Source organism: Bordetella tumbae, assembly GCF_054780995.1.
The window spans coordinates 56,608-114,278 of sequence record NZ_BAAGVG010000020.1 but is presented as its reverse complement, the minus strand read 5'-3'; the positions used below and the strand labels follow the sequence as shown (position 1 = coordinate 114,278).

The 57,671-nt window shown below is 59.8% G+C and carries 42 protein-coding genes (2 of these 42 only partly in view); 20 read left to right on the top strand and 22 right to left on the bottom strand.

Going from position 1 to position 57,671, the window contains the following annotated elements:
• Positions 1-860, bottom strand: the 5' portion of a protein-coding gene (locus ACYVI2_RS21100) for an FAD-dependent monooxygenase (protein ID WP_415820134.1). It extends 301 nt beyond the left edge of the window; only the first 860 of its 1,161 coding nucleotides appear in the window; its start codon is at positions 858-860; its stop codon lies beyond the left edge, outside the window.
• Positions 861-1,186: 326 nt separating this feature from the next.
• Between ACYVI2_RS21100 and ACYVI2_RS21095 the strand changes: the two genes are divergently transcribed.
• The 5 genes from ACYVI2_RS21095 (at position 1,187) to ACYVI2_RS21075 (ending at position 6,659) form a co-directional block, all read left to right on the top strand.
• Positions 1,187-2,026, top strand: coding sequence for an alpha/beta fold hydrolase (locus ACYVI2_RS21095; protein ID WP_415820135.1), 840 nt, complete (start codon positions 1,187-1,189; stop codon positions 2,024-2,026).
• 67 nt (positions 2,027-2,093) lie between these two features.
• Positions 2,094-3,179 (top strand): 2,5-dihydroxypyridine 5,6-dioxygenase, encoded by a 1,086-nt coding sequence (locus tag ACYVI2_RS21090; protein WP_415820136.1) that lies wholly within the window; start codon positions 2,094-2,096, stop codon positions 3,177-3,179.
• Positions 3,176-3,835: an isochorismatase family protein gene (locus ACYVI2_RS21085; RefSeq protein ID WP_415820137.1), complete on the top strand. Its 660-nt coding sequence runs from the start codon at positions 3,176-3,178 to the stop codon at positions 3,833-3,835. The genes ACYVI2_RS21090 and ACYVI2_RS21085 overlap by 4 nt, the downstream gene beginning before the upstream one ends.
• Positions 3,836-3,844: 9 nt before the next feature.
• Positions 3,845-6,157, top strand: a complete 2,313-nt coding sequence (locus ACYVI2_RS21080; RefSeq protein ID WP_415820138.1) for a xanthine dehydrogenase family protein molybdopterin-binding subunit — start codon at positions 3,845-3,847, stop codon at positions 6,155-6,157.
• A complete protein-coding gene (locus tag ACYVI2_RS21075; RefSeq protein WP_415820139.1) occupies positions 6,138-6,659 on the top strand; it encodes a MarR family winged helix-turn-helix transcriptional regulator in 522 nt (173 codons plus the stop codon). Before ACYVI2_RS21080 ends, ACYVI2_RS21075 begins: the two co-directional genes overlap by 20 nt.
• On the opposite strand, the gene ACYVI2_RS21070 is transcribed toward ACYVI2_RS21075, so the two are convergent.
• From ACYVI2_RS21070 to ACYVI2_RS21040, 7 genes are all read right to left on the bottom strand, one after another.
• A complete protein-coding gene (locus ACYVI2_RS21070) occupies positions 6,624-7,616 on the bottom strand; it encodes an SMP-30/gluconolactonase/LRE family protein (protein ID WP_415820140.1) in 993 nt (330 codons plus the stop codon). The two genes, ACYVI2_RS21075 and ACYVI2_RS21070, sit on opposite strands and share 36 nt — an antisense overlap.
• Positions 7,617-7,623: 7 nt before the next feature.
• Entirely contained in the window at positions 7,624-8,355 is a 732-nt protein-coding gene (locus ACYVI2_RS21065; protein WP_415820141.1) for an ABC transporter ATP-binding protein, read from the bottom strand.
• The gene (locus tag ACYVI2_RS21060; protein WP_415820142.1) at positions 8,336-10,153 is read right to left on the bottom strand and encodes a branched-chain amino acid ABC transporter ATP-binding protein/permease; all 1,818 of its coding nucleotides are present in this window, start codon (positions 10,151-10,153) and stop codon (positions 8,336-8,338) included. Before ACYVI2_RS21060 ends, ACYVI2_RS21065 begins: the two co-directional genes overlap by 20 nt.
• Positions 10,153-11,010: a branched-chain amino acid ABC transporter permease gene (locus tag ACYVI2_RS21055; RefSeq protein ID WP_415820143.1), complete on the bottom strand. Its 858-nt coding sequence runs from the start codon at positions 11,008-11,010 to the stop codon at positions 10,153-10,155. The genes ACYVI2_RS21060 and ACYVI2_RS21055 overlap by 1 nt, the downstream gene beginning before the upstream one ends.
• Positions 11,011-11,028: 18 nt before the next feature.
• A complete protein-coding gene (locus ACYVI2_RS21050) occupies positions 11,029-12,222 on the bottom strand; it encodes an ABC transporter substrate-binding protein (protein ID WP_415820144.1) in 1,194 nt (397 codons plus the stop codon).
• Positions 12,223-12,304: 82 nt separating this feature from the next.
• Positions 12,305-13,396, bottom strand: a complete 1,092-nt coding sequence (locus tag ACYVI2_RS21045; protein WP_415820145.1) for a mandelate racemase/muconate lactonizing enzyme family protein — start codon at positions 13,394-13,396, stop codon at positions 12,305-12,307.
• The gene (locus ACYVI2_RS21040) at positions 13,393-14,520 is read right to left on the bottom strand and encodes a mandelate racemase/muconate lactonizing enzyme family protein (RefSeq protein WP_415820146.1); all 1,128 of its coding nucleotides are present in this window, start codon (positions 14,518-14,520) and stop codon (positions 13,393-13,395) included. Before ACYVI2_RS21040 ends, ACYVI2_RS21045 begins: the two co-directional genes overlap by 4 nt.
• Before the next feature lie 256 nt (positions 14,521-14,776).
• Here ACYVI2_RS21040 and ACYVI2_RS21035 point away from each other — a divergent pair, with 256 nt between their 5' ends.
• The gene (locus tag ACYVI2_RS21035) at positions 14,777-15,709 is read left to right on the top strand and encodes a LysR substrate-binding domain-containing protein (RefSeq protein ID WP_415820147.1); all 933 of its coding nucleotides are present in this window, start codon (positions 14,777-14,779) and stop codon (positions 15,707-15,709) included.
• 22 nt (positions 15,710-15,731) lie between these two features.
• Here the strand turns inward: ACYVI2_RS21035 and ACYVI2_RS21030 are convergent, their stop codons facing one another.
• Positions 15,732-17,948 (bottom strand): acyl-CoA dehydrogenase, encoded by a 2,217-nt coding sequence (locus ACYVI2_RS21030; protein ID WP_415820148.1) that lies wholly within the window; start codon positions 17,946-17,948, stop codon positions 15,732-15,734.
• A gap of 138 nt (positions 17,949-18,086) precedes the next feature.
• Here ACYVI2_RS21030 and ACYVI2_RS21025 point away from each other — a divergent pair, with 138 nt between their 5' ends.
• On the top strand, positions 18,087-19,316 hold the full coding sequence (locus ACYVI2_RS21025; RefSeq protein WP_415820149.1) for a nucleoside recognition domain-containing protein: 1,230 nt from the start codon (positions 18,087-18,089) through the stop codon (positions 19,314-19,316).
• 584 nt (positions 19,317-19,900) lie between these two features.
• Here the strand turns inward: ACYVI2_RS21025 and pyk are convergent.
• Entirely contained in the window at positions 19,901-21,343 is a 1,443-nt protein-coding gene (gene pyk, locus ACYVI2_RS21020) for a pyruvate kinase (protein WP_415820395.1), read from the bottom strand.
• A 167-nt stretch (positions 21,344-21,510) separates the two neighbouring features.
• Between pyk and ACYVI2_RS21015 the strand changes: the two genes are divergently transcribed.
• Complete coding sequence (locus ACYVI2_RS21015; protein WP_415820396.1) at positions 21,511-22,653, top strand: glycerate kinase; 1,143 nt, start codon at positions 21,511-21,513, stop codon at positions 22,651-22,653.
• A 20-nt stretch (positions 22,654-22,673) separates the two neighbouring features.
• Here the strand turns inward: ACYVI2_RS21015 and rsmA are convergent, their stop codons facing one another.
• From rsmA to ACYVI2_RS21000, 3 genes are read right to left on the bottom strand one after another with little or no spacing between them, the layout of a single operon-like run.
• Positions 22,674-23,462 carry a 16S rRNA (adenine(1518)-N(6)/adenine(1519)-N(6))-dimethyltransferase RsmA gene (gene rsmA / locus ACYVI2_RS21010; protein ID WP_415820397.1) on the bottom strand — a complete coding sequence of 263 codons (789 nt, stop codon included), beginning with the start codon at positions 23,460-23,462 and terminating at the stop codon, positions 22,674-22,676.
• Positions 23,463-23,479: 17 nt separating this feature from the next.
• Positions 23,480-25,033, bottom strand: coding sequence for a peptidylprolyl isomerase (locus ACYVI2_RS21005; RefSeq protein ID WP_415820398.1), 1,554 nt, complete (start codon positions 25,031-25,033; stop codon positions 23,480-23,482).
• The gene (locus ACYVI2_RS21000; protein ID WP_415820399.1) at positions 25,030-27,432 is read right to left on the bottom strand and encodes an LPS-assembly protein LptD; all 2,403 of its coding nucleotides are present in this window, start codon (positions 27,430-27,432) and stop codon (positions 25,030-25,032) included. Before ACYVI2_RS21000 ends, ACYVI2_RS21005 begins: the two co-directional genes overlap by 4 nt.
• A gap of 199 nt (positions 27,433-27,631) precedes the next feature.
• Here ACYVI2_RS21000 and ACYVI2_RS20995 point away from each other — a divergent pair, with 199 nt between their 5' ends.
• The 3 genes from ACYVI2_RS20995 (at position 27,632) to ACYVI2_RS20985 (ending at position 30,247) form a co-directional block, all read left to right on the top strand.
• Entirely contained in the window at positions 27,632-28,672 is a 1,041-nt protein-coding gene (locus tag ACYVI2_RS20995; RefSeq protein WP_415820400.1) for an aminoglycoside phosphotransferase family protein, read from the top strand.
• A complete protein-coding gene (gene murU, locus ACYVI2_RS20990) occupies positions 28,672-29,415 on the top strand; it encodes an N-acetylmuramate alpha-1-phosphate uridylyltransferase MurU (protein ID WP_415820401.1) in 744 nt (247 codons plus the stop codon). Before ACYVI2_RS20995 ends, murU begins: the two co-directional genes overlap by 1 nt.
• A 136-nt stretch (positions 29,416-29,551) precedes the next feature.
• The gene (locus ACYVI2_RS20985) at positions 29,552-30,247 is read left to right on the top strand and encodes a DUF6776 family protein (RefSeq protein ID WP_415820473.1); all 696 of its coding nucleotides are present in this window, start codon (positions 29,552-29,554) and stop codon (positions 30,245-30,247) included.
• A gap of 98 nt (positions 30,248-30,345) precedes the next feature.
• Here the strand turns inward: ACYVI2_RS20985 and ACYVI2_RS20980 are convergent, their stop codons facing one another.
• Positions 30,346-30,993 carry an OmpA family protein gene (locus ACYVI2_RS20980; RefSeq protein ID WP_415820402.1) on the bottom strand — a complete coding sequence of 216 codons (648 nt, stop codon included), beginning with the start codon at positions 30,991-30,993 and terminating at the stop codon, positions 30,346-30,348.
• Positions 30,994-31,457: 464 nt separating this feature from the next.
• On the opposite strand from ACYVI2_RS20980, the gene ACYVI2_RS20975 reads away from it, so the two are divergent.
• From ACYVI2_RS20975 to ACYVI2_RS20940, 8 genes are all read left to right on the top strand, one after another.
• Entirely contained in the window at positions 31,458-32,216 is a 759-nt protein-coding gene (locus ACYVI2_RS20975; protein ID WP_415820474.1) for an ABC transporter permease, read from the top strand.
• Positions 32,217-32,221: 5 nt separating this feature from the next.
• Positions 32,222-33,274 (top strand): ABC transporter ATP-binding protein, encoded by a 1,053-nt coding sequence (locus tag ACYVI2_RS20970; RefSeq protein ID WP_415820403.1) that lies wholly within the window; start codon positions 32,222-32,224, stop codon positions 33,272-33,274.
• 14 nt (positions 33,275-33,288) lie between these two features.
• Positions 33,289-34,167 carry an ABC transporter permease gene (locus ACYVI2_RS20965; protein ID WP_415820404.1) on the top strand — a complete coding sequence of 293 codons (879 nt, stop codon included), beginning with the start codon at positions 33,289-33,291 and terminating at the stop codon, positions 34,165-34,167.
• Positions 34,168-34,200: 33 nt separating this feature from the next.
• Positions 34,201-35,448, top strand: a complete 1,248-nt coding sequence (locus ACYVI2_RS20960; RefSeq protein ID WP_415820405.1) for a metal-dependent hydrolase family protein — start codon at positions 34,201-34,203, stop codon at positions 35,446-35,448.
• A 19-nt stretch (positions 35,449-35,467) separates the two neighbouring features.
• The gene (locus ACYVI2_RS20955; RefSeq protein WP_415820406.1) at positions 35,468-37,084 is read left to right on the top strand and encodes an amidohydrolase family protein; all 1,617 of its coding nucleotides are present in this window, start codon (positions 35,468-35,470) and stop codon (positions 37,082-37,084) included.
• Positions 37,074-38,258, top strand: coding sequence for a CobW family GTP-binding protein (locus ACYVI2_RS20950; protein WP_415820407.1), 1,185 nt, complete (start codon positions 37,074-37,076; stop codon positions 38,256-38,258). Before ACYVI2_RS20955 ends, ACYVI2_RS20950 begins: the two co-directional genes overlap by 11 nt.
• A complete protein-coding gene (locus tag ACYVI2_RS20945) occupies positions 38,251-39,306 on the top strand; it encodes an ABC transporter substrate-binding protein (protein WP_415806785.1) in 1,056 nt (351 codons plus the stop codon). The genes ACYVI2_RS20950 and ACYVI2_RS20945 overlap by 8 nt, the downstream gene beginning before the upstream one ends.
• Positions 39,307-39,444: 138 nt before the next feature.
• Positions 39,445-41,085 (top strand): gamma-glutamyltransferase family protein, encoded by a 1,641-nt coding sequence (locus tag ACYVI2_RS20940; RefSeq protein ID WP_415820408.1) that lies wholly within the window; start codon positions 39,445-39,447, stop codon positions 41,083-41,085.
• A 20-nt stretch (positions 41,086-41,105) separates the two neighbouring features.
• Here the strand turns inward: ACYVI2_RS20940 and ACYVI2_RS20935 are convergent, their stop codons facing one another.
• Together ACYVI2_RS20935 and ACYVI2_RS20930 are read right to left on the bottom strand one after the other, a co-directional pair.
• Entirely contained in the window at positions 41,106-42,161 is a 1,056-nt protein-coding gene (locus tag ACYVI2_RS20935) for a hypothetical protein (protein WP_415820409.1), read from the bottom strand.
• A gap of 762 nt (positions 42,162-42,923) precedes the next feature.
• Positions 42,924-43,478: an MbcA/ParS/Xre antitoxin family protein gene (locus ACYVI2_RS20930; protein WP_415820410.1), complete on the bottom strand. Its 555-nt coding sequence runs from the start codon at positions 43,476-43,478 to the stop codon at positions 42,924-42,926.
• Positions 43,479-44,029: 551 nt separating this feature from the next.
• On the opposite strand from ACYVI2_RS20930, the gene ACYVI2_RS20925 reads away from it, so the two are divergent.
• On the top strand, positions 44,030-44,938 hold the full coding sequence (locus ACYVI2_RS20925; protein ID WP_415820411.1) for a hypothetical protein: 909 nt from the start codon (positions 44,030-44,032) through the stop codon (positions 44,936-44,938).
• 314 nt (positions 44,939-45,252) lie between these two features.
• On the opposite strand, the gene ACYVI2_RS20920 is transcribed toward ACYVI2_RS20925, so the two are convergent.
• From ACYVI2_RS20920 to putA, 6 genes are all read right to left on the bottom strand, one after another.
• Complete coding sequence (locus ACYVI2_RS20920) at positions 45,253-45,630, bottom strand: SCO4402 family protein (RefSeq protein WP_415820412.1); 378 nt, start codon at positions 45,628-45,630, stop codon at positions 45,253-45,255.
• On the bottom strand, positions 45,603-51,764 hold the full coding sequence (locus tag ACYVI2_RS20915; protein ID WP_415820413.1) for a hemagglutinin repeat-containing protein: 6,162 nt from the start codon (positions 51,762-51,764) through the stop codon (positions 45,603-45,605). The genes ACYVI2_RS20920 and ACYVI2_RS20915 overlap by 28 nt, the downstream gene beginning before the upstream one ends.
• A 392-nt stretch (positions 51,765-52,156) precedes the next feature.
• Positions 52,157-53,644 carry a tripartite tricarboxylate transporter permease gene (locus tag ACYVI2_RS20910; protein WP_415820414.1) on the bottom strand — a complete coding sequence of 496 codons (1,488 nt, stop codon included), beginning with the start codon at positions 53,642-53,644 and terminating at the stop codon, positions 52,157-52,159.
• Position 53,645: 1 nt separating this feature from the next.
• Positions 53,646-54,131, bottom strand: a complete 486-nt coding sequence (locus tag ACYVI2_RS20905; protein WP_415820415.1) for a tripartite tricarboxylate transporter TctB family protein — start codon at positions 54,129-54,131, stop codon at positions 53,646-53,648.
• Between the two features lie 24 nt (positions 54,132-54,155).
• The gene (locus ACYVI2_RS20900; protein WP_415820416.1) at positions 54,156-55,109 is read right to left on the bottom strand and encodes a tripartite tricarboxylate transporter substrate binding protein; all 954 of its coding nucleotides are present in this window, start codon (positions 55,107-55,109) and stop codon (positions 54,156-54,158) included.
• 214 nt (positions 55,110-55,323) lie between these two features.
• Positions 55,324-57,671, bottom strand: the 3' portion of a protein-coding gene (gene putA, locus ACYVI2_RS20895) for a trifunctional transcriptional regulator/proline dehydrogenase/L-glutamate gamma-semialdehyde dehydrogenase (RefSeq protein WP_460490348.1). 1,393 nt of this gene lie beyond the right edge of the window; the window shows 2,348 of its 3,741 coding nt (coding positions 1,394-3,741); its start codon lies beyond the right edge, outside the window; its stop codon occupies positions 55,324-55,326.

Sequence of the window (57,671 nt, the reverse complement as noted above, 5' to 3'; positions counted from 1 at the left end):
CCCCGGCTCCAGAGCGGCAGCGGATCGCGTTCCAGCAACGACCATTTGGTGACTTCGACCGTCGCGTCGATCAACGCCTGCACGGTCGGATGCCATCCCTCGAACGCATCCCGCATTTCCTGTTTGCTGCTCGGCAGCCAACGGTCATTGAGATCCCACTGTTCGACCGGCACACCCGTCACGTAATAAAGCTCGTCCTGCTTGCCCGTGACGAAGTAGGTCATCATATGCCGATCATCGCTCCACCATTTCACGCAGGGATCAAAGGGCAACATACCGGCCGTGGCCACCGGCGTTGGAAACACCGCACGATGCGCCAGATAGCCTGCATATTTCGGAGGCTCGGGTCCGAGCAGCTCCTCGCGAATCCGCGAGTTCACGCCATCAGCGCCGATCACCAGATCCGCTTCCTCAATGGAACCATCGGCGAAATGCAGGCGCACGACATCGCCCGTATCGTCGACCTTGATCAGGTGCTTGCCAAAGCTCAGCATGTTATCGGGCAAGGCATCAATCAGCAATGCGTGAAAGTCCCCGCGATGCACCGTCAGATAACTCGCACCGTATTCCTTGACGGCATAGTCACCCAACGGAATCTGCGCGAGCACATCGCCCGTCTGCCAATGGCGGCTATGCCAGTACTCGGGATGGGAGCCTTGCTCGTTGAGCGCGTCCTCGATACCGATGCGGCGCAAGATCTTCATGACATTCGGCCCGACGTGGATCCCCGCCCCCTGGCGCGAAAAGGCGGGCGACTGCTCGTAGACGTGAACGTTGAATCCTTCCTTGGCAAGCAGCGAAGCGGCGGCAGCCCCTCCCAGACCTGCGCCAATCACAGCGATTCGAGGTTGTGCGGACATATGAAAAGCTCTCCTGGGAATCAAAAGCTCGCGCCGACGACCCCAGTGTTTGGGAGGCCGGTTTGAAATACGAAAAATTAAAGCGTACACACTTCTTTTTTTAAAATTTACCGGCAAGGAATTTTGCTGACAAGAAAACAATGACGAATATATCTAGGTATTTTCCCTAGATTTTTTTAAATTCCAACATATCGCCGAGAACATTGCGGCATCAGATTTATTTCTATATATTGAGCGTCTACACTGTATTTTCGTCGAGCAACGCCTTGAGCGGGATTCAGAATCGGGCCCGAGCCGTGCCGACTTTCCACTCTCTGGAGACCAAAGTGCCAGCGTCCTCCCCATCATCGACCTATCGCTACGGCGCGCATGTCAATGCGAATGGAATCCGTCAGCACTACCTGCGTTATGGCGCAGACACGCTCCCTGCGCAGCGTCCCGCCATCGTGCTCATTCCCGGCATTACCAGCCCTGCGGTGACCTGGGGTTTTGTCGCCGAACGGCTTGGCCGGCATTTCGACACCTATGTGCTCGATGTGCGCGGCCGGGGCTTGTCCGCATCGGGTCCTGACCTGGACTATGGCCTGGATGCCCAGGCCGCCGACGTGGTGGCCTTTGCCCAGGCGCTCAATCTGCAACGCTACGCGCTGGTGGGCCACTCCATGGGTGGACGTATCGCCGTACGCGCTGCGCGTACTCAGCCCGCCGGACTCACGCAGCTGGTCGCGGTCGACCCTCCCGTGTCCGGACCGGGACGCCGCCCCTACCCTGCCAAACTGCCCTGGTATGTAGACTCCATACGCCAAGCCACACTAGGCATGGACGCCGACGCGATGCGCGCCTTTTGCCCCACGTGGACCGAGCCGCAATTACGCCTGCGCGCGCAATGGCTGCATACCTGCTATGAGCCCGCCATCGTGCAGAGTTTCGAGGACTTCGGCCGCGACGACATTCATGCGGATCTGCCCCATATCCACACACCATTGCTGCTGATCACCGCCGAACGCGGCGACGTCGTCAACGACGATGATGTCGCCGAGTGGCAGACGCTTGCCCCCCAGACACAACACGTGCGCGTTCCCGGTGCAGGGCACATGATCCCCTGGGATAACGAAGCCGGGTTCTATGCCGCCTTTGGCGATTTCCTGGGACAAACACTGGATTGATCACGATAGGGACTACGCCCCATCTCAATCTCATTTCCGTCCACCTCGTATCACACCGGAGTTCGCCATGTCCGTGAGCGATATCGATTTGATTCAAGCCTGGAAACAGGTCCTCACTCTCTCCAGACTCGAGCCTGGCCAGACAGTCACTGTCCTGACCGGCGCCGACACGCATCCGCAAACGCTGCGTTGCGCCATCGCCGCGGCCAGCGATATGGGCGCCAGAGTCAACCGCCTGGACTTGCCGCCCGTCAACGCCGAAAAATCGTTGTCACGCGACTCTCTCGCCTATCTGGGTACAACACCGCTCACGGGCAACCCCGCTGCGATTGCCGCACTCAAGGCCAGCGATTTGGTGCTGGATCTCATGACGCTGCTGTTTTCGCCCGAGCAACACGAGATCCTGAGCGGCGGCACAAAAATCCTGCTGGCCGTTGAGCCGCCCGAGATCCTGTGCCGCCTCGTGCCCACTGCAGATGACCGCACGCGCGTCGTCAACGCCTCCGAACGCATCCAGGCGGCAAGAGAGATGCATATCACCTCGCATGCCGGCACCGACCTGCGGTGCCAGCTGGGAGAGTTCCCCGTCATTTGCGAGTACGGCTTCGTCGACCGGCCCGGGCGCTGGGACCATTGGCCAAGCGGCTTCGTACTGACCTGGCCCAACGAAGGCCAAAGCCAGGGCACTGTCGTGCTGGATCGCGGCGACATTCTGCTGCCACTCAAAGAATACGTGCACGACCCCATCAAACTCACCATCGCAAATGGCTATGTACATGCCATCGAAGGCGGATTGCAGGCAGAGATTCTGCGGGAATACATGGCTTCCTATGAAGACCCCGAGGCCTATGCCGTATCGCATGTCGGCTGGGGGCTGCAACCTCGCGCACACTGGTCGATGCTGGCCCACTACGACAAGGAATCGCACATCGGCATGGACGCACGCGCGTTCGAGGGCAATTTTCTGTGGTCCATGGGTCCCAACAACGAAGCCGGCGGCCAGCGCACCACTGCCTGCCACATCGACATTCCCATGCGCCGCTGCACGGTCAAACTCGACGGCGCACCGACCGTCATCGACGGCATCGTCCAAGACCAGGAAGGGCTGGCACGCGCTGAACGGCGCAATCAATTAAAGGGCGTCGTTCGATGAACACACAAACCATCCCCACTGGCGGCGTACAAGGCGATGTCTCGGCCTACGCACGGCAGGGCTTTGGCACACCCTTGCCGCTCAAAGCCCCCTTTGGCCTGCTGATCGTGGACTTCGTCAATGGATTCGCCGACCCCGCAGTCTTTGGCGGCGGCAACATCCCGCAAGCGATCGACCAGACCACCCATTTGCTCGCTCACGCACGCGCTCAAGGATGGCCCGTCGCGCACAGCCGCATTGTCTTTGCCGATGACGACGCCGATCAGAATATCTTTTGCCTGAAGGTCCCGGGCATGCTGACCCTCAAAGAGGACAGCCCGGCCAGCGCCATCGTCCCTGCGCTCGCGCCAGCGCCGGGGGAATACGTCGTACGCAAAAGCACGCCTTCGGCGTTCTATGGCACGATGCTGGCGCCATGGCTCGCGCAACGCGGCGTGCAGACATTGCTCGTCGCAGGATGCGTCACCAGCGGTTGCGTGCGCGCCAGCGTCGTCGATGCCATGCAGGCCGGCTTTCGCCCTCTGGTGGTAGCCGATTGCGTCGGTGACCGCGCATTGGGCCCGCATGATGCAAACCTGTTCGACATGGCACAGAAATACGCGGCAGTCATGCCGCTGGACCAAGCCCTCGACGACATCGAGGCGCTGTCACGCTAAGCTTATCCAATGAGCCTGCCCCAGCCCAAGCTGCTGCACGACGGATTGCTCGATCAATACGGCACGCTGCTGATCGTGCGCAATCCGGTCGCGCCCCCAAAACCGGCGCCCGGCCAACCCGGCGCGCCATCGGATTACGTACGCGCCACGCCCGAGATCTTCGTCGCCGTCGTGGAGGCTCCCGATACGGCGCAAGGCTGGCGCGCTCTGGCTTTTAACGGACACGTCGATCTGGGCACAGGCATACGCACCGCGCTGGCGCAGATCGTCGCCGAAGAACTCGACATTCCATTCGAGCAACTCGACATGGTGCTGGGCCATACCGAGGCCTCGCCCAATCAGGGCCCTACCATTGCCAGCGCCACCATCCAGATCTCGGCCGTTCCGCTGCGGCGTGCCGCGGCCCAGGCTCGCGAGCATCTGCTGAGCCTCGCAGCGCGGCAGTGGCAGGTATCCGTTCAGGCGCTGCAGGCGCGCCAGGGCATCATCGTATTCAAGGACAGCACGGACACTCGGCAGGCCCACTACGGCGAATTGATTCGCGGCAGGCGTGAACGGCTCACGCTATCCGAAGACGTCGAGCTCAAGCCCGCATCCGAATATCAACTGGTGGGACAAGGGCGCGCGCGTGTCGATATTCCTGCGAAGGCGACCGGCGCGCTTACCTTCGTCCATGACGTACGCATACCGGGCATGCGACACGGCCGGGTCATCCGCCCGCCGTATCCAGGACGTGACGGTGGCGACTTTGTCGGCGCCAGCCTCATCTCGGCGGACGCCGCATCCGTGGCACACCTGCCCGGCAACGTGCAGGTAGTCATAAAAGGGGATTTCGTCGGCGTGGTGGCTGATCGCGAAGAACAAGCCATCGCCGCCATGCGCACCCTGAAGGTTCAATGGCGCGACATCCCGCCGGCTCCCGACCTGAGTGACCTGGACGCGGCGTTACGCGCCAACCCATCCGAGGTGCGTGCCTTGCATCGCAAGGGACATGCGAACCAGGAATTGGCCGAAGCAGCACAGGCCAGCCCGAGCCGCGTGGTCCAGCGCAGCTACGTCTGGCCCTATCAGATGCATGGATCCATCGGTCCATCCTGCGCCGTCGCGGATTACACCGCAGACCGTCTCACGATCTGGTCCGGCACCCAAAACCCGCACATGCTGCGCACCGATCTCGACCGCCTGTTGAAACTGGGCGAGGGCAATATTGAAATCGTGCGCCTTGAGGCCGCAGGCTGTTATGGCAGAAACTGCGCCGACGACGTCTGTGGCGATGCCGCCCTGCTGGCGATGGCAACCGGCACACCGGTACGCGTGCAGCTCACGCGCGAACAAGAACACCAATGGGAGCCCAAAGGCACGGCCCAACTCGTCGACGTGCAAGCCGCGATCGATCCCACGGGCAACTTGCTGGCCTATGACTTCGGCGTACGTTACCCGTCCAACGATGCCCCGTTGCTGGCGCTCCTGTTAACAGGCAGCATTTCCAATCAACCCCGCACCCTGCAGATGGGCGATCGCACGGCGATGCCGCCCTATCGATATCCCCACTTGCAGATCGTCTGCCATGACACGCCACCGCTGGTGCGTGCCTCGTGGCTGCGTGGCGTATCGGCCCTGCCGAATGCGTACGCGCACGAATGCATGATTGACGAGCTCGCGCATCGGGCGGGGGTAGATCCTCTCGAATATCGCCTGCGCCACCTGGACGATGTGCGTGCACGCGACCTGTTGAGCGCCACGGCCGAACGTGCCGGCTGGCAGCCCTTTAGAGCCGGCAGCCGCGGAATCCCCGGAGACGACGGCTTATTGCACGGCAGAGGCATGGCCTACGCGCGCTATATCCACAGCAAGTTTCCGGGTTTCGGGGCAGCATGGGCCGCATGGGTCGTGGATATCAGCGTAGACCCACTGAGCGGGCGCGTACGCGTGGACCGCGTCACGGTCGGTCACGACGCGGGCATGATGATCAACCCCGACGGCGTTCGACATCAGGTCCACGGCAACGTTGTCCAGGCACTGAGCCGCGCGCTGATGGAGCAAGTCTCGTTTGACCCGCAGGGAGTCACCAGCCGAGAATGGGGCGCCTATCCTATTATTAAATTCGGCGAAATCCCGGAGATCGATGTGCTGCTCATGCCGCGCCAGGACGAGCCTCCGATGGGTGTAGGCGAATCGGCATCGCTACCCGGCGCGCCCGCGATCGCCAACGCATTATTCGACGCCACGGGGCTGCGCCTGTGCGCGCCACCGTATACTCAAGAAAAACTGCGCCACGCCATGCATAACACTCGAAGTGCCCATGCCGACCTCTACGCCTGAATCACTGCCATCGCCGGACCAGTCGGACAAAGACAACTCCGCCCCCTACCTGTTTTCGTCGCAGGTCGGTCACCTGCTGCGCCGCGCCTACCAACGCCACACCGCGCTTTTTCAAAAATTCATCCCGGACTCAAAACTGACCGTCGCTCAGTTCGTCGTCATGTGCGCACTCAATGACGACGGTCCGGCTTCGATCGCCAATCTGGTCAAAGCCACCGTCATCGATCAGGCGACCATACGCGGCGTCGTCGACCGGCTCAAGAATCGCGAGCTCATTACCCTGCAAGCCGACCCCGCCGATCGGCGCAAGGTCATGGTGACGCTGACTGATGCAGGCACACAACTCGTCAACGAGATGCAGCCCTTTGCCCACGCCATCACCGAAGAAACGTTCGGACCGCTAAATGACGCAGAACGCGTGGCTTTGCTGTATCTGCTGCGCAAAATCACAGAATCCGAAGGCAGCTCAAAATATCCCGACGTCAACCACGTCTGCACTTGATGCGCCACGCGTATTCACATACAGGCTATACAGCCCCTTTCCGGCAGCCATGAACAGCCGGTTTCCTTTCGCACCGCCAAAGCAGAGATTCGCGCAGCGTTCGGGCAAGTGAATATGCCCGATCGGCGTGGCATCGGGCGCGAATATGCGCACACCGTCCACATCCTCGGCCCCCATCCCCCAACCACACCACAGATTGCCATCCACATCGCAACGCAATCCGTCCGCGGTACCGGGCCCGCAATCAATCAGGTCTCGCCCGTCTGACAACGCTGCCCCCGACACGCGATAGACGCGAATCGTGCGGTTTGGTTTCGCACGCGACGCCACGATATACAGCAGGGTTTCATCGGGGCTGAAACACAGGCCATTGGGCCCTGCCACGTCGTCGGCCACGACGCTGATTTGGCCGGAGGGATCAATCCGGTAGACCCGCTCCGGCAGTTCAGGCTCGGCTTTATCGCCCTCGTAGTCGCTGCTCAACCCGAACGGCGGGTCAGTAAACCAGATCGACCCATCCGATTTCACGACGATATCGTTCGGCGAATTCAGCCGCTTTCCTTCAAAGCAATCCGCCAACACCGTGATACGGCCATCGTATTCGGTACGTGTCACACGGCGATTGCCATGCTCGCAAGTGATCAGCCGGCCTTGACGGTCGCGCGTGTTGCCGTTGGCATAACCCGATGGGTCGCGAAACACGGTGACATGACCCGAGGTATCGTCATAGCGAAGCATCCGGTTATTCGGTATATCGCTATACAACAAATAGCGGCCATCGCCGACCCATACAGGGCCTTCGGCCCATCGTGAGCCGGATGCCAACATCTCCACCGCGGCATGAAACAACCGATACCTATCAAAACGCGGATCCAAGGATTGCACCCTGGGGTCAGGATAACGAGGGCTGACGCGCCAGAATGGATCTGGTGCCAGAATGGGTTTTGTCGAATTCATCGGTGCTTCACGCATGTTGACCAAAATACGCATCTTCCAGACGGGTCTGCAGATCAGCCTCGCTGGTATCCGCCTGCAAAACGATTTCCCCGTGGGCCATGGCATAAACGCGGTCGGCCAGCACCAGGGATTTCTCGACCAATTGCTCGACCAGCAACACGGATGTGCCGGTATCGCGCAGACGCGCCGCGACCTCAAACACACGGTCAACCAGGACCGGGGACAACCCCGCAGAAGGCTCGTCCAGAATCAGCAACCGTGGCCGCTTTACCAATCCCTGGGCCACCACCAGCATCTGTTGCTGCCCGCCGCTTAACGCGCCTGCACGATCATGGCGCTTGGCCTCGATTTCCGGAAAGAATGCCAGGGCATCCCGGATGCGTTCCTGGCGTTCGGTCCGGGAAATGTCATATCCCGCTAGCGCCAGATTGTCCTGCACGGACAACTGCGTAAAGACGTGGTGCCCTTCGATCACGTGCACCAAACCCGCCTGCGCCGCATCACGCGGCGTCGCGCCACGCAGGCTTTTCCCTGCAAATACGACATCGCCGGACATCCATGGCAATAAGCCCGACAATGCCCGCATCAACGTGCTCTTTCCTGCGCCGTTGGGGCCCAGCAGCGCCACGATTTCGCCGGGCTTCACGATCATATCGACGTCGTGCAGGATTTGAATTTTGCCGTAGCCGGCATTCAGGCCCTGTACCTGCAGCAGGCTATTAGGCTCCGAGGTATGCACTGACGACCTCCTTATGCGTACGGATTTCCTGCGGGGTGCCGCTGGCCAGCACCGACCCGAGATTCAGCACCGTGACGTGATCACAAATATCAAAGATCAAATCTGCATGATGTTCCACCAGCAACACTGCCGTTCCACAGCGGCTGATCTCTTTGATGATGTCACCGAGACGCTTGATCTCGTCTCCCGTCAAGCCCGCAGCAGGCTCGTCCAGCATCAGGTATCTGGGCTGCAGCATCAGCGCACGTGCGAGCTCCAGGAACCTCAGTTCACTATGCTGCAAGCGATCGGCACGCACGTGAGCCAGCTGCGACAGCCCCACCGCCTTCAATGCTGACTCCGCCATCTCTCGCAATCCACGCTCGTCCTCTCGATGCCTACCCACCCGCAACAAGGCCTCCAGGAACGTACCGCGTGCACGCGTATATCCCCCTGCCATGACATTCTTCAGGACCGAGGTATCACCCACGATGCGCGGTGTCTGGAACGTACGTGCGAATCCGCGCCTGGCTCTGCCCAAAGGTCGTCCCGAGGGGACTTCCGTGCCACCCTCCATCACCAGGCCTTCCTGAGGCCGGTAATACCCCGAGATCACATTTAGCGTCGTGGTTTTCCCGCTGCCATTCGGGCCGATCAAGCCATGCACTTGCCCACCGTTGATATGCAGGTCCAAACCGTTGATCGCCTTGACCCCGCCAAACGATAAATGCAGATTTTTTAATACGATTCGCCCATCACTAGGCACATTCGCCAAAATCTGGTGCACAGCGCCCAGCTCCGGCTGTATACGCCGGTTTGTCGGCAAGGGGCTGCGTCCTCCAAAATCGAGCAAAGACGCAATTCCACCGGGAATTGCCAGCACAATCACCAACAACAACAGCGCGTACAGGAAATTGGACCACGCCGCCAACGGCGCGGCGATCTCCGGCAAAACGGTCAAGATCAGCGTGCCCAACAGCGGGCCCAAGATAGAACTGCGTCCACCGATCAGGATAGAGATAAAAAACAATACCGACAGTTCGAACGTAAACGCCTCTGGCGTAATGTACGTCTGAAGTGAACTGAACAGCCCTCCCGCGATACCGGCCAGCACGCCTGCAAGCACAAAGACGGCAGCCAATAACTTGGCCTTGGAAATGCCGTAGGCCTCTGCAGCGACTTCCGCGTCGCGGATGGCAATCAATCCTCGTCCAAATCGGCTGTGTGCGATGTTTGCCGTCAATATGGTTGCCACCGCAGCGATGCCCAGGCACAGGTAATACAAGCCCTGATCGGAATCGAACGGCGCCGGCATGGCAGGCCCCGGCACGCCAATTCCGCCGCCCGTCACCGACTCCCAGGCCAAAGCGATCTGCGTCACGATCGTGGCGAATCCCAAGGTGGTCATCGCAAAATAAAACGTGCGCAGCCGCAACGCCGGCAAGCCGACAATCAAGCCAAACAGCCCCCCAACCGCCCCCGCCGCCGCCAGCGCCGTAAACGGCTCCCATGGCTCGGACACGTTACCGGCCACCAATGCACTGGCCGTGTATGCCCCTACCGTCAACAACGCCACATAGCCGATCGCCAATTGGCCCGCATAGCCGACAATCAGATTCAGCCCGGACACCAATATCCAATAGATCGCCGCGCGCGTCGCGATCACTGTCCAGTACGTATTCCCTAATGCTGGCAATGCGATCGCCAGCACCAGCAATACGATGAACGGCAACATGCGCGTCCAGCCTTGCCCCCGATTCATCGAATGACGCTCCATCGCTTGAGGGGTTCCTCGATAAGTCTTTGCGTGCGCGGTCATCACACTCTCCGTGCAGAGTTAGAGCCGAAAATACCTTGTGGCACGGCCATCAACACCACGATAAACAAGACAAACACGGCAATCGACGCAAAAATACCGCCCACGGTAAAGTTCGCCGTCTGTTGAAACAATCCAAGCGCCAGCCCACCCAGTACTGCGCCGCGGTTATTGCCGAGCCCACCCAATGCCACAGGAACAAAGCCGTAGAAATTCAACAACGGGCCATTCGCAAAAAAGGCCAACATCAACTGACCCGCGGCAAACCCGGCGATGCCCCCGATCACGCCTGCCAGGGCATAGCTGATGACCCGCAGGCGCCGCTCCGGCAATCCAATAGAACGTGCAGCAAAGTTGTTCTCCGCCACCGCCAGAAAAGCCAGGCCGATCAATGTGCGCCGATATAAATACTCCAGGGCCAGCACCACAATCACACATGCCGCGACGGGCAGCCAGAACCGTTCATCCAATGGCCCCGACCCCCAGGCCAACAAGCGGGGAAAAGGCTGAGGCTCGGTACCCCATTCGATCGCCGTCACCTGTTGGATCATCAATGCCAATGCCAACGTAGACAGTACATACAAATGTTGGTCCAGGCTTTTCAGCACAGGCCGCACGGCAACAAACTCGGTGATCACGCCGACCAGCGCGCATAGCCCCAAGGTCAGTATGAATGCGACCGGACCGGACATGCCCATGCGCAGCATGAACAAGGACCCGAACACACCACCCAACATTCCAAGCTGCCCTGCCGTAAAGCTCATGACACGAGACGTGGAATACATCGTGTTGTAGGTGATGCCGATCAGGGCATACACCGCCCCGACCGCCAGGCCGGAGCTGATAATGGAAGCCAGCATGACTGCGTTCTCTCGGTCTTATTGATAACCCGGCGCCAATGCGAACGTCCCGTTGCGCGCAGACTTGGCCTCGGACATGACCACTTCCTCGGTGGGATAACCGTTGTGAATCGTGGGCGAGTAGGTATAAGTCCCAAAATATCCGGGGTACGCTTTCAGACTATTCCAATACTCGATGATGTCTTTGGATTGCGACGAGCCGGTTGTCTGCACCGCCTTGGCCACGAGCTCAATCGCGTCGTAGCCGGCCGACACCCACCAGTACAGCGTGTCTTCCAGGCTGACCTTGCCTTTGACCATGTCGAGGAACTCCTGCGAATGCGCGGGCAGCTTGCCGCTGGCGTCATAACTGGCGCTCTTGTAGCCCACTGCATAGACCTTGTCCCAGTTCTCTGGCTTTTCGACCAGCGTGCGCAGCTCGCCCGACGCGAGCGAGGGATGGCCGACAAAAGCGACATCCCAGCCCATATGGGCTCGGGTATTGAACAAACGCGCCTCCATCCCGGTCGAGACACTCCAGATCACGATCACTTGCGCCCCGGCATCGCGCGCCCGCGTCATGTCAGGCGACATGTCGGCTTGTGTCGCGTCGATGTTCGCCGAGTACACCACTTCCGCGCCATCTTTCTTGAAATTGGCTACGCATGCCTTGGTCGCGCTCACGCCATAGCCCGTCGTGTCCCCGATGACGGCGATCTTGGAATATTTTTGCACCTTCAAGCAATAATTACGGCACGCATCATCCCATTGACTGTTCGACGGAGAGATACGAAACGCATTGGGATATTTATCCGTGTTCACCAAGCTATCTATGACGCAGGGATGAATATTCGGCATTTTGGCGCGAGCCATGATCGGCGTGACCGCCAAGGACTCGCCGGAGTTCGTCGGTCCCCAAATGGCATGCACTTTTTGCGAGTTGATCATCTCCTGCGCTGCATTCACTGCTTTGGTAGGATCACCCTGCGTATCGCGCGTCACGATCACGATCTTGCGGCCCTTCACGCCGCCTGCCGCGTTGATGGCTTGCGCAGCAAACTCGACACCTCGATTGAACCCCACGCCTGGGGCAGAGCTCGGCCCGGTCAATGCGGCCAGCCAACCTATCTTGATGTCTTCACTCGAGGCCAGCGCCAGCGCGGGCATGCCTAATGCCGACGCGCCTAATGCGCCAGCGGCGCCCAACACAAAGTCACGACGAGAAACTGTCATTTGTTGTCTCCTAAGGATTGTCATCGCTGGATGGCGCGGGGTTCCCCTGTCTGCCATCCCTCGTCATCGTCACAGCCGTGATTTAACGGCCGCGTTTTTCCAAATGCGCAATACGATCCAGATCAAACGTAAAACCCCAGCCTGGGCGCTGCGGAACGATTGCCATCCCGTCTTCGAACTCGAGGCGCTCCTGGTACAAATCGGAGAACCACGGCATGTACTCCAGGAATATCGCGCTGCTCAATGCGCCCAACACTTGAATACTCATTTCAGGAAACAGATGGCTCGACACGGGAATGTCATAAGCGGCAGCCATATGTCCCACTCGCATGAATTCCGAGACGCCACCTGCTCGCTGCAAATCCGGCATCAGCACATCAGCGCTGCGCAGCTCGATCATGCGGCGGAATCCATAACGCGCATACTCCGTTTCACCACTGGCGATAGGCGTATCCAGGGCGGCCGCCACTCGCGCCAGACCCTCCAGATCCCAGGCGGGCAACGGCTCTTCGAACCAGGCCAGTTTATATTCTTCCAGCATCCGCCCCAGCCGGATGGCTTGGGCCTCGTTCAACCCTTGATTGGCATCGGCCATCAATTTGATATGCGGGCCGATGGCCTCCCGTACCGCTCGCACTCGTTGCACATCGACGGCAGGATCGGGTGATCCCAGCCGCATCTTCACCGCCTGAAAACCTTGTTCCACCATCTGCTGTGCGTCGCGCGCAAGCTCGTCTACGCTGCGATGCAACCACAACCCGCCACTGTGGTAGACGGGCACACGATCCTGCGCGCCCCCGAGCATGCGATACAGCGGCAGGCCTGCCGATTTGGCAGCGGCATCCCATAACGCACCGTCAATGGCCGATATCCCCATGACCGGGATACCCTTCTGCCCGAAGAAATTGAGATCTTTCCAGGCACGCGACCAGAACCCCGCGATGTGGCCGGCGTCCTGCCCCACTACCAGGTCCGCCAACTCGTCGACCATGCGGTGCAACACCCCCGTACGCCGGTTATTCAAGGTGAACACCAAGTTCTCGCCCACCACCCCATCACTGGTATGCAGGCGGACCAGGACGACGCCACACGTCGAAATCGGCCCCAACGCGCTGATGATAGGTTCCTGCAATGCGATCTCTATCGGGCGAGTTTCCAGCTTGACGACTTTCATGCGAGGGCCTCTTCGGTAATACGATGCACGTCTCCGACGCGATATCGCGACATCACTTCTGAATCAGGATCGCAGCCCAAGCCAGGACCTTGGGGCACGTTCAACATTCCATCCACGGCATGCACATAGGGAGCAAAAGGATTTGCCTCCATATCCATCCACAGCACTTCGATCAAGGGCGGCTGGGGCAGTGCTGCGCCAATATGCAGTGTGGCGATAAAACCCGGCCCAAAATACGGTGAATGCGGCACGACACGCACGCCATTCGCAGCGCACAGCGCCGCCACCCTCATGGTGTCGCCGATCCCGCCGATCTTCGTCACGCTGGGCTGCGCGATATCAATGGCCCTGGCCTCCAGTAAAGTCCGAAATCCCTGCAGTCCAGCCACGTTCTCGCCGGCAGCGATCGGGATGCCACATGCACGCACGCGCGCCAGCCCCTGCGCATCTTCAGGTGGCCAGACGGGCTCCTCGAACCAGTACATTCCGTCGTCACGCATACTTTGCGCCATGCCCAGGGCATCAGGTACATCCCAGGCACAATTGACGTCCATCATGATCTGGACATCCCGGCCTTGGACCGCCTCTTGCGATCGCACCAAGGCATCCCGCGTCGTTTCATGCAGCTTGACGTAGCGGAACCCCCTATCGGCTGCTGCACGCGTGTTGCGAGCAGCGATGTCGGCATCGCCATACGCCAGCAAACTCGAATAGGCCTCGAGCTGCGTACGGCTGCCATTACCCAGCAATTGATGCACAGGCAGTCCTGCGCGTTTGCCCAGCAGATCCCATAGCGCGATTTCAATTCCGGACCAGGCGTAGACATAACTGCCATTACGGCCCAGCAAATGTGTGGAATGCAGCACACTGCGCGTCAGGGCCGAGATATCGCCTGCGTGTCTGCCTATCACCAGCGGCGCCACAATCGTATCCAGTGCGGCACGTGTAGCGGGGATCGCAGCATGGCCAAACGCCTCTCCCCACCCTACCAATCCATCCTCCGTCTCCACCCGGACCAGGAGTATCTCCAACCGGTCCCACAGCTTTCCTGCAAACCGGGCATAGGGGCCTCCCATGTCAAACGGCAGCGACACCACGGAAGACTCCACCGACACAATCCTCATGCGTTTGCTCCTCTTCTTATCGTGAGACAGATGGGGTACTGAGTTTTGCAGCGGCATCAACGTCAGTACCGATCAGATGCAATGACTGTAAAAGCCGTCCGAAGCAAAAACAATCGAAGTGGACTAATTCAAAGATAAGCTAGACTTATGTTCACCGTGCGCCGCGCTGATGTATAGCCGCAGCGTTCAGTCGCACGGAGGGCTCTGCAAACATGCAGCCCATATAAAAATTGGCCTTGCCGCCAAGGGGGACACGATGCATTTGACCGTACGCCAAATGGAGGTCATACGCGCCGTCAGTCGATACGGCAGCGTAGGCGAAGCCGCATCGGCACTGGGCATCTCTCAGCCTGCTGTCAGCTTGCTGCTGCGTGAGTGCGCCTTGCACGCAGGCTTTCCATTTTTTGTACGCAAGCGCGGCCGCTTACAGGCCACACGCGAAACGCTGGAAATCATGGGCGAGCTCAATCGCATCTTTGACAGCATCGCTCGCGTCAACCGGCTGGTGGACGACATGCGCGAGCTGACTGAAGGTTCGGTCCAGATATCCACGGTGCCCACGATCGCAGAGAACCTACTGGCTCCGACGAGCGTCCGGTTCCGCGAAGACTGGCCACAGATTCAAATATCGGTCATCGCGACCGACAACGTCAGCGTATCGGACAGCGTGTTCCAGGAACGCGTGGACTTCGGGATCGTGTTGTCGCCGCTCAGCCAGGACGGACGAATGATCGAAGGCCGTCTGACTGATTTGTGCGAGGCCGAACTGGTTTGTGTCGTGCCTGAAGATTGTCCGCTGGCCAAACTGCCTGTTGTCACCCCGCGGGATCTGGAGCCCTATCCGTTGATATCGTTTGATAAAAACCTGCCACTGGGTGCCCTGATCGAGGAAAGCTATCGCATCGCAGGCGTCAAACGAAAAATCGCGCTGTCAGTGACGTTGACCGCTGTCGCCTATTCGCTGGCGCGCTCCGGTGCAGGCGTGGCGATTATCGATCCCTTTTATTTGCTGACTGGCCGGAATCAGGGGGTTGCCACCATTCGGTTTCAGCCACGTATGCCCGTCAAGGCGCAATTACTGCTGCCCAATAACACACCGCTCTCCCGGCCCGCGCAGCTGTTTGTCGCGGCTTTGAAGAAAACCGCCGTCTCGCTCAATGACTCGCTGCCACGCGAAGCCAATCTCTAAAGTCTGGAACGTTCCCCCACCGTCAACCAGCTCGCCGCGCAAATGCGCCCGGCTCGAAATCATCTACCGCCACGACACGCCTGACAGCCTCTTCGGCGGCCTCGATCTGACGGGCCTGCTCGTCCGTGATCGCCCCACCGCGATGCGCCTCGCGCCAGTCTCGCACGCCCTCGCGTTTGAGCTTATCGTGCAGCGGCTGTACCGCGTTGACCAAGCCGAATGCACGCTCCAATTGCGCCAATACATCGTCGCCCTCACCGCGCTGCAAATTCGCAGTCAGCCTGTCACGCGTGGGCGATGGCGCCAACAATAAATCGGCACACTCTCGCGTCAGCGCATCACTGGGGCCGCGATTCAAACGTACAGGCAGCACTATCGCTCGCAACAGCCAAGCCAGCGGACGCTTTGGCAAATTCGCCAGCACCTGGTCAAAGCGGGTTTCCAAACGCGCGCAACCGTCCTCCATGCACCACTGCACCAACGGCAGATCCGCGTGGCAGCGTCCTTCGTCCTCCCAGCGTTTGAGCACAGCCGACAGCAAATACAGCTCCGCCAGGATATCCCCCAAGCGGGCCGACAGCATTTCACGGCGCTTCAGCGCGCCGCCCAAGGTGCCCATCGCGACATCCGCGACCAGGGCAAATGCCGAGGCATAGCGGCCCAGCCTGCGGTATTGCCGCGCAATCGGCCCGCTCGATGGCGCGCGTGCCAACACACCGCCCGTCCAGGCGCGTCCCCACGCACGCAAGCCGTTCTTGGCACTGTGCCCGAGATGACGCCAGAACACGTCATGAAAGATCTGCAGCCCACGCTCATCATCCTCATCCCCCAATGCCAGGACCTCCTGCATCAAGTAAGGATGTGCTCGAATCGCGCCTTGGCCGAAAATGATCAGGCAGCGCGTCAAGATATTGGCGCCTTCTACCGTAATAGCGATAGGCAATGCTCGATACAACGAGCCCAAGTAATTCGATGGTCCATCGATGACGGCCTTGCCGCCATGCACATCCATCGCATCGTTCACCGCCTCGCGCATACGTTCAGTGGCGTGGTACTTCATGATCGCCGATACCACCGCTGGCTTATGCCCTTGATTCAACGCCGCGCACGTCAAGCGGCGCGCCGCCTCGACCAGGTAGGCATTGCCCGCCAGACGGCCCAACTTTTCCTGCACGCCTTCAAAGCGGCCGACCGCAATACCGAACTGCTGACGCACACGTGCATACATACCCGTCACGTGCGCGCTGTACACCGCCGCTGCCGCCGACAGCGAAGGCAGCGAAATCCCGCGCCCTGCCGCCAACGCACTCATCAGCATCTGCCAGCCATGGCCAGCCTTTTCCGTTCCGCCGATCAACGCATCCAGCGGCACAAAAACATCCTCACCCTGATTCGGACCATTTTGAAATACCTGCATGGAAGGCAAATGGCGGCGTCCTATCGTGATCCCGGGCGTATTCGTCGGCACCAACGCCACCGAAATCCCCACATCCACAGCACCACCCAGCAAGCCATCCGGGTCCTGCAGCTTGAATGCCAGGCCCAGGACCGTCGCAATCGGTCCCAGCGTGATGTATCGCTTGTGCCAATTCAGACGAATCCCTAATACCTCTTGGCCGTCTACCATTTGACGGCACACAACACCGGTATCGACCATCGACGCAGCATCCGAGCCCGCCTCGGGACTCGTCAGGCCAAAGCACGGCACCTCGGTCCCGTCCGCCAGGCGCGGCAGCCAATAATCGCGTTGCTCGGGCGTACCGAACTGCAGCAACAGCTCTCCTGGCCCCAGCGAATTGGGCACCATCACCGTCACGCCCGCGGTAATGGAATACGCGGAAATACGCCGCACGACTTCCGAATGCGCATAGGGGGAGAACCCCAATCCTCCGTAGGAGGCCGGAATGATCATGCCAAAGAAACGCTGCTCGCGCATGAACTGCCAGACAGCCTCAGGCAGATCCCCCTGGTGCCAGGTGATATCCCACTCATCCAGCATCGCGCACAACTGGGCCACCGGGCCACCCAGAAACTGTTGTTCGGCAGCGGTCAAGGTTGCCTGCGGCACGGCGAGCAACTTGTTCCAGTCAGGATCCCCGGTAAACAGATCCGCGTCCCACCAGACATCTCCCGCCTCGATGGCCTCTCGCTCCGTGTCGGACAGGCCGGGCATGGCCTTGCGAGCCCAGCGGTAGGCAGGTTCAGAAATACGGCGACGGCGCCAGGCGTTGAAATCCATATGCAACCTTGTATAGAAGTGCGCGTACGTAACCAAGTTAACAGAATTGCCGGTCTGCGGCATCCCCGAGACCTGCCAAGTCTGCGACAATGAGCCTCGCCGCGAACGGCTTTTTCCACGCTGCTCTTGCCTTTTGTCATGCTCAATAAACTCTGGTTGGGATTCTTTCTTGCTGCTGCGGCGGCCGCCTCGTACCGTTGGCTGGTCATCGGCGACGCCGAGGTCTTCCGCCAGATCGTGGTCAGTCTGTTCGATATGGCGCGCGTCTCGGTCGAAGTCATGGTGCTGTTATTCGGCACCCTGACGCTATGGCTGGGCTTCCTGCGCATTGCCGAGTCCGCCGGTCTGGTCGAAAAGCTCGCGACGCTGCTCGGTCCGCTGTTTGCCCGCTTGATGCCCGAGGTCCCGCGCGGTCACCCTGCCATTGGCCTGATCACGCTGAACTTCGCCGCCAACGGCCTGGGCCTGGACAATGCCGCCACCCCGATCGGCCTGCGCGCGATGCGCGAGCTGCAAACACTGAATCCAAAACCAGACACCGCCACCAACGCGCAAATCCTGTTCCTGGTGCTCAATGCCTCATCATTGACGCTGCTGCCGGTCACGCTATTCATGTTCCGCGCTCAACAGGGTGCGGCGGACCCGACGCTGGTCTTCCTGCCGATCCTGCTGGCCACCAGCGCCTCGACCATCGCCGGCTTGCTTGCCGTCGCCCTGTGCCAACGGCTGAAGCTCTACGACCCCGTCTCCCTAGCCTGGTTAGGTGGCGCAGCGTTATTGCTGGGTGGCTTTATGGCGCTGCTGGCCAGCATGTCGGCCGCCGCCATTGCCAGCTTGTCCTCGTTATTGGGAAACCTGATGCTGTTCGGCGTATTGCTGGCGTTCCTCATCGTCGGTGCCTGCAAACGCGTCCCGGTATACGAAACCTTTATCGCCGGAGCCAAGGAAGGCTTTGACGTCGCTAAAAGCCTCCTGCCCTATCTGGTCGCAATGCTCTGCGCAGTCGGCGTATTACGTGCCTCGGGTGCTCTCGACATCGTCCTGGACGGTATCCGCTGGCTGGCACATGCGGCAGGCTGGGACACCCGGTTCGTCGATGCGCTGCCCACTGCACTGGTCAAGCCCTTCTCCGGCAGCGCCGCGCGCGCCATGATGCTGGAGACCATGACACACTTCGGGGTGGACAGTTTTCCTGCCCTGCTCGCTGCCGTCATGCAGGGCAGTACCGAGACTACCTTCTACGTCCTGGCCGTCTATTTCGGCTCCGTCGGCATCCTGCGTGCCCGGCATGCCGTCGGGTGCGCACTGATTGCCGATTTGGCGGGGGTGCTCGCCTCGATTGCGGTGTGTTATTGGTTCTTTGGTTGACTGGTTTGGAATCAAGCGTCATCGATAGGCGGATGTCATGGCTGTGAAAGCGTTCCTGCCGGGGGCCTGAAAGCCGCACCGGCCCTATCGCAACGGCTCGGCGCAAGACCAGGCGCCGAGGTCCCCTTCGGGGACTACCCGTCGCTCAACGGGCCGGTGCGGCTTTCAGGCCCCCGGCAGGAACTCACAGTCGTGACATGCATAGGATGCTGATTGCGATGACCAGAGATACCGCCGTCGTATCATCAACACACAACCACCGGTTCAACAAACGATGATGCCACCATCATCAACACACGACCGCCGGTCCAACAAACGATGATGCCGCCATCATCAACGCCCGACACCGCAGACACATCCGTAATGAGTCATTAACGCGAGCCGGCGTCCGCCGTGTAAAAGGGGCACCGGGCCGTTGAGCCGCGATTTAGCCCGCGCAGCGGGCCGAGGCCCCTGCTCATGGGCCGAGTCGCGGCGATAGGCCCGGTGCCCCTTTTACACGGCGGACGCCGGCGCCTAAAGAACCCAATACTACGCATGCAGTAAACACCCCTGCATGCAAAAACATGCGCACCAGAAAAACGTTACTCGACGACCAAAATCTTCATCCCATTCGTCCCCCCACTATCCCGATAGGAATCCCCCTTCGTCAGGATCACCCAATCCCCCACCTGCACACGCCCCCGCTTTTTCAGCTCACCAATCGCCGCATCACTCAACTCCGCCGGATCATAGGCTGAAGGATCAAACGGCACCGTATAAACCCCCCGGAACATCGCCGCACGATGCTGCGTCTGGCTATGCGGGCTATAGCAATAAATCGGCACCCCAGAGCGAATCCGCGACATGATCAACGGCGTATGCCCGCTTTCGGTCAACGCAATGATCGCCTTGACTCCGGGAAAATGATTCGCCGCATACATCGCCGCCAACGCGATCGTCTCATCGCAGCGCGTAAACGTCTCGCCCAGACGGTGATGCGAGTGCGTACTGGTAGGATGCTTCTCCGCACCTAAACACACGCGCGCCATCGCCTGCACCGCCTCGACCGGATACTGTCCCGACGCACTCTCGGCCGACAACATCACTGCATCCGTGTAATCCAGCACCGCATTCGCGACGTCGGAGACCTCTGCCCGCGTCGGCAATGGACTGGAGATCATCGACTCCATCATTTGCGTCGCAGTGATCACGACCTTGTTCAAGGTACGCGCATGTTGAATGATGCGTTTCTGAATGCCCACCAATTCAGCGTCACCCACCTCGACACCCAAATCACCGCGCGCGACCATGACACCATCGCTGGCGCGGATCAAGGCATCGAGCGCCTCGTCATCCACGACCGCCTCGGCGCGTTCGATTTTGGCGACGATCCAGGCGTCGCTGCCAGCTTCGCGCAACAGTTGCCGCGCCTCGTCGATATCGCTGCCATAACGCGGAAACGACACTGCAACGTATTCCAGTTCGAGCTCGGCTGCGACCAGGATGTCGGCGCGGTCTTTGTCGGTCAGGCTCGGCGCAGACAAGCCGCCGCCACGCCGATTGATGCCCTTGTTGTTTGACAACGGGCCACCGACCGTCACCGTCGTATGCACCGCGTCTTCAATGATGCGGTCAACCACCAACACCACGCGCCCATCATCGAGCAACAGTTCATCGCCCGCCTTGCAGTCCTGAACCAGCTCGGGGTAGTCAATGCCCACGATAGAGGCATCACCCGCGTCTTTGGGATGGCTGTTCGACAACACGAATTTGTCGCCGACATGCAGCACGATTTGCTTATCAGTGAATCGCGCAATGCGAATTTTGGGGCCCTGCAGATCGCCCATCAGAGCGACATAGCGGCCTTGTTTAGCGGCGACCTCTCGAACCAGACGCGCGCGTTCGCGATGATCGTCGGCAGTGCCGTGCGAGAAATTCAGACGAGCCACGTCAACACCCGCACGCACCAGGGCTTCCAGTTGCTCGGGCGTCGATGTAGCCGGCCCCAGCGTGGCGACAATTTTGGTGCGGCGCAATACGGACATGAATCACCTCTCTCGCAAAATGATGAGTGCATTATGGTACGACGCCGCTGTGAATTGCGGGTGGTACACGGATACAGCAGACTTCGGCGCCTGCACGAGTATTATTAACGTCTTTCGTTGCCAGCGCACCACCACGATCAACACTTATTTTGCCGACCTCGACTATCGTGAAAATCGTTATCGCTCCTGATTCGTTCAAAGAAAGTCTCTCCGCCCCCGACGCGGCTGCCGCCATCGCGCGTGGCATCAAACAAGCGTATCCTGATGCGCATACTGTCTGCGTGCCCATGGCCGATGGCGGTGAAGGTACTGTCGAGGCAGTCCTGGCAGCGACGGGTGGGCAGTGGCGCACGACCACAGTGACCGGCGCGCTGGGCGAATCGCTGGATGCGCCCTGGGGCTGGCTGGATGATGCAACGGCCGTGATCGAAATGGCTGCCGCAGCCGGGTTGGAGCAAACACCCGCCGCGCAACGCGATCCGCTGCGCGCAAGCAGCGGCGGCGTGGGCGAGATCATCCGCGCGGCATTGGATGCGGGCGCGCGGCGTATCATCCTCGGCCTGGGTGGGTCCTCGACCAACGACGGCGGGGCGGGCTTGCTGGCCGCATTGGGCGTGCGCTTTCTGGACAAGTCAGGCAAGGACCTGCCGCCGGGCGGCGCTGCGCTGGCCGAGCTGGATCGCATCGATATACAGGGACTGGACCCGCGCCTCGCGCAGATCCAACTCGACATCGCCTCTGACGTCGACAATCCGCTGTGCGGCCCGCACGGCGCTTCACACATCTTTGGCCCTCAAAAGGGCGCGACACCGGAGCAAGTGACCTTGCTGGATAACAGCCTGAGCCATTTTGCTGATATCTGCGCGCGCGACCTGGGACGCGATATGCGTGATGAGCCAGGATCGGGTGCGGCCGGCGGATTGGGCTTTGCCGCGCATGCGTTTCTCAATGCACGCTTTCGCCCGGGGGTAGAAGTCGTCGCAGAGCTAGGCAAGCTCGCGCAAGCCATGGAAGGCGCCACGCTGGCCTTTACCGGCGAGGGCCGGATGGATGCACAGACTTTACGCGGCAAGACGCCTGCTGGCGTCGCACGTATCGCGCAACACGCCGGCGTGCCCGTCGTCGCGCTGGCGGGCTCGCTGGGCGAAGGCTATGAAAAATTGCATGCAGGCGGCATTACGGCCGCATTCAGTCTGGCGCCAGGCCCCGTCACGCTGCAACAGGCTTGCGAAAACGCCGCGCAATACCTGTGCGACCGTGCGCGCGATGTCACTCAGCTGTGGGTAGCCGCCAGCAAACGCATGCTGTAGCCGCAGCGGCCAGCTCCGCCTTAGACAGCGACAGCCCCGGCCTCGACCAATGCGTCCGTCATCCGGATGAATTTTTCGACGGAGATTTCTTCCGCACGTGCGGTCGGGGCGATCTCGAGCGAATCCCACGGCACGAGGGCTGCCCAATCGCCCAGCGCGCGCCGCAGCATCTTGCGGCGTTGCGCAAAAGCGCGCGCCACGACTGTCTCCAACGCGGTCTCGCTGACGGGCCGCAAACGATTCGCAGGCAGGGGCACCATCCGCACCACAGCCGATACCACACGGGGCGGCGGATCAAAGGCCTCAGGTGGCACGTCGAAGAGCTTATCCATCCGATAGCGCGATTGCAGCATGACCGACAAACGTCCGTAATCCGCACTGCTCGGTGCCGCCACCATGCGGTCTATGACCTCACGCTGCAGCATGAAATGCTGGTCGCGCACGGTATCGGCTGCCGCCATCAGATGAAACAGCAAGGGGCTGGAAATGTTATAGGGCAGATTGCCCACCACTCGCAGCCCTGCCCCCAGGCTGGAAAAATCCACGGTCAAGGCATCTGCCTCGACCACGGTCAATCGCTCTGCAGAATGCTGATTGCGCAGACGGGCCGCCAGATCGCGATCGATCTCGACCACGGTCAGATGCTTCAGGCTGCGTAACAGGGGTTGCGTCAGCGCGGACAAGCCCGGCCCGATTTCTACGATGTGATCATCCGGTGCGGGCGCAATCGCCCGCACAATACCTTCGATCACACTATCGTCGGTCAGAAAGTGTTGTCCGAAACGCTTGCGCGCCTGGTGCTTACTCATGAATGCACTCGCTGCGCTTAACGATTGTTCTGGTCAATACTCAGCTGCTTTTCGAGGCGGTTGTCGATATATGCGCCATTGCGCAACTGCTCCACCCAGTCTTCGAACGCAGGCTCGGCACGGCGTTCGAACAGGATCTGGCGCGCTTGCATGCGCTGCAGCTCATCGCTGACGTCATGCTCGCGGCGTTCCTCGACCTGGATCAAATGCCAACCAAATGGCGACAGCACAGGCTCGCTGATGCCACCTACTGCCAGGGCATTCATCGCTTGTTCAAATGCAGGCACCATCTCGCCAGGATTCACCCAGCCCAGATCGCCGCCTTGCGGAGCATTGTTATCCTCGGAATACTGACGAGCCATATCGGCAAACGATGCACCGCCATTGATCACCCGCTGGCGAATCTGCTCCAGACGTTGGCGCGCCTGGTCGTCAGTCATCACCGCGGAGGTTTTGACCAGAATGTGGCGTGCATGCGTTTGCGTGACCTGTACCGGCCCTTGGTTCGCAGGCATCCCCTGTCCTGGGTGAGGCGCAACGGCCGGCGCGGGAGGCGCAGCAGGGCGCGCTGGTTGCGCAGGCGCCGCGGCAGAGGCGCCGCCCGCACGATCCAGGACCTTCAGGATGTGGAAACCATTACCGCTCTGAATCACACCGCTGACTTGACCGGGTTGCAGGGACGCAACCGCCTTCACGAACAGGTCTGGCCAGCCGTCGATGGGGCGAGCGCCCATCACGCCGCCCTGCAGTGCCTCGGGGCCATCAGACGACTCGGCAGCCAGGCTGGCAAAATCAGCGCCCTGTTTCAGGCGCGCCAGAATGCTTTGCGCCTTGTTGCGCAGGGCAGCCACCTGGTCCGAGCTCGATCCCTCGGGAACGCGCACGAGAATCTGGCCCAGCGCAATTTGCTCGGGACCGGACTGTACACGGGTTTGCGGTGCAGGTTGTCCCGCGCCAGGGGCAGCTGCCCCTGCACGCGCTGCGGGATTATTCTGCTGGTCCTTCAGAAAAGCGTCGACCTCGGCATCGCTGACGATGATCTGCGAGTCGACCGCGCGCTGACGCAGGCGGTTCATCCGCAGGTCTTGAGCCAGTGACTTGCGATACTGATCCCACTTGATGCCGGATTTTTCGACTTCCACGCGCATATTCGGGACCGATATGCGATTACGTTCGGCGATGCCGGCAATGGCTTGATCGATCTGCGCATCGTTGACGCGTATCCCCAGACGGTCAGCCTCTTGGGTTTGTATCCGTTCAACGATCAGGCTTTGCAGTACCTGACGGCGCAGAATGTCTTGAGGAGGCACCTGAATGCCGCGACGCGTCAGGTCGGCGGTTGCATTTTTTGCGGCACTATCGACCTCGCGCAGCGTGATCACGTCCTTGTTGACGATCGCCGCAATGCCATCGACTGTCTGATCAGCTTGCTTGGCCGGCTGTGCTGCCGCCGGACCGGGCTTGGCGGACTGTGGCTTGGGCTGTGCATGGGCCACCGGCACCGACGCGCAAGCCGTCAAGACCAACAAGTTACCGGAGAGCCGGCGCAAAGTGTGCAAGCTACGCATCATTCATACCTTTCAAATGTCGTGCCCTGAGGCGTCTGTGGCGTCACAGACTGGTACCCGGGGATACTCTTGTTCAACAGGCTCATGGGATCTGTACCCAAAGAACCCAGACCCGTCAGCTCCAACTGGAAGAACAGGGCCGTGTTTGTGTCGGCTGCCGACACCGCATAGCGCTGGAAGACCACGCGCCCTGTCCAGCAGCAATCGCCCTTGTATTCGAGACCGGCAATGGCCTGGGTCACACGGGGCCCGCCTTTGTTCGACGAATCGTTTGCGGACGAGTCAGAGTTCAGCGAATAATCAATCCGGCCTACACCATACCAGCGCTCGGTAAAGGGCCACTGAAACGCCAGGCTGATCTGGTTCTGCCCTTGCGGTTGATAGATCGAATTCACCGTGGGATCACGCTGATATCGATATGACAACGCCACAGATGTCAAACGCTGCGGCCGCCAGCGGGCACTGACCAGGCCGCGAGACCAGTTGCCCTCGTAGGGGTCGAACTGCGCAGCGACTTCGGTACTGAGCGTATCGGTCAACGCGGCACTCGCCGCCACCAGGAAATCGGAACGCACGTTGCGGTCTTCGCGGGGCGTTTCGAGCGGCAATGTAACGCGCTGGTCTTCGAAATACAGACGCTGCCCAGCCGACAACGATAGCCGCTCGAACCCCGTGTTCGCATCCAGCCAACGCGTCGTCAATGCGGCCGTCAACTGGTTGGCATTGGAGATACGATCCCAGCCACCGGTATAGATGTTTTCCGAGAACGCCTGTTCAAAGCTGAAATCCGCCAGCGTCGTGTCATACACAGGCAACTTGGATTGGTCGCGGTATGGCACGCGCAGGTAATACAACCGCGGCTCCAGCGTCTGCACGGACGCATTGCCAAACAGCGTCGTATCACGTTCAAACACCATGCCGGCATCAAGCGAAATGATCGGCAGGGTGCGCGACGCATTGCGCTGGTCACTACCCGTCCCATACGTTGTCCCGTACGATGCCGGGTCATACCAGTCAGTGTGGTACTGCGTATAGTGCAGACCGACCTTGGGAATAATGAACCAGCCGGGACGCTGAATCGGATATGACGCCGTCAAATAAGACTGCAGCCGATCACCGTCCGGTCCCTGACGTACCCCCCTCAACAGCGGACGCTGAAAACGCACGGCAGTCGAGGTCCACTCCAGGTCAACGCCCCCGAGATCGTAACGCGCACCCTTTAAATACAGTTCCGGCAGCTTGTTCAAGGGTGGCGACAGCAGGTCATCCTCATCCTGCAGCGTCTGGTATTTATAGACCTGCGCGTAGGCCTGCCAGTAGTTATTACCCCAGCCGACCTTGCCACGTTGCGGCAGGTACGTCGTCGATGCCTCGTTCAATCCCAGCGTCGAAAAGTCGCGGAAATAGTCGTCATCGGACGCCTTGGCGTAATCCCAATCGTAGTAGAACCCGCCACCGAGCAACTGCTGGTGCCGCGAGCGGAACATCCAGCGCCGCTCGCCGGTTTGATTGTCGCTAGACATGTACGTCCCGACCATATTGCCCGCATACGTGCTGCCCATGTAGCGGAATTCCCCACCCAATTGGGGACCACGCTTGCTCAGATAGCGCGGCTGCAGGGTCAGATCGTAGTTGGGCGCCAGGTTGAAGTAATACGGCACCGACAGATCCACGCCGCTATTACTGGTGATCCCATACGTCGGGATCAGAAAACCGGACTTGCGTTCTTTTTTGACCGGAAAGGTCAAATAGGGCGAAGCCAGCAAGGGCACGCCCTTGAAATACAGCACCCCATTGCGGGCAACGCCTTCGTTTTCATCGAAATCCAGATCGACGCCATCGGCCTCGATGTACCACGACGGATCGGCGCAAGGACAACCGCTGTACCGCACGGTCGTCAACCGCATCTGCGACCGGCTGAATATCTCGGCGTGCTCTGCCCGGGCGGCACCGCCATTTGCCCCGATCCAGAAATTCGGCGAATCGATTTCGCCGCTATCGGTATCCACGTTGAACTGCGCGGCCGGGCCTGTCACCAGCGTCCCATCGCGCATCATCCGCACATTGCCCTGCAGGTTCGTCTCGCCCGTAGCGTTGCGATAGTCGATCTGATCGCCTTTGACGACACCATCAATACGACGCACCTCGGAATGCCCGGTCAAGGTCACATTGCTATCCGCGTTGCCCTCGATCTGGTCGGCCTGCAAATACGAGGCCACATCGTCCTCGGGGACGCGATGAATACGCAGCCCTGGCGACGTGCGCAACTGAGGCGCTACCTGCAGCCTGGACGACGCCCCGGATTCCGTCTGGGTGGACGAAAGCGTGCCCTGGCTGCCCTGGGCATGGACGGCGCCCGCCAAGCTGACAGCAGAGAGGATCAACCACCTGACCATATGCACCGTGAACGTAAACCTTTTTGACAGAAAACACCCGCCCCGGTACAAACCGGCCCGTGGCGGTGATGACCCGACCACGCCAAGCATGAAGACATGCCTGTCAACGGGAACGACCCGGTATTATAGAGAAGCTGGGCGCAACATCCGTCACAGGAAGCGCCCGGTACGAAACCAAACCATACCGCATTACGAGACGGCCCTCTTGAGCACCGACCACGATTCCCGTTTGACCCAGGTCCAGACTTGGCTGAATACCCTGCCCGCTGACTTGGCCCTGGCTCCTGAAACCCTGCAACCGGCTTCCAGCGACGCCAGCTTCAGGCGCTATTTTCGCCTGAGTGCGAGCGAGCGTACGGTCATCGTCATGGACGCCCCGCCGCCGCACGAAGACGTCCGCCCCTTTCTGCATGTGGGCGACTTGCTGCGAAAAACCGGACTGAATGTGCCTCAGATCCTGGCTCAAGACCCCGGCCAGGGTCTGCTGCTGCTGTCCGACCTGGGGCGCGACACGTACTACCAACGGATCCAGGCCGGTCTCAGCGACGATCAATTGCAGTCGCTCTACCGCGATGCCCTGGCTGCGCTCGTGCGCATGCAGCAGGCTGGCGTCGACGGCTTGCCCACCTACGACCGCCCCCGCCTGGCGGCTGAGCTCGAGCTTTTCCCGGAATGGTATGTCGGGCGGCATCATGGCGTACAGCTGGACGACAAAACTGCGGCGGCGCTCCAGCATATTTTCGGGTTGCTGTCAGACGCGAACGCTGCCCAGCGCCCCGTTTTGGTGCATCGCGACTTCCATTCCCCTAATCTGATGGTGTGCGACGACCCCGTCTACGGGCCCAACCCCGGGATTCTGGACTTCCAGGACGCCTTGGCGGGCCCCATCACCTACGACCTGGCCTCTCTGGTGACTGACGCCCGCACCACCTGGGAAGAACCCCAGCAGCTGGATTGGGCCGTGCGTTACTGGGAAATGGCGCGCGCTGCGGGACTGCCCGTCGACAGCGACTTTGCGGCTTTCCATCAGGCGTACGAATGGATGAGCCTGCAACGCAACCTGCGCATTCTAGGTGTGTTTGCCCGCCTGAATCATCGCGACGGCAAACCGTCCTATCTGGCGCACATGCCCCGCGTGAACGCCTATGTCCGCCAGGTCGCGCAGCGCTATGGGGTATTCACGCCCCTGCTGCGCCTGCTGGACCGGCTCGATAATCGTGAAGCCCAAGTCGGGTATACCTTCTGATGCGCGCCATGATCCTGGCGGCCGGGCGTGGCGAACGCATGCGGCCGCTGACCGACCACACGCCCAAACCCCTGCTGCCCGCCGGGGGCAAACCGCTCATCGTCTGGCATCTGGAACGCCTCGCCGCTGTGGGGATTCGCGAGATCGTCATCAACCACGCCTGGCTGGGTGAGCAGTTGCCTGCACAGCTCGGCGACGGCAGCCGTTTCGGGGTGCAGATCGCTTATTCCCCCGAATCCCCTGCCGCCCTGGAGACGGCTGGCGGCATCGCCCAGGCGTTACCGCTCTTGGGCTCCGATCCGTTTCTGGTGGTCAATGGGGATATCTGGTGCGACTGGAATCCCGCTGAGGCAGAGGCGCGGCTGCGTGACATGCATCGTGCCGGCGCCGACGCCTGGCTATTGCTGGTAGATAATCCCGAGCACCATCCCCAGGGCGATTTCATCTTGTCCGCACAAGGCATAGTCCTCTCGGACCGCCCGCAGGCGACGAACAGCTCAGACGGTGACGCCAACACTTCTACCCTGCCGAAACTGACGTTCGCAGGCATCGGCCTCTACCGCCCAGCGCTATTCGCCGACCTGCCACCCGCGATGCCAGCGCCTCTGGGCCCTCTGTTGCGGGCCGCCATGGCGCGTGATGCCGTACTGGGCACTCATCATCGCGGCGCATGGACCGACGTCGGAACGCCTCAGCGGCTCGAGACGCTCGATGCGCTGCTCAAGAGTAGGCAGAGGCAATAAAGCAAAATATTTCCAAGCGGTGCATAGGCAACTGGATTTGTCTGACGTAACCTAAGCGCCGATACAAACGTTATTCTTTACGGTTTTTGGCCGGTGTGAACCGGTAACACACGCACACAAGGTTTTAAGTATGGGGATGTTCGGACGCTCGCAACGAGCTGCTTTCAAACCGTCGGTTTATCAGCCCAGCAAGCGGGCCCGCCGCATGCCGCGCTGGCTCGGCGTGCTATTGGTCGGGGTCGGTTTGGGCGCGGGCGGCTTATTGTTTTTGCAGGCCAATTATGGGCCGCCACGCCTGACAGCCGAGGAATCCGAGCAACTGCAGTCCGAACTGAATACGGCCAACGCCGACCGGCAACGCTTGCGGGCTCAACTGAATGAGACCACCAACCAGCGTGACGCCAGCCAATCGACCGAGGCACAAGCCACCGCGGCCTTGGCAGAGGCCCGCACCCGGATGCAAAAGGCCGAACAAGATCTTTTGATTTTCCAGAATATCGTGCCCCCCGATCCCCGCGGCACAGACATCGGTGTGCGTGCGGGCTCCTTCAGCCGTGCTCCCGGCAAACTCAGCTACCAGGTCCTGCTGATGAAGGACAGCAAAGACGCTGAGTTCAAAGGCATATTGCGACTGACGGTACAGGGCGTCTATCGCAACGGACGCGCGGGTGCCATCGAGCTGGACCCCATCGATGTCACATTGGGACGCTATCAAGTTGCCCAGGGCACTGCAGCGCTGCCCGAAGGCTTTACGCCGAACGCCGTACGCATTCAAGTGCTCGATCCTTCCGAGCGCCAACAGGCGATGCGCTTGTATTACGTGCGCGGCTGAGGCCCTCCGCCTTACGCGACAATGGCGGGCCCACAGGGCCCGCCATTGATTGATACCCGTACTGCCTGCGGCGGAACTCACCGCCGGCAATGACAGGCTTACTGCTTCAGCGCATACAAATAAATTTCTACGCGGCGGTTTGCAGCACGGCCTTCGGCAGTGCCGTTATCAGCAATCGGATCGCGGGCCGCACGCCCTTCGATACTCATGCGATCTTGTGCCACACCCTTGCTGGCCAGATAAGACGTCACACTGCGCGCACGGTTATCCGACAGCGTCTGATTGTGGGCCGCCGACCCTGTGCTGTCGGTATGCCCCACCACCTTCGTACGCAACTCAGGATGCTGAGTCAATGCACGCGCCACGCTATCGAGCACCGGCAGCAAAGCCGGTTTCAACGCCGTCTTGTCAGTATCGAACGAGACATTGCTGGGGATATTGACCTTGAGGCTGCCATCGGGCATCTCCACCACATCGATACCGAGCGACGATGCTCCAGATTGCTGCACATCTTTCTTCACGCCAGACCAGTTGTATCCGATCAGCCCCCCTGCCACCGCACCAATACCCGCACCGATGGCCGCTCCCTTACCGTGGCCGATCAACGCCCCGATACCCGCCCCAGCAGCAGCGCCGGCACCCGTGCCGATCGCTGTATTGGTTTGCTGTTGAGTCGCGCAGCCCGCCACCAGCAACGTGGCGGCGGCTAATGCCGCGATACGAGGAAATGTTCTTTTTGCTTGCATGACAGCCTCCAATAGCGCAACGATGGCGCAGATAGACATTGCCGGGCAACCGGCCAGATGATGCTAACAAGGCGCCTTCTGCCGACTGCAACTTTTTGTACCAGATGCGGCGCCAATTGCAAAGCATGTCGCATAAAGTTTGCCAAACCGTTTCAGCTGCCTTGCAACGAATCGCCACGATTGCAACCGAGAGCAGGCGTTTACACCCGATCAATAACGGGGAGTACAACCATTGGGGCTAACACCGATATCAACGGTTGCGCCTTTTAATTAGCATGGGTTGTATCTTTATGGGTTTGGTGCAACCAGGTTTTTCCAACGGGTTTGCAGTAGGCCACTTAAAACAGGTAAGTGAATTGCAAACCACCGCTCGCGCCGACGTGCGCATTGCCTCTCCTGCGGCTCCCGGCCGCAAATCACGAGCACCGTGGGCAACCTGGCTCCATCGCATTTTCGTGGTCTTGATGTACCTTTTCATGCTCAGCCCCCTGATTTTTGTAGTGTGGCTCAGCTTCTTCAAAGACGCCATTCTGTATTTCCCGCCATCGGGTTATACCTTGTCCTGGTACCACAAGGCCGTCACGGACTCTGCCTTCGTCAATGGCTTCATCACCAGTCTGCAAGTCGCGATCATTGCCTCGCTCTGCGGTGTGACACTGGGTGTGGCCGCATCGCTGGGCATCATCCGGTATGCATTCAAGGGCAGTAATGCGATCAATACACTGCTGCTGTCGCCATTGCTGGTTCCCGGCATCGTCGCTGGCGTAGCCATCTATCTCGCGTACTTACAGGTCGAGAACATTCTGGACATGGATGTGGTGGGCACCTATGGCGGGCTGGTGCTCGCGCACATTTGCCTGACCATCCCGTGGACGGTGCGCCTGGTCTCGGCCAGCATGCATGGCCTGGATCCGTCCATCGTCGAGGCCGCGCGCAACCTGGGCGCCAGCCCGCGAACCGCGTTCTGGCGCGTCACGCTGCCCATGCTGCGTCCTGCCATCGTCGCCGCGTCGCTCTTCAGTTTTGTCGTCTCGTTCGAAAACCTCGAACTCTCGCTTTCGTTGGTAGGCCCCGGTCGCACCACGCTTCCCATTGCGATCATGCAGTATCTGGAATTCAACCTTGACCCGACCATTGCGGCGGTGTCCGCGATCCAGATTCTGCTGTTGGGCATCGTCATGCTGGTGACCGATCGCTTCGTCAAACTCAGTCAGGTGGTTTAGAAATAATGGCAAAGGTCTCTATTGAGCGGCTTAAAAAGACGTTCGGTTCTGCCGTCGCAGTCTCGGATTTTTCCCTCGACATCGCTGATGGTGAACTGGTTGCCTTTCTGGGCCCCAGCGGCTGCGGCAAGACCACCACGCTACGCATGATCGCAGGTTTTATCGAGCCTACCGCGGGCACCATCCGCATCGGCGACGATGATGTCACACATATGCCGGTGCACAAACGCAATACCGGCATGGTGTTCCAGCGCTACGCGCTGTTCCCGCACATGACCGTCAGCCAGAACGTCATGTTCGGTCTCGAAATGCATAAGGTCGAAGCCGCCGAGCGCGACAAGCGCATGCGCGCCGCGCTGGACATGGTGCGCATGTCCCAGTTCCACGACCGCTATCCGCGCCAACTGTCCGGCGGACAACAACAGCGTGTGGCCATCGCCCGCGCCCTGGCCATACAGCCGCGCGTATTTCTGCTCGATGAGCCGCTCTCCAATCTCGATGCCAAACTGCGTCTCGAAGTGCGCGAAGAAATCCGCGAACTGCAACGCAATCTGGGTCTCACCACGATATTCGTCACGCACGACCAAGAAGAAGCCCTGGCCATCGCCGACCGCATGGCCATCATGTACGACGGCAAAGTGCAGCAAATCGGGGCGCCCGAGGCGCTATACGAACGTCCGGCCAATCTGTTCGTGGCCGACTTCCTCGGCAAGATGAACTTCTTCGAGGGCGCGATCACCGAGGCCGGCAAATTCCGGACCACCAGTCAACGCGAGATCGCTATCATCGGCGCGGATCGCGGCATCAAGAAAGTCGGCGTGCGCCCCGAACGCGTCACCCTATCGGCCGAACCCCAAGGGCCCAACGCCCTCGCCGGTGTTATTGATACCGCCATCTATCTGGGCTCCATCATCGACGTCCGTCTACGCCTGGACTCGGGAGAATCTGTCAGCGCACAAATCTCCAACCGAGGCGGCGAGCATATTCAGCACCTGTCCGAGGGTGCACGCATGCATGCGTGCTTTGACCCGGCAGATTGCGTGCTGTTCAGCGAATAAGGCGGCACGACGACATGGATTCTGCTGAAAAAAGTGCTCGCCAAGGCCGGCGCATGGGCGCCAGCCTGGCGTTTCCCGCATCGATCATGGTATTGATCGTGATGCTGGTGCCTATCCTCATGCTGTTTCGCTACAGCTTCAATCATTTCGACAACGGGATGATGGTCGAAGGCTTCACGCTGGACAGTTACCTGAAATTCTTTGGTGACCCGTACTACCGGGATGTCTTTCTGAACACGGTCTATGTCGCAGCCGTGTGTACGATCTTGTCATTGATCCTGGGCTTTCCGGTCGCATACTTTCTGGCCAAATCGCAAAGCCGCTACAAAAGCCTGTTCATCATCCTGCTGGTCTTTCCCCTGATGGTCGGCAACGTCGTGCGCGCTGCGGGTTGGATGATCATCTTGGGCAATGCGGGTTTCGTGAACTATTTTCTGCAATTATTCGGGTTCACAGACCAGCCGGTGCAAATGATGTACACGCCCTTTGCCGTCATTGTCGGCACAACAGGCGTGGTGCTGCCGTATTTCATTTTGACCTTGCAAAGCGTGCTCGAAGGCATCGATTTTTCAGTCGAAGAGGCGGCCCAAAGCCTCGGCGCCAATTTCTTCGTGAGCTTTTATCGCATCGTGCTGCCCATTGCCGCCCCGGGCGTCGCCGCTGGGACCGTGCTGGTTTTCATCCTGTGCATGAATGCCTACGCCACCCCCGTATTGTTGGGTGGTACGGGCATCACCATGATGGCCCCTGCGCTATACGACCAGATCACCAAGGCCGCAAACTGGCCATTCGGCGCCTCGCTGGCTCTGGTATTGGTCGTCGCAACGCTGGCCATGGCCACGCTTTCCAATTGGTTTATCCATCGCCGCTACGTCAAGACGATGGTGTCCTGATCATCCTCTTTGCCGAATTCTAGGAGTACCCCGATGTCTGCAGTGCTATTCAAGAACGGGAATTTGCTGGACCCCACGCAACCCGAACTACAAGAAGGCTATGACGTGCTCGTCGAAGACGGGTTGATCAAGGAAGTCTCCGACAAGCCTATCAGCGCTGCGTCTGCCCGCGTCATCGACGCCACTGGCAAGACCGTCATGCCCGGCCTGATCGATCTGCATGGCCACGTCATGGCCACGCAGCTCAACCTCAGCAGCCAGGGCGCGTTGCCCGACGCATTGGTGATGATGCGAGCCGTGCCCATCATGGCCGCCATGCTGCGCCGCGGTTTCACCACATTGCGCGATGCAGGTGGCGCAGGCTGGGGACTGAAATGCGCCGTCGAGGAAAACACCATCGTCGGCCCTCGCCTGTTCATTTCCGGCCGTGCGCTGAGCCAGACTGGCGGCCATGGCGATCCGCGTCAGCGCTCGGATCATTTGCGTCCCATGAGCTATTGCGGCTGTTGCTTCCGTGCCGGTGATATCGGCCGCGTCGTCGATGGCGTCGACAATCTGCGCCGCGCCGTACGCGAAGAATTCCAGATGGGCGCCGACCAGATCAAGATCATGGCGTCAGGTGGCGTGGCATCCCCCACCGACCCCATCGCCGCCTATGGCTATTCCGAAGAAGAAATCGCCGCGATCGTCGCCGAGGCCCGTGGCCGCCAGACCTATGTCATGGCGCATTCGTACACCGCCGAGGCTATCGAGCGCGCGGTGCGCAACGGCGTACGCACCATCGAGCACGGCAACCTGATCGACGAACCCGTAGCCAAATTGATGGCCGAAAAAGGCGCCTATGTGGTGCCCACCCTGGTCACCTACGAAGCGCTCGCCAACGAAGGCGCCTCATACGGCTTGCCTGCCGACAGCGTCGCCAAGATCGCGACGGTGCGCACCGCGGGCCTCGCTTCGCTCGAGCTATATAAACGCGCCGGCGTCAAAATGGGCTTTGGTTCGGACCTGCTCGGCCCATCACAACGCCTGCAAAGCGACGAGTTCCGCATACGCGCCGAGGTCCTGCCGAACTTCGACGTCCTGCAAAGCGCCACGCTGATCGGCGCCGAAATTCTGAACATGCAAGGCAAACTCGGCCAGCTCATCCCCGGCGCCATTGCCGACGTGCTGGTAGTCGATGGCAACCCCTACAAAGACATCAACTGCCTGCTCGGTCAAGGCGACCACATCCCGCTGGTCATGAAAGCCGGCCAGATCTATCACGACGAGCTCGCCGCCTGAACCCGATCAAAGGAATCCCATGTCCAAGCCTGACAATCCCTATATCAACTCCCAGCCCGGCGAGGAAATGGGAGACCTCAACGCCAGCAAAGGCTGGAAGCCTCCTGTTGCCGCCACCTCTCGCGATCGCGGAGAGGGCCCCTTTAAACGCCTCGTGCTGCGCGGCGCCACCATCATCGATGGCACCGGTGCGCCGCCATGGGGCCCCGTCGATATCGTCGTGGAAAACGAACGCATCGTCGCACTGATCGGCGTCGGTGCATCGCTGGATACGATCAATCCGGCACGCCGGCCTGCCCCTGGCGATCACGAGATCGACTGCCATGGCAAATTCGTCATGCCCGGCCTGATCGACTCGCATGCCCACATCGGCACGCCCTATCACTCCATGTGCGACGTCGAGCCGCCTGCGGACTACATCTACAAACTGTGGCTGGCGCACGGCGTCACGACGGTGCGCGAAATGGGCGGTCTGAATGGGCTGGGATATACCCTGCAGCAAAGAGAAGCCTCAGCCAAAAACGAGATCGCCGCGCCGCACATCCTGTCGTACGCCTATTTCCCCGCCGTCAATGATCGCGTCAAGACCATTCACACCCCCGACCAAGCGCGCGATTGGGTGCAACGCCTGAAGGCCCGCGGCGCCGATGGCATTAAATTTTTCGGCGCGCCGCCCACCATCATGCAGGCGGCGCTGGACGAGGCCGCCAAAGTCGGCCTGGGCTCTGGCTGCCATCATGCGCAAATGGCCGTGACACGCGTCAATTCGCTGAAGTCCGCCAAGTGGGGCCTGACCAGTTCCGAACACTATTACGGCCTGCCCGAAGCTCTCTTCGAAAACCAGGTCGTACAGAACTACCCCACCGACTACAACTACAACGACGAATACTTCCGTTTCGCGCTGGCGGGCCAGACGTTCAAACAAGCCGCCGCGCCAGGCAGCGCAAAATGGAACTCGGTGATGGAGCAGTTCCTGGAGCTGGGCCATACCTTTGTCCCCACCTTCAACATCTATGACGCCAACCGCGACCTGATGCGCGCGCGCCGCGCCGATTGGCATGACGAGTACACCTGGAAAGCCGTCTGGAAATATTTCCAGCCCCAACGCGGCGGCCACGGTTCCTACTGGTATCGCTGGAGCACGACCAACGAAATCGAATGGAAAGAAAACTATCGCCTGTGGATGCAGTTCATCAACGAGTACAAAAACCTCGGCGGCCGCGTCTGCGCCGGCAGCGATAGCGGCTTCATTTTCCAGATCTTTGGTTTCGGCTTGATCCGCGAACTGGAGCTGCTGCAGGAGGCCGGCTTCCACCCGCTGGAGGTCTTGCGCAGCGCCACGTCACAGGGCGCCGAGTTGCTCGGCGTCAACGAGGACCGCGGCTCTGTCGACATCGGCAAACGCGCCGACCTCCTGATCCTGCAGGAAAACCCGCTCGAGGATTTCAAACTGCTGTATGGCACGGGCGCGCTGCGCCTGAACGACGGCACCGGCCAGCCTGAATGGCGCCGCGCCCTGCAATACACCATCAAATCCGGCATCGTGTATGACGTAGACCAATTGCTCGCCGATGTACGCGCACTGGTCAACGATGGCTGGGGCGATGACAAAAATCGACCGCCTTATGTCCGCTGATCCTCACACCCTCGATACGGCGAGCTCCCGCCGTGATACGGCTCCTGCGACCAGCGGCGCACCCACTGCGTCGGCCCCCTCTGGCAGCGACTCGGCGTCTCGTCAGCACGGCGCCGTATCACGCGACAACGCGCCGATTGAACTCATCATTCTCGCGGGGTTTCTGGGCAGCGGTAAAACCTCGCTGCTGGTCGATCTCCTGCAAAGCGATGATCGCGGAGAAACCGGCGTCATCGTCAACGAGGCCGGTGAAATTGGCATCGACGGCGTGATTGTGGAAGACGGCTCGCAGAATTCCGTCACCATGCTGGCCAACGGCTGCGTATGTTGCTCGCTGCGCAGCAGCCTGGTCGACACCGTGATGTCTCTGCTTGACGCGCCACGGCCGGCAGGCCATGGGCCTCTCACACGCATTGTCCTGGAAACCAGCGGCCTGTCGCGGCCCGGCCCCATCATCGCATCGCTGGCAGATCCGCTGCTCAGGTCACGTGGATTGCGTATCTCGGTAGTCAGCACCTACGACTGCGAACGCGGCTTGCTCAATATCGAGTCCTTTGACGAGGCCGCAGCCCAACTCGCCGCCGCGCAGCGCATCGTTCTGACCAAAGTCGATCTCATCGCCGCGGAGACCATCGAAGATCACCTCAGCGCCATACGCGGTGTCAACCCACTGGCCCAGATCGTCGCCGATGCAGATCGTACCCAGGCCGTGCGGCAGGCGTTCACTACATCGCCATCCAGCGATCCGGTTGACCTCGCACTGCAGGCCTTGCTCTCATCTGAGACGCGTGCGCAAGCGCATCCCCGTATCCATGTGCTCAAAGGCACACGGCGGCAACCAGCCGAATGGGAAGATCTATCGATCTGGCTGGATGATCTGGCGGGTCTGTGCGGCGATCGCCTGTTGCGAGTCAAGGCAGTCTTCAACGCCATCGACTGCGACGAACCTATCCTGATCCAAAGTGTAGGCACGACGTTCGGCATGCCGCGCAGGATGACGCAACGTACCGGCACCGACGACATCTGCGTTGTGATCGCCCGCGATATCGATGCCGCGGACATCAACGCAGCCTTTCCAGATGCACCGGTCCTATTGACCACTGCTGTCGCTTCCCCTTTTTCCCAGCAGGACGCTCCATCCCTGCGCCATTTCCACAGAGGGCACCATGCATAAGCACAATCTCCATCGACGCGGTTTTATCAAACAGGCGGCAGGCCTGGCCATCGCGCCGGCCCTGCCTCTGATTCCTGGCATGGCACACGCCGCCTCCTCCAACGTCGTAGTAGGGACTTGGGGCGGTGATTACCAGAACCTGCTGCAGCAGTTCATCAGCCCCATCGTCAAAGCCCAAGGCGTGGATGTGGTCTTCGATACCGGCAACGCCACCGCGCGCAACACGAAGCTCAAAGCCGAGCGCAACTCGCGTCGCGGCTCCATGGACATCGCGCTGCTAGGCGACCTGGACATGTACGACGCCAGCACGGCTGGCGTACTCGAACCCGTGACCGCGGACAAGATCCCTAATCTCGCCAACGCGATCGACACCTTCAAGACCCCCTATTCCATTCCCCATATTTTCAGCGCCATGGTGCTGGTCTATAACAAAGACCTCGTCACCACGCCGCCGCACTCCTTCAAAGATGCGCTGGATCCCAAATACAAGGGTCGCGTCGGGTTCTCCGACATTCTCTTTAACTTCAATACGCTCTTTGTCGGCCTGGCAGAAGGTGGCGACGGCTCCAGCTTCGAGCCCGGCTACGCTTTCCTGAAAAAGCTCAAAGCCAACTCGCCCAAAGTCTTCCCGTCCAACGAAGCCGTCGCCGCTGCCTTCAAATCCGGAGAAATCTGGATCGCCTGCATGTGGAAAGCCCGCGCGCTGCAATGGAAAGAAGCCGGTTTGCCGCTGGAATTCGTCATCCCCGAAGAAGGCGCCATCCCCGTGACGTTCGAAGCCGCCGTGCCCAAAAACAGCCGCAACAAAGATGCGGCCTGGAAATACATGAACGCGCTGCTCGATCCCGCCGGCCAGGTGCATTTTGCCGACACCATGGGATATGCGCCGACGGTCAAGAACGCCTCGCTGCCGCCCGAACTCCAGGCATCCGTCGGCTTTACCAAAGAAGAACTCGCCCGCATTCACCCCTACGACCTGAAAGCCCTGGCCAGCCATCGCGCCGCCAGCCTGGATTTCTGGAACAAGGAATTTAAAGCCGGGCTGTAAAGCCCGATCATGTCGCTCCCTATTCGGGGGAGCGACGCCGCACGACCGATGAACATAACGTGCATCGGCCGTGCGGCGCCTCGGATTCGGGGCTGCTACGCGAACACCAATCAGTCATTCTCACCCAAGGGAACCACCATGGGACAAACTCCAGCACGCAAAATACCTGCCCCTAAAGCCATGATCGTTGCGCCGCAGCCCGAGGCGGTTTCCGCGGGGGCTGAGATTCTGCGCTCGGGCGGCTCGGCGCTGGACGCCGTGATTGCGTGCGCCATGGTGCAAGGCGTAGTCGATCCATTGATGTGTGGCATCGGCGGATTCGGCATGCTGCATATCTATGATCCGGCCACCGGTACGCGTAAAGTCTACGAGGGCTTTGGCGGCTGCCCCATCGACAGCCGTGCCGACATGTGGCAGGACATTGTCCTGGGTGAAACCACCGATGGCTTTGGGTTCATCGTCAAAGACTTCGTGAACGAAGCCGGCGTGCAGTCGGTCACTGCCCCTGGCATCCTCAAGGCCCTGTCCGCCGCGCATACGGAATTCGGCAACATGGCCTGGGGCGACCTTTTCGGGGCGGCTATCGACTGTGCTCGCGACGGATGGATCGTACGACCCCATGTCTACACCGTATTCACGCAGAACGAACGCAAATACGGCCGTATGAATTACGGTGAAAAACTCGCCCTCACGCCGGACGGACGCCGCATTTATCTGGAGCCGGATGGATCTTATAAAAAGCTAGGCTCCTATATCCGCAATCCGGACTTGGCTGCCACCTTGCAAACCCTCGCGCATGAAGGCGCCGAGAGTTTCTACACAGGCTCGCTGGCCGCGCACATCATCGACGACGTGCGCACCAACAATGGCCTGCTCTCGGCGGCGGACTTGGCGCAATTTCGCCTGCGCACCTCCGATCCTCTATCGGTCAACTATCGCGGCTGGCGCGTGGATATGCCCGCGCCTCCCGGCGGCGGTGTATTGGTGGGACAGATACTGCGCATGGCCGAGCAATTCGAGTTGCCTGCCCTGGGCCACAACTCGCCGCAATACATCCGCGTTCTCGCCGAAGCGATGAAAATCGCCCTGCGCGACAAAGAACAATTCATCGGCGATCCCGATTATTCCGACAATCCCATTGACCGCCTGCTGTCCGATGCCTATTGCCAGGAACAGGCCACATTCATCCGTTCGGGTGAAAAAGCCAACGTCGTCCGCCGCACGCCGGGGGAATCCAAACATACCACGCACGTCAGCGCCATCGATGCCAATGGCATGATCGTGTCGTTGACGCACACGCTGGGCAATCCATCCGGGTTCATCGTCAAGGAAACCGGCTTTATGATGAACGGCGCCATGAGCACCTTTGATCCCACGCCCGGCACACCGAACTCCATCGGGCCTGGCAGACGCCGTTACTCGTCCATGTGTCCCAGCATCATCTACGACGGCGAACAACCCGTATTCACGCTCGGCGCACCCGGTGCATCCTGGATCGGCCCCGCAGTCTCACAGGTCATTCTCAACGTACTCGAATGGGGTATGGGCGTTCAAGAAGCCATCATCGCCCCGCGCATCGTCGCCACCAGTAACGCCATCGACATTTCCAACCGCATTCCTGTTCACGTGCAAAAAGCGGTAGAGCAGTTCGGCTACGAAGTCCGCCGCAGTTACCTGAGCTACGCCTTTGCAGGCGTACATGGGATTACGCAGTTTGATGGCAAACTCGAGGGCGGTGCAGATCCGCAGCGGGACGGGTATGCGGAGGGCGTCGCGTAGTATTTACCAAGCGCGAGAGTTCAGTACCGCGAAAGGCGATTCAATCGCGGAGCACCTAAGGTCGGACAGAGCTCTCGGTAGTTGTTCTTAATGTAGCTGACGGCGAGTTTCCGCAGATTTGTCCTGTGGTTATACAGAATGTACAGCCTAATATCAGAGCCTACAGTGGGGCCGAAATGTTTGGCGATGATATCTTTGCCGAGCCGTTCCTGCTCTGAAGGCGGCCCTTCCGAAGAGGTCCTGGTACGCCACAGATAAAGCGCGTCACGTGCTTCGGCCATACGCGTATTTAAAGGCGATCCTTCGTAATCTCGTACAGCGGTAACGGTTTCAACGTGTACGCACTCCAATAGCGACGAGGAGACACGCTCAAGTTTGTCATCTCCGGCAAACCATTGCGCCATCGTGAGCCATTTCTCGTCGATGGGTGCTGACATCGTTGACGGCAACGCGTTGAAAGTTTCTGCGGTATCTTTATCAATGGAACCAATGGCACGGACAACAATGTCGGTATGCCCGGTGTTGTCGAGGATCTTTTTGAACTCCACCACCATAGCCAGTTTTTGATAAACCGAATCCCCAGACCTGGGATAGCCCAGTCTTTCCGAGAACAACCAATTCAGCGTAGACCGTATGTCCGCAATCGCTCTCGCATCTTGCAAATGCGGGTGCGTCAGCATGTCCATACTTTGCTGATACTCTGAATCGGAAAGATGCGCCAACGCATGCAAGAGCGGGCCGTTGGTAAAAACATAGAACGCCGAATTATCGGCAATCCATTGCTGGCCGACATCTTCGACGTATTTATAGTATTGAGGAGAAAACAGCCGTTCTGCCACAGAGGAGCCATGGATGGGACATCCATGATGATGCAGCGCTCCGCGCAGCTCATCCTCCACCATGCCCACCAGGATTTCTGATCTATCACGCATCGCTTGACCGAACGGGCTGCTGTTATTGACGGCTAGCCAGGTTTCTCGCTGCTTCGCCGTGGGTTCCGGATCCTTTCGGCAGGCGGTAAGGGCTACGCCAAGCAGCAAGCCCGTGACACACAAAATTAACAGTCTCTTCATCATGTTGTCTTGTTATTTGAACGCAGTGCGAGGCTAGCAAACGTTCTTATTTTTTGTGGAAAAGGGAACAGCTGTATTTCTGCCCCGTCGGCAGTAAACACATTGATTTTTTTAGCTAAATAGCAAGCGATGCCGTTCTCATGCCGATATTTAGAAAACTAAAAATAGGACCGGCCCGATAACTCGATCGATGCGGAATACTGAGTCGGGCCTGAGTCACCCTGTTTTTGTCCGTTCAGGTTTTCAGTTGTGGGCGGGTTGGATGACCTGCTGATGGGGGAACTCTATTGGACGTTTCAGTATTGGCAGGACGGGGATTGAGTGCTATTGGACGTCGAATCGGGGCAGTGACCGTATTGGCGCTTCACGGAGTCGGTCGGCCACCTGCGCGGCCGACACCGCTTCGTCAACCTCGTCGCTACGCTCCTTCGGTTTCCCTCGCTCGACTCCGAGGCGCGTCAACACGGTCACTGCCCCGCTTCGACTCACAGCATCTCTGATCCCCTCGTCGCTGGGACGGGTGGTCTACGTAGGCTTCGTAGGTGATGATTTCTGCAAAGACGAAGATCTTGCAGGGCGGCTATTCATTGGCGCCTACGGGCGCACCAATGAATAGCGTTCGTGATCGACATGCGAGGGCTTTGGCCTCGGTGGCAAACAGAAGATCTCTCGAGCAACGATTTCTCATAGGCCAACAGGAAATCGTCCATACCACGGCTTCGCGACATCCAAAGACGTGCAGCTAAACGACTGCATCTTTACCTCTTAAGACACGTCGAAGGCTTCGAGAATGAATGCTTCGACGCGCCGGAGGCCGTCTTTGGTCCCCATGAGTTCCAAGGCGCTCTTTCCCCTGAATTCGGTTCTATTCTCGTTCAACCAGATCAATATCTTGTCATTGTTTTGAACACAGCGGCGCAGCAGCGACAGGATTCGAGTCAGATGAATACCACGCACAAACGTTGAACTGCCGGCAGCGTTGTTCGATATGGTTTTGGGGGCTGCGAAGGTGGTTGGATAGCGTGCCGCGTAGTCTCCGGGACGAGACCCTCGGCAATAAGTGTTCTTATACTGGCTGCAGCCCCAGAACGGTTTCTTGGTATTGATCCAGACCATCGCATGTCCACAGATAGGGCAATTCGGTACTGCCTCTTTCGTATAGTCGCGCGCGCGAGGGGCCAGCGCGATGTACTCGACCAGTGCGGATGGTATTTCTCCTGCTACGTACCATACGCCTTGTTCGGCATCATATTTCGCGCCATTGGCTTCGGCGTATTTCCTATGTGCGATGGGGATCCAAAGGATCGTCTGTGTAGACACGCGGAGTCTCCTGATGTTGTTATGAGTCGGCCGCACCACACGCGGGAAAGCGTGATCTCTTTTTGCGTTCAGTTAAGGCACAAAGACGAATTGCATCCTGAGGCACGGCACGTGAGCTAAGTCAACGTGAATACAGGCTATTCCGCTCGGCGGGATTTGCAAATGGGGGGTTGACGGAGTCTTCGTTATTACCAGACTGATCCGACCGCCCATCTGAGGGTGCCCCGGAACATTTTCTGCAGAAATTCTGGTAATGCGACGTACAGATTATCTAAACCGTGCTGTTTAGGAGCCTCAACGAATTCTGATCCAAGGGTCTGGCGTTACGCGTCATTGCTTTTTTCAAACGGCTTTCTGTAAGTCTGTTTTTCTTCGAAGAACCCCCATATCGGGGAGACACCGAAATTCCACCCACTATCGTCGACTCAGACGGAAAGCTTAAGGCCTGGCGTGATGCATGCGAACCAGGAATCGGAACGCGGCTTAGTGTCAGTGTTACTCATCGATCGGTGAAATCACCAATCAACGACGCTATCTTTTAGAAAACACTTATGGAATACGTACAAAATCTGTCCACTGGCACGTCTACCGCATTGCCTGCAATGAGCGCACTCGCTGCGCCAGATACGGGCACCGAAACGATCAAGGCCGATCCAGAGGGATGCGATCTCGCTAGTAATGCTGATAGCGCTGACCAAGCCGTACCGCATCGAGCCGGCACACTCAGCTCGGACAAACTTGTTGCCGCGCACTTCGGGCAAAAGCGTAATCTGGCGGGATTGATGGAAATGGCCAGATCACAGAGCATCAGCCCAGGCCCGTTGATGGAAGCCGTTGTCAACATGCCTGGCCTAAGCCGCGAAGAACGTATCAGCGCGATTCGGACAATCGTTGATTCGGAGGAGGTTCCTGATCATGGTGAGTTTGCCTCAGATAGCGCGCTCTACGAGCAATTAGAGCAAAGCAATCTAGAGGCGGCGGAACTCATGATTGCAGGTGGTGTGGGCTGGAACCACGCGCTGTTCCTAGCTGGTTCCATTGATGATAAGCAGGCAATAAAAAACCTGCTCAAATGCGACGGCGTCCGATTCCATGCCGTCATGAATGTCTTGCTGTCTCGGATCTCTCATCCGGGTAGGGGTAATATCGCTTATTCGATGATCCAACACTATGCCCTAGAGCGACATTCATCCACATCGTTGAAAATCCGTGAGCTGAAAGGGCTATTAGAGACTAATTGGCTCTTCAGGGCCGCTGCTAAGACAATGCTGCAAAATGAGATACAGGCAGGCAATACCCATGCTGTCGCTATTTTGATGACAGCCGGTGTCAAGCTAGACGACATCAACGACCTGGATTGGCTAGCTGATCCTATGCGCACGACGGGCGCTCAACAACAGGTTGACGCTCACAGCAATCCCAGCAGCAATACGGTTAAACCGAGCAAGCAGTTTGTTTAACCAAACCGCACCTTTATCATCGTACCGTGTGTCATACGTTATGAGGAGACAAGTATCGAAAGATAGCTAGTCTCTAAGCTATCTGGATGACGTCGCTAGGAGAGACTAGCGACGTCATTGCGTGCTAACTTGAACGCTATGCAGCTGTGGCAGACTCTGAGCTTTCCTGCATTCTGACGAATGTCTGAGCGGCGCGGCAAGAGTTCTCTGATCTCGCTTTGACGTATTAATTTTTCGTCATATCTCTTGAATCCAACATATCTATGCTTTGGAATTTTTCTTTCAAAGCTATATGGGTCAGATTCGCACAAACGCTACATTGTTCGCAACGCCGTCTTGGCAGCCTGAACGACATCATCCCATTCAGGCTTTTCAATGTATTCCTTGTCCGTCAACTCAAGGCCATATTTACCAAAAACAAAATCTATTTTTTTCACAAGATCGGATATCGAAACGACTTCTTCATCATTTTTCAAAAACCATCCAAGCGTGGATCTCGGATCTCCCGCCAGATTCGTATCGTCATATAGGAAATGAATAGCGTAATTCAGCTCATCATGACCACCACCCGGCCGCTGATCATTGACCCAAGCTTTGTACTGATAGTCTTTATCCGCAAGTCCTTGCAGATAATCTATCAGTTCTTTTCGCATTGCTGGACATTTCAATCCGGAGAGTTCCAGGTCTTCCATTTTTGATACTCACTTAAAGGGATGTGTGCCTGCTCTGGACTATCTTTAATCGAGCCTTCTATTGGCTTTCCGTCCCGGCCAATAACTCTTCCATTAGAACGCACAATTACGTGATCTACTTGTTGAATAGGCTGACTTACTTCCGAATTACCCTTGTCGATACGTACACCATTACCTTGATTTTTGGGATCTTGCCAACGATAACCAACGCCTTTTTTATTTAACCCCACTTCCCATTCCTTTGGAAACCTATCGACAACACTCTGAGGAACACGCCAGTGCTCGCCGGTCCTCGTTAGCGTACTTAATTCTCTACCGTTTCCTCCCGAAACGTAGCCCGCGGGGCCCTGCTTCGTCTTTGCTGCTCCTGCCGCTTTGCCCCCTCCCGGCGTTGGTGGCGAGCTCACCCGCCCCGCTTTCCCTTCCATCGACGGCATCGCCGCGCCGAGCGCGATTCGGTCTTCCGGCGACAGGTCCTTGAGTTCATAGACGCCACCATTTTGTTTGGTCTTGATCGTCTCCAGCTTTTCGTCGAGTATGTGGGCGGTTCTTTCGTACTCGCGTGCGATCGCTCCATCACGCTCGGCCCATGCTTTTCCCTCGGCGAGGGCATGGTCACGCTCAGCTCGTAATGCCTCCCGCACCTTGGCCAAGTCTCCCGGGTTGGTAGCGTAATAATCCAGTGTGTCTGCCGCTTCGGCCTGTGCGCGAGTGACGCCGGTCAGGCTGCTCAAACTCTGCTTGCTCGCCCGCAGATGCTCCCACGCGGTGTCGTAGAGATCGCCTAAATTGACTGCGTCATAGAACTCGGCGAGATTGTCGTTATCGTGTAAGAAGCCGGCGAACTGCAGTTCGTTTTTATTGCTCTGATCGATCTGACCATCGAAGTACGCAAAACCGCTGCCCTGCAGCTCTGTCGCAATCTCTGCAAGGAACCCACGGGCGGTGGGATTTTCCGCGTAGTACTCGGCGGCACGGTCGTCGGTCTGGCGTTGCGCCTGCCCGGTGAGTTCTGCCTTTGCCTGCTCGATACTGATGTCTTGGCGTTTGGCATAGCGGTCGACGTGCTTGCGGATCAGCTCGCCTTCGTCAGGGTGCAGTTGACGGTTAAAGCGATCGGCCGCCGCCGCGCCGCCGGCTCCGCTGGTCCCGCCAACCAAACCGCCTGCCGTGCTGGCGACCACGTTGACAATGACCTTGGCCACGGTCTCTTTGGACCCCGCGGGCAGGCTCTGCACGGCCTGCTCGACCTGGTCGCGCACGAGGTTCGCGGTAATGTCGCCTGCGATGGTGCCCGCCACAGCGCCGCCGACATCGCCCGCGCCCAAGGCTGCACCCAGGCCTGCAACAGCGGCGTGCAGCGCGATACGTCCCGCGCCTTTTTCCGCCCACAGCTCCGGATTGTCTTTTTGGAGTTGGGCCGCCACATCCCCCGCGATCTGCATGCCGAGCTGCGCAAAGGCCTGCTGGAATTCCAGTTGCTCGCGGACCTGATTCTGGTCAAAGATCCGGTCTATACGGCCATTGGCGTTATCTGCGTGACGGTTCAAGCCCGCTGCGCTGTCTCGGCCGCTGGCGTTATCCGCACGCACCTCGATCGTGGCCGGTGCGATCGCCGCTTGCGTCGTACCAGAGGCCGTCCCACGCGCCGCGGCCAGACTCAAGCCCCCGGGCGGGCCGCCTACGATGGATCCTTGGTTCTCCAGAATATCGAAGACACCGGCCACGCCCACCGACATGCCCGTCGACGAGGCGCGATAAGCAGCCTTGTTCTCGATGTCCGTAAAACCCAGCGTCTCGGTCGCAAGATAGTTTTTGTCCGGTGCGGCACGGCTGGCAATCACGGCACCATCCAGTTGTGTGTGCGCACCGACCTCGATGTCGAACCCGCCCTCACCGGCATAAAGACCGGTCTGCTCGTTCACACTGTCGTAACGCGAGCGAGTCTTGCCCCGGTTGGCTCCCAGGTTCGCAGTCCCGGTCATCGACCCCACGCTGAAACTGCCGCCGGCGTTGACCTGCTGCTGCCTGGCATCGTAACGGTCCGAATCTTGTTGACTAACTATTTCCAGATTGCGTCGCGCCGACACCTCAATGTGATCGGCTCGGACCTGGGCACCGGCCAACACCGTGTCGCGGCCCGAGAGCATCACCACGTTGTCTTGCGCACTGATCTGCGTTTCCCGACGTTCAACGCCGTTGCCTTCGCCTCGACCACCGCCCTGATAGCCACTGGCAAAGACGTTGATGCCGCCACCGCCCTCAGAGACGCCCACACCGACACCGGCCTTCCAGCCGCTGTTATGGTTTTTGGTGATCTCGGTCGAGGTCTGCGTCACGCCCTGCAGGGTCAGATCATCCATGGCAGACAACAGGACATTTTTGCCAGCAATGTCGCTGCCTGCGACCGTGATGTGGCCGCCAGCCCGCGCAGCCTCGCCCTTCGCAACATCCGTAGCGCGATCTCTGGCGCCTTTCACATTGCCCCCTGCCGCGCTTGACGCCGCAATAGGCGAATCCGCAGCCGTCAGTTTGCCCTGCGCGCCTCGCTCACCATCGGCAACAATATTGACGTCGCCGCCCGCGATCACCGACGATCCGAACGCCGTTTCTTGCGTGCGTTTAGTCGTACTGCTCGCGCGGGTCGAGCCCGCACTGATCTGGATTTGTGCCTGAGTCTGGCCCTTCTTCGCCGCCTGCGCGTCGGTTCCAGCCTGACCGTCAGCACCGGACTGCTTGTTTGCGTCCTGGGCCGCCATCATCCGCCCCGCCTGCACGGCCTCGTACGCGGCCTGCCCCGCCTTGACGGCCGCCAACCGTCCGCTTTGTGCTCCGCTCGCTTCACGTATCGTGTGCTGGATCTGCTGCGCAGCACCCAGTACACCGCCCGCCACGCCGATGCTCAGGCCCGATTGTTCGAATTCGTGATGCTCCGCCTGATGCGCGTGGCCCATCCCCGCCACGATCTCTACGTTGCGCCCTTGCACCGTGATGTCGCCATGTTGGGCCAACAGGTTGCTGGCCTGCATGTAGATGTCTCCGGCGGCATCGAGGTTCAAATTCCCCTCGACGCTGCCGAGCGTGCTGGCCGCATAGCCTGTACTGTCTGTCTGAAACTTATCGGTGCGGACTTGCTTCTGGTAACCCGCACTGAAACCGCCGCCACTGCCGATGCCCTTCTTTCTGGTTCTTTCGTACTGATAAGTCTCGTAGTGTTCATCGGCCCCAGCAACATGAAGATCGCCCTCTACGGTGATCTGTATGTCCTGTTCTCCAACGAGGTTTGAGCCCACGACCTTCAAGTCCCGGCCCGCGACGACCTCCACCGTCTCGCCTGTCAAAGTGGACGCCTCGGCGCGTTCCCACGCAACAGCCTTGACGGTGTCCGTCGTCTTGGATGACAACAAGCCCTTTGTCTTGGTCCGCGATTGATCTCTGGCAGAGCCCGTGCTCTTGCCTGCGCCCACGCTGACGTCCCGGCCTGCACCTACCGCCAGGTGTTGTTGCGCATCGATCTGCGCAGCATCGGCGCTGAGATCTTGCTGCGCCATCATTGTCAGATCGCCCCCGGCTGCGACCGTTGAACCAACGGCACGAGTCGTCTGTCGTTCATGGCGATTGTGGGCATCACCCACGATCGCCTCTCGATGTCGTTCGGTGACCGTGTCCAAACGCATATCGCGCCCCGCCCGCAGGTGCGCATCGTGTTCAGCCGACACCTGCGCAGCCACCAATTTCAGATCCCGCCCGGCTGCGATCAGGAGGTCGTCGGCCTGCACTTGGGAAACGCCAGCCATGTGTGTTCCTGACGTGGCCCCAAGGCTCTCGGACGCAACGACCGAACTCAACTCGATATCCTGCCCAGCACGCAGCGAGACGATGTCGCCCTTGATCTGCGACGCGACGTTGCGCAGCTTTTCACGGGCTTGCAGGTCTACGATGCGCCCCTGGATCCGCCCTCCCTCCTGGTTGAGGATGTTCGCCGCCCTCGCCACCATGGCCTCGCGCGGGGCGATCATGCCGCTGTTGTGCAGCTCGCCTTCAACCGCAATAAACGTGTCCCTGCCGGAGATCAACGTGGTGTACTCGTGCTGATCGCGCAGCGCCCCTTGCGGAAATACGTTGGACGGCCCCACGGGCAACGAGATGGGCTCGCTCGACAAGGTCACGTGATAAGGCGAACGATGAGCCTTGCGATCGCCATGCCGCGCCTGGGTAAAGGTCGCCTGCCCTTCACGCGTCACCCGGCGCTCACCGCCTGCGCCGTGGTTGCGCAGCGCCGGACCCGCGATGGTCAACGGGCCGGTGGCGACGATGTGGCTCTTGTCGTTGGTCACCTCGCCACGCAACGCAATCGCGCCACCGGCCAGGATGCGGCCTGGCTGACTGTGTCGCGTGCGTGTCTCGGACACCTTGTCGTGGACTTCGTAATAGGTAAAGTCCTGGACCAGCCGGTCTTTGAAGTTTTGGTTGAACGCCCGGATGCGCGAATCCAGTTCCCCGTACGGTCCTTTGTACGTGTTGATCGCCGCCTCGTAAGCTCGACGTTCGGGTGTGGGTTGATTGTGCGGTTTGGTGGTCACGCGTGGGCGGTCATCAGACTGCCGGCCACGACGCGCCTTGGATTCATGCCAGACAGGCTGCGGCCCTTGAGGCGGCGCTACGCCAAACGCGGTCCAGATGCGCCCATGGGGTTCGTAATGGAATTGGTCCGGTGTGGTGACCCAGTTGCAACCGGCGTCGCCACCCGGCCCCTGGCACGTCCGCTGCGACGGGGTAAGGCTCAAGGCAATAGGACTGGTGATCCCGGCGTGGCCGCGTTGTTGCGGCACGTAATCAAAGGGCGGCCCATATTGCGCCTCGGGATATTGCGCCGAAGGCAGCAACAGGCGGCGCTCGGGGTCATCATTGAGCCAGCTCGGGTGCTTGCCGCAGGCCGGCGTCACCGCATCACAGAGCCAGGTCGTCGCGGCATCGTACATGTCCGTGCTGCCGCTCGGCGTGTAATACACCTTGGGAGTCGAGGACAGCTCCACGTTCTCCGAGGCGAAATTCGCGTTCAGGTTGTGCATCCACGCCACCGATATATCGATGTCGCCCGCCGCCTGAATCGTGCCCCCTTCGTTGAGTAACGACTGCGCACGCACCGAGACATGCTGGCCCTCCACGCGGCCGCGGGTCTCCAGACGCGGGGCCTGCACATACACCTCACCATGGGCCTTGATCGACCCCTGGGGAGCGATGTGCACCTCGCCTTCGTTCGTGATGACAAGATCGCCGGTCAGCGCCTGCAGCGCACCGCCCATGTTCACGCCCAGGCCACGCTCGGTACCAATCAATCGGATCGAATTGGCGTACATGCCGCCTAACGCGGCCGTATCCAGCGACACCCGGGGAGCAGGCCCCTTGCCTTGGATCGCCGTGACCTCGCCGGTGACACCATCGACGCGCGCCGCACCGGCCACCACATTCAGATGGTCGGCCCATACCTGCGCGTTGATCTGAATCGCGCGCGCCAGTAAATCAACGTTGCTAATGTTGGAGACATTCAAACCCTGGCCATTGATCTGCAGCAGGCCCTCGGTGACTTCAAAGGCCACACTGCCTGGTGCCCCCGCCTCCAGACCGACGAGCGGCCGCCCCGTCGTCAACGTGGCCCGGGAGGCATTCACAAATCCGCACCCGTCACAGGCAATCCCGGCCGGGTTGGCGACGATCACATTAGCGCGTTGCCCCGCGACCTCCAGCAACCCACGCAACTGCGAGGGGTTGGGTGCAGTCACCTGATTCAGGATCGTCGTCGCAGGGCCGCGGCCCAAGTGGGGATTGCCCGCAATCTGGCCAGCCAACTGCGTCTGGCTCGCCGCACCGCTGTTGTTCAAAATGACGCCAGAAGGACCGACGTTGAACTCGGTGAACTTGTTGTTCGACACCCCTGCCGCAGGAGGCGCAATCTGGATGACCGGCACCCCGCCTTGATTGCCCACCACCGGGCGTACCCCGGCCGCTCCAGTATCAACGGTCAGGGGCAAGGTCTGCGCCCATGCCTGGCCACCGCCAGAGAGACCCAGCAACACACACGCCAACACCCTGGCCAACACGCCACAAGCCTGAATACGGAACAAACGCATCATCTACACATTCACGACGCACACGGCACCGCCACCGGCAACGCGGTGCGATGGATGTGAAAATTGAGAGGAGGAAATCAACAACCGAGCCGATAGGGCTCAGCCAGGGCAAGACGCCCAGCATCGAGGCATGTCGTTGCACAGTTTCCAACGGTATAAACAGGCGCCAACGCATCGCCCTCGGCTGAGCGAGCCGCTAGGCTAGCTAACGTTCTTATTGTTTTGTAGCGGGGTAGCGACCGGATTTCGCTACCCGTTCAGCGGCAAATACGTTGATATAGCTGGCTGAACCGTAGATCCTACGGTTGACGAGCAACGATCAGGTAAATAAAAAAAAGGACTATTCCTACATTCCTACCCACTCGATGCGCCAGCTTATCAGGATGGCAGGACGATCACGCGTTCGCCCGCAACTTGCGCAACAGCGCCGGCAAGAACAGCACGGCCAGCGCCAACGCGATGAAGGTGGCCGACAACGGCGAGGACACCAGCACCAGCGGATTGCCTTCGCCAATCGACAAAGCACGGCGCAATTGCGTCTCTGCCAGCGGCCCCAAAATCAATCCGATCAACACTGGCGCGATGGGAAAGTCATAAACGCGCATCACATAACCTGCCAAACCGATCACAAACATCAGCAGCAGATCCATCCACGACGTGCCGACGCCCCAGATCCCGACCATGGCAAAGACCAGGATGCCCGCATACAAATACGGACGGGGAACCAACAGCAATCGCACCCACAAGCCCACCAGCGGCAGATTCAGAACCAGCAGCATCAGGTTGCCTACATACAGCGACGCGATCAGCCCCCATACCAGATCGGCACTGTTGACGAACAAGAATGGGCCGGGCTGCAGACCATAGCTTTGGAACGCAGCCAGCAACACGGCAGCAGTCGCCGATGTGGGCAAGCCCAGGGTCAGCAACGGCACCAGAATGCCCGCCGCCGCCGCGTTGTTCGCCGCCTCGGGCCCTGCGACCCCCTCAATCGCGCCGTTGCCGAACTCCTCTTTGTGCCGGCTCAATCGGCGCTCTATCGTGTACGACAGAAATGTCGGCACTTCGGAGCCCCCAGCCGGCAACGCCCCGATCGGAAAACCCAGCGCCGTTCCACGCAACCAGGGTTTCCACGACCGTTGCCAATCCTGCCGCGTCATCCAGTGCCCACCCGACAGCGGGTTCACCGCAGGCGGCGCGTTGCGATAGCGGCTGGCCACATAGAGAATTTCCCCGACGGCAAATAAGGACACCAGCACCACCGTGATATCGATGCCGTCCAACAAGTCCGGAGAACCGAACGCCAGGCGCGCCTGGCCAGACGGGCCGTCAATGCCCACCACGCCCATCGCCAGGCCCAGGAACAACGCAATAAACCCGCGTACCCGCGATGTCCCCAACACCACCGATACCGACGTAAAGGCCAACAGCATCAAGGCGAAATAATCTGCCGGCCCGAACACGAACGCCAGTTCTGCAATCGCCGGCGCCAGGAACGTCAAGCCCAATGTCGCCAATGTCCCCGCCACAAAGGACCCGATCGCGGCGGTCGCCAACGCGGCGGCGCCGCGTCCTGCGCGCGCCATCTTGTTCCCCTCGAGCGCCGTCATCATCGAGCCGCTTTCGCCAGGGGTATTCAACAATATGGAGGTCGTAGACCCGCCATACATCGCGCCGTACAGCACGCCGGCAAACATGATGAATGCGGCCGTCGGCGCCAGCTTCACCGTCACCGGCAACAGCAGCGCAATCGTCAGGGCCGGTCCGATCCCCGGCAACACGCCAATGGCCGTCCCCAGTAATGATCCGACAAACGCCCACATCAAATGCGCAGGCTGCAACGCGACCCCAAAACCCGCCATCAAGGAATCAAAGGCATCCATCTCACCACCCCGCCAGCGGCAATGCGCCGCCCAACGTCACACCCAACCAGGAAAATCCCACCCAGCAAATCGTCCCCAGTACCAGACCGATCACGCTGTCGAGCACCAGCCGGCGTGATCCAAACGCATGCGTGACCAAGACAAACGCCAGCATGGCGGTCAAAGGGAAGCCGAGCGATTGCATCGTCAGTAGCGGTACGCCCGCCCCTGCTGCGGCAAAGGCAAAAGCCTTGCGCGACGGTGCGGCGTCGGCCTCGGCACTCTCGGCTTCCTGGGGATCAAACGAGTCACCGCGCGCGATCTGCGCCATCAAGGCTAACCCGAGCAGAATCAGGACCGCGCCGACCAGCATGACAAAAGCCCCCGGCCCGACCCCACCATAGCCCGCCGCGTCTGGCAGCGCATACCCTTGCTGCAGCCAGATCGCGCCAATAATGATCACGGCCAAGGCCAACCACCACGGACGGCGTTGCGGCGTCGCGGACATGACGTTCTCCTGTACGGGAATGGCTTACTTTGCCAGGCCGAGATCTTTCAACACCTGTTCCTGGCGGACTTTTTCCTCGTCCAGGAATTTGGCGAAATCGTCCCCTGCGAGATAAGCATCATCCCACCCCTGTTTCTCCAGGGTCTGCTTCCATTGGGGTGAGGCATGCATCTTTTGAAAACGATCCAGCCACATGGCACGGCCTTCTTTGCTCATCCCCGGCGCTCCCACAATACCGCGCCAGTTCCCGATCACCACGTCCACACCGGACTCTTTGAGGGTCGGCGCGTCAACGCCTGGCAGACGCTTATCGGACGTCACGGCAATGATGCGCAGGCGCTTCTGATCCGCATAGGGCTTGAATTCTGACAATCCCGACAATGCCAGCTTCAATTGTCCACTGACCAGTAAGGGCACCAGCTCCGCGCCGCTCGGATAGGGGATGTAATTGAGCTTGCGCGGATCGACGCCGGCGGATTTGGCGATCAGCCCTGCCGCGACTTGGTCGACACCGCCAATCGAACCGCCGCCGATTGCCAGTGCACCGGGGTTGCTCTTCATCGCGGCGATCACATCGGCTACCGTCTTGATGGGCGAATTCATCGGTACGGCCAGTACATCGGCGTCATCGGTCAATCTGACGAGAGGCGTCACCTGATCCAGCGATACCGGCGATTTATTCAGAATGATGCCGCCGACCAGGATCGCCCCCATCGACATGATGGCGTTGTCGTCGTTCTTGCTGGTGTTGATGAACTCTGCCAAGCCGATCGTGCCGCCTGCGCCGCCCTTGTTCGTGACCTGGAACCCGTCGGTGAAAATGCCGGCCTGCTGCATGACCTGCAGCGGCACGCGTGCCGCGGCGTCATAGCCGCCGCCTGGCCCTCCCGGCGCCATGACCTTTGCCGGTGCGGCCCCCGCTGCCCAGGGCAGCGCAGCCACGACCAATGAAGCCAAAACCCGTGTAATCCCTAGCATGGATGTCTCCTCGATTGGCCGATGCGTGATGCCACCCATCGGCCGTAGCCTGTTTATTGATATACGGCGTAACAGACTTCGATACTAGACAATTTTCGGGCGCAATGCCATGCCGTTGTTTTCGGGGTATTCAGCCAGTAGACAGTTCTCGGCCGGCCGTGGGCCGGCGCCGCACAGCGTCAATATCCCGGAGGTCATGCCGGGGATACCCCTATCAAGCCATCGTCATCAAGCTGGCATTCCCCCCTGCTGCCGCGGTGTTCACGCTCAGGGCCCGTTCGATCACAAGACGCTCCAACGGAATTTGCGTTTCGCCGCTCGCCAAGCCCGTGACGGTCACAATCGCTCCGTCCCGTTGCGAGATCGCCGCCAACGTACGACGCAGGGATTCCTCGTCGCCATGATGAAGGACCGCGTCAAAATTGGCGTGCGCCAGATCGGAGGCCAGCGTGATGTGGTTGCGTACATCCTGCGGCAGGCGGCCATGCAGAGCCACGGCCTGAGCATTCGCACCAGGCCACACGGCATGACTGCCAACCGCCAATATGGCTGCCAACTGATTAAGCCGATCGGCATCATTGTCAGCCAGGCACAACACCGCCTCCCGCGGCAACACCTGATAGGTGTTGCGCTCGCCAGTGGGGCCGGCCAACTCAAACATCGTATCGCTGAAAAACGGCTGCGCAGCTTCCATGGCCTGCCCCTGTGCCCGACGCCACTGGGCCAAAGACGCCTGCGCCGATCGCACCGGAGCGGATTGGATCTGCGTCTGTACCCCAAACGGCTGTGCCAACGCGGCGTCGGGACGTCGCGACAGCAGGCGATACACGTAGAGTGGTCCACCGGCTTTAGGCCCTGTACCCGACAGGCCCTCGCCGCCAAAAGGCTGCACACCCACCACAGCGCCGACGATATTACGGTTGATATAGACATTGCCTGCATGGGCAGCATGCACCACACGGTCAATCGTCTCATCAATACGCGTGTGCAACCCCATCGTCAAACCGTAACCGGTCGCCTTGATCTGTGCGAGCAACAGATCGAGATCTTCGCGGCGATAGCGCACCACGTGCAGGACAGGTCCAAACACTTCACGCTGCAAATCAGCCAGATCCGGCAATTCGATCAGCGTCGGCGGAACAAAGGTGCCCTGCGCCGTACCGGGATCACGCTGGCACAATTGATGCACCGCACGCCCCTTGCCGCGCAGCGTGTCGATGTGACGTTGAATATTGGCTTGAGCCTCGGCATCGATTACCGGACCGATATCATTGGCGATCTGTTCCGGGTTGCCCAGACGCAGTTCTTCCATCGCGCCCTTGAGCATAGTGATCAGACGATCCGCCGCGTCCTCTTGCACACACAGCACGCGCAGCGCCGAGCAACGTTGACCGGCGCTATCAAACGCGGAGCTCAAGACATCGACCACGACTTGTTCAGTCAATGCCGACGAATCCACGATCATTGCGTTCTGACCACCGGTCTCGGCGATCAATGGGATCGGCTGACCGTCAGGTGTCAGACGCTGCGCCACGGTCTTCTGCAGAATTCGGGCCACCTCGGTCGAGCCCGTGAACATCACACCCATCACGCGCGCATCGCCCGTCAACTGAGCGCCCACTGTCTCTCCACGGCCCGGCAGTAACTGTACCGCCGCCTGAGGTATGCCTGCCTGCCACAGCAATTCAATCGCCCGTGCCGCGATCAGCGGCGTTTGCTCAGCGGGTTTTGCCAGCACGGTGTTGCCCGCCGCCAGCGCGGCGGCGACTTGGCCCGTGAAAATGGCCAACGGGAAATTCCATGGGCTGATGCAGACTACCGGCCCCAAAGGCGTGTGCGTCGCATTGTCGAATTGGCTCTGTATCTGGGCCGCGTAGTAACGCAGGAAATCGACCGCCTCGCGGACCTCCGCGATCGCATTGGCATAGGTTTTTCCCGCCTCGCGCACCAGGATGCCCATCAACGGCTTGATTTGCGCCTCCATGAGGTCGGCAGCGCGTATCAACGCGGCGGCACGCTCGGTCGCAGGCGTACTCGCCCAGGCTGGCGCAAAATCATGAGCGGCCTGCAACGCGGCCTCGACCTCCAGTTTGGTGGCCTCCCGCACAGAGCCGACGAGGTCCGAATGCGTCGACGGATTCAGAACCGGCACAGGCAGCGGCACGATATCGTGTGCGTTGGCCATATCCGGCGCAATCATCGGCCCGGCAGCTAATGTTTGACGCGCTGCCTCGGCGAGATCATGGCTCAGCTGAGCCAGCGTATGCTCGTTCGCCAAGTTCAAACCACGCGAATTCACACGATCCCGGCCATACAGATCCGCAGGCATGGGAATGCCGGGATGCGACTCACCGACTTTGCCCTCGGCAAACGCCATTTTCTCGATCAACTCGACCGGATTCTGTACCAAGGACTCGATCGGAAAATCCTGATCCGCGACCTGATTCACGAAAGACGTGTTGGCACCGTTTTCCAGCAAGCGGCGAACCAGATACGCCAGCAGTGTCTCATGTGTTCCCACTGGCGCATAGATCCGACACGGACGGCCCAGCTTGCCGCCGT

Excerpts from the sequence above, each read along its gene's own strand:
- ACYVI2_RS20955 (WP_415820406.1), top strand. The coding sequence starts at position 35,468 with ATGTCCAAGCCTGACAATCCCTATATCAACTCCCAGCCCGGCGAGGAA.
- ACYVI2_RS20970 (WP_415820403.1), top strand. The coding sequence starts at position 32,222 with ATGGCAAAGGTCTCTATTGAGCGGCTTAAAAAGACGTTCGGTTCTGCC.
- ACYVI2_RS20920 (WP_415820412.1), bottom strand. The coding sequence starts at position 45,630 with ATGGAAGACCTGGAACTCTCCGGATTGAAATGTCCAGCAATGCGAAAA.
- ACYVI2_RS21045 (WP_415820145.1), bottom strand. The coding sequence starts at position 13,396 with ATGAAAGTCGTCAAGCTGGAAACTCGCCCGATAGAGATCGCATTGCAG.
- ACYVI2_RS20945 (WP_415806785.1), top strand. The coding sequence starts at position 38,251 with ATGCATAAGCACAATCTCCATCGACGCGGTTTTATCAAACAGGCGGCA.
- ACYVI2_RS21085 (WP_415820137.1), top strand. The coding sequence starts at position 3,176 with ATGAACACACAAACCATCCCCACTGGCGGCGTACAAGGCGATGTCTCG.
- ACYVI2_RS21025 (WP_415820149.1), top strand. The coding sequence starts at position 18,087 with ATGCTCAATAAACTCTGGTTGGGATTCTTTCTTGCTGCTGCGGCGGCC.
- ACYVI2_RS21050 (WP_415820144.1), bottom strand. The coding sequence starts at position 12,222 with ATGACAGTTTCTCGTCGTGACTTTGTGTTGGGCGCCGCTGGCGCATTA.
- ACYVI2_RS20985 (WP_415820473.1), top strand. The coding sequence starts at position 29,552 with ATGTTCGGACGCTCGCAACGAGCTGCTTTCAAACCGTCGGTTTATCAG.
- pyk (WP_415820395.1), bottom strand. The coding sequence starts at position 21,343 with ATGTCCGTATTGCGCCGCACCAAAATTGTCGCCACGCTGGGGCCGGCT.
- ACYVI2_RS21080 (WP_415820138.1), top strand. The coding sequence starts at position 3,845 with ATGAGCCTGCCCCAGCCCAAGCTGCTGCACGACGGATTGCTCGATCAA.
- ACYVI2_RS20925 (WP_415820411.1), top strand. The coding sequence starts at position 44,030 with ATGGAATACGTACAAAATCTGTCCACTGGCACGTCTACCGCATTGCCT.
- ACYVI2_RS21060 (WP_415820142.1), bottom strand. The coding sequence starts at position 10,153 with ATGACCGCGCACGCAAAGACTTATCGAGGAACCCCTCAAGCGATGGAG.
- ACYVI2_RS21035 (WP_415820147.1), top strand. The coding sequence starts at position 14,777 with ATGCATTTGACCGTACGCCAAATGGAGGTCATACGCGCCGTCAGTCGA.
- ACYVI2_RS21005 (WP_415820398.1), bottom strand. The coding sequence starts at position 25,033 with ATGATGCGTAGCTTGCACACTTTGCGCCGGCTCTCCGGTAACTTGTTG.
- ACYVI2_RS20960 (WP_415820405.1), top strand. The coding sequence starts at position 34,201 with ATGTCTGCAGTGCTATTCAAGAACGGGAATTTGCTGGACCCCACGCAA.
- ACYVI2_RS20975 (WP_415820474.1), top strand. The coding sequence starts at position 31,458 with ATGTACCTTTTCATGCTCAGCCCCCTGATTTTTGTAGTGTGGCTCAGC.
- ACYVI2_RS20935 (WP_415820409.1), bottom strand. The coding sequence starts at position 42,161 with ATGATGAAGAGACTGTTAATTTTGTGTGTCACGGGCTTGCTGCTTGGC.
- ACYVI2_RS20915 (WP_415820413.1), bottom strand. The coding sequence starts at position 51,764 with ATGATGCGTTTGTTCCGTATTCAGGCTTGTGGCGTGTTGGCCAGGGTG.
- ACYVI2_RS20900 (WP_415820416.1), bottom strand. The coding sequence starts at position 55,109 with ATGCTAGGGATTACACGGGTTTTGGCTTCATTGGTCGTGGCTGCGCTG.
- ACYVI2_RS21075 (WP_415820139.1), top strand. The coding sequence starts at position 6,138 with ATGCCGACCTCTACGCCTGAATCACTGCCATCGCCGGACCAGTCGGAC.
- ACYVI2_RS20965 (WP_415820404.1), top strand. The coding sequence starts at position 33,289 with ATGGATTCTGCTGAAAAAAGTGCTCGCCAAGGCCGGCGCATGGGCGCC.
- ACYVI2_RS21055 (WP_415820143.1), bottom strand. The coding sequence starts at position 11,010 with ATGCTGGCTTCCATTATCAGCTCCGGCCTGGCGGTCGGGGCGGTGTAT.
- ACYVI2_RS21040 (WP_415820146.1), bottom strand. The coding sequence starts at position 14,520 with ATGAGGATTGTGTCGGTGGAGTCTTCCGTGGTGTCGCTGCCGTTTGAC.
- ACYVI2_RS20980 (WP_415820402.1), bottom strand. The coding sequence starts at position 30,993 with ATGCAAGCAAAAAGAACATTTCCTCGTATCGCGGCATTAGCCGCCGCC.
- ACYVI2_RS21030 (WP_415820148.1), bottom strand. The coding sequence starts at position 17,948 with ATGGATTTCAACGCCTGGCGCCGTCGCCGTATTTCTGAACCTGCCTAC.
- ACYVI2_RS20910 (WP_415820414.1), bottom strand. The coding sequence starts at position 53,644 with ATGGATGCCTTTGATTCCTTGATGGCGGGTTTTGGGGTCGCGTTGCAG.
- ACYVI2_RS21090 (WP_415820136.1), top strand. The coding sequence starts at position 2,094 with ATGTCCGTGAGCGATATCGATTTGATTCAAGCCTGGAAACAGGTCCTC.
- rsmA (WP_415820397.1), bottom strand. The coding sequence starts at position 23,462 with ATGAGTAAGCACCAGGCGCGCAAGCGTTTCGGACAACACTTTCTGACC.
- ACYVI2_RS20940 (WP_415820408.1), top strand. The coding sequence starts at position 39,445 with ATGGGACAAACTCCAGCACGCAAAATACCTGCCCCTAAAGCCATGATC.
- murU (WP_415820401.1), top strand. The coding sequence starts at position 28,672 with ATGCGCGCCATGATCCTGGCGGCCGGGCGTGGCGAACGCATGCGGCCG.
- ACYVI2_RS20950 (WP_415820407.1), top strand. The coding sequence starts at position 37,074 with ATGTCCGCTGATCCTCACACCCTCGATACGGCGAGCTCCCGCCGTGAT.
- ACYVI2_RS20905 (WP_415820415.1), bottom strand. The coding sequence starts at position 54,131 with ATGTCCGCGACGCCGCAACGCCGTCCGTGGTGGTTGGCCTTGGCCGTG.
- ACYVI2_RS21070 (WP_415820140.1), bottom strand. The coding sequence starts at position 7,616 with ATGAATTCGACAAAACCCATTCTGGCACCAGATCCATTCTGGCGCGTC.